55 protein-coding genes, 2 tRNA genes and 1 riboswitch (2 of these 58 cut by a window edge) are annotated in these 54,361 nt (G+C 68.5%); of the genes, 30 read left to right on the top strand and 27 right to left on the bottom strand.

Going from position 1 to position 54,361, the window contains the following annotated elements; genetic code table 11:
• Nucleotides 1-231: the 3' portion of a flagellar basal body rod protein FlgC gene (gene flgC / locus BSP_RS15795; protein ID WP_054766651.1), read on the top strand. The gene continues 156 nt to the left of window position 1, outside the view; the window shows 231 of its 387 coding nt (coding positions 157-387); its start codon lies off the left edge, out of view; the stop codon is at nucleotides 229-231.
• A gap of 11 nt (nucleotides 232-242) precedes the next feature.
• Nucleotides 243-545: a flagellar hook-basal body complex protein FliE gene (locus BSP_RS15790; RefSeq protein WP_152950965.1), complete on the top strand. Its 303-nt coding sequence runs from the start codon at nucleotides 243-245 to the stop codon at nucleotides 543-545.
• Here BSP_RS15790 and BSP_RS15785 read toward each other — a convergent pair.
• Nucleotides 526-1,902: an FAD/NAD(P)-binding protein gene (locus tag BSP_RS15785; protein WP_194166981.1), complete on the bottom strand. Its 1,377-nt coding sequence runs from the start codon at nucleotides 1,900-1,902 to the stop codon at nucleotides 526-528. The genes BSP_RS15790 and BSP_RS15785 overlap by 20 nt on opposite strands.
• Nucleotides 1,903-2,006: 104 nt before the next feature.
• The gene (locus tag BSP_RS15780; protein WP_152950963.1) at nucleotides 2,007-2,861 is read right to left on the bottom strand and encodes a WecB/TagA/CpsF family glycosyltransferase; all 855 of its coding nucleotides are present in this window, start codon (nucleotides 2,859-2,861) and stop codon (nucleotides 2,007-2,009) included.
• A 192-nt stretch (nucleotides 2,862-3,053) separates the two neighbouring features.
• Between BSP_RS15780 and BSP_RS15775 the strand changes: the two genes are divergently transcribed.
• From BSP_RS15775 to ptsN, 8 genes are all read left to right on the top strand, one after another.
• Nucleotides 3,054-3,140, top strand: a tRNA-Leu gene (locus BSP_RS15775).
• Nucleotides 3,141-3,253: 113 nt separating this feature from the next.
• Nucleotides 3,254-3,868 (top strand): ribonuclease D, encoded by a 615-nt coding sequence (locus tag BSP_RS15770; protein ID WP_054766647.1) that lies wholly within the window; start codon nucleotides 3,254-3,256, stop codon nucleotides 3,866-3,868.
• Between the two features lie 7 nt (nucleotides 3,869-3,875).
• Nucleotides 3,876-4,535, top strand: a complete 660-nt coding sequence (lptC, locus tag BSP_RS15765) for an LPS export ABC transporter periplasmic protein LptC (RefSeq protein ID WP_054766646.1) — start codon at nucleotides 3,876-3,878, stop codon at nucleotides 4,533-4,535.
• A 2-nt stretch (nucleotides 4,536-4,537) separates the two neighbouring features.
• Nucleotides 4,538-5,038: an LptA/OstA family protein gene (locus BSP_RS15760; RefSeq protein ID WP_224764302.1), complete on the top strand. Its 501-nt coding sequence runs from the start codon at nucleotides 4,538-4,540 to the stop codon at nucleotides 5,036-5,038.
• Nucleotides 5,039-5,073: 35 nt separating this feature from the next.
• Nucleotides 5,074-5,868 carry an LPS export ABC transporter ATP-binding protein gene (gene lptB, locus BSP_RS15755; RefSeq protein WP_054766644.1) on the top strand — a complete coding sequence of 265 codons (795 nt, stop codon included), beginning with the start codon at nucleotides 5,074-5,076 and terminating at the stop codon, nucleotides 5,866-5,868.
• Between the two features lie 154 nt (nucleotides 5,869-6,022).
• The gene (gene rpoN / locus BSP_RS15750; RefSeq protein WP_054766643.1) at nucleotides 6,023-7,525 is read left to right on the top strand and encodes an RNA polymerase factor sigma-54; all 1,503 of its coding nucleotides are present in this window, start codon (nucleotides 6,023-6,025) and stop codon (nucleotides 7,523-7,525) included.
• 64 nt (nucleotides 7,526-7,589) lie between these two features.
• The gene (gene hpf, locus BSP_RS15745; RefSeq protein WP_054766642.1) at nucleotides 7,590-8,228 is read left to right on the top strand and encodes a ribosome hibernation-promoting factor, HPF/YfiA family; all 639 of its coding nucleotides are present in this window, start codon (nucleotides 7,590-7,592) and stop codon (nucleotides 8,226-8,228) included.
• Between the two features lie 83 nt (nucleotides 8,229-8,311).
• Entirely contained in the window at nucleotides 8,312-8,779 is a 468-nt protein-coding gene (gene ptsN / locus BSP_RS15740; RefSeq protein ID WP_152950962.1) for a PTS IIA-like nitrogen regulatory protein PtsN, read from the top strand.
• Nucleotides 8,780-8,808: 29 nt separating this feature from the next.
• Here ptsN and BSP_RS15735 read toward each other — a convergent pair whose 3' ends face one another.
• The 5 genes from BSP_RS15735 to BSP_RS15715 form a co-directional block, all read right to left on the bottom strand.
• Complete coding sequence (locus tag BSP_RS15735; protein ID WP_054766640.1) at nucleotides 8,809-9,057, bottom strand: DUF1150 domain-containing protein; 249 nt, start codon at nucleotides 9,055-9,057, stop codon at nucleotides 8,809-8,811.
• Nucleotides 9,058-9,119: 62 nt separating this feature from the next.
• Entirely contained in the window at nucleotides 9,120-9,542 is a 423-nt protein-coding gene (locus tag BSP_RS15730) for an Hsp20 family protein (protein ID WP_152950961.1), read from the bottom strand.
• Between the two features lie 113 nt (nucleotides 9,543-9,655).
• Entirely contained in the window at nucleotides 9,656-10,969 is a 1,314-nt protein-coding gene (locus BSP_RS15725) for an ammonium transporter (protein WP_152950960.1), read from the bottom strand.
• Between the two features lie 45 nt (nucleotides 10,970-11,014).
• Nucleotides 11,015-15,526, bottom strand: coding sequence for a glutamate synthase large subunit (gene gltB / locus BSP_RS15720; protein WP_152950959.1), 4,512 nt, complete (start codon nucleotides 15,524-15,526; stop codon nucleotides 11,015-11,017).
• Nucleotides 15,523-16,950 carry an NAD(P)-dependent oxidoreductase gene (locus BSP_RS15715; RefSeq protein WP_152950958.1) on the bottom strand — a complete coding sequence of 476 codons (1,428 nt, stop codon included), beginning with the start codon at nucleotides 16,948-16,950 and terminating at the stop codon, nucleotides 15,523-15,525. Before BSP_RS15715 ends, gltB begins: the two co-directional genes overlap by 4 nt.
• Nucleotides 16,951-17,179: 229 nt before the next feature.
• On the opposite strand from BSP_RS15715, the gene BSP_RS15710 reads away from it, so the two are divergent.
• Nucleotides 17,180-19,603 (top strand): membrane-bound PQQ-dependent dehydrogenase, glucose/quinate/shikimate family, encoded by a 2,424-nt coding sequence (locus tag BSP_RS15710; protein WP_152950957.1) that lies wholly within the window; start codon nucleotides 17,180-17,182, stop codon nucleotides 19,601-19,603.
• A gap of 58 nt (nucleotides 19,604-19,661) precedes the next feature.
• Here BSP_RS15710 and BSP_RS15705 read toward each other — a convergent pair whose 3' ends face one another.
• The 4 genes from BSP_RS15705 to proB are packed head-to-tail and all read right to left on the bottom strand — an operon-like array spanning nucleotide 19,662 to nucleotide 22,671.
• Nucleotides 19,662-19,997: a type II toxin-antitoxin system PemK/MazF family toxin gene (locus tag BSP_RS15705; protein WP_152950956.1), complete on the bottom strand. Its 336-nt coding sequence runs from the start codon at nucleotides 19,995-19,997 to the stop codon at nucleotides 19,662-19,664.
• Nucleotides 19,984-20,199: an AbrB/MazE/SpoVT family DNA-binding domain-containing protein gene (locus BSP_RS15700; protein ID WP_152950955.1), complete on the bottom strand. Its 216-nt coding sequence runs from the start codon at nucleotides 20,197-20,199 to the stop codon at nucleotides 19,984-19,986. Before BSP_RS15700 ends, BSP_RS15705 begins: the two co-directional genes overlap by 14 nt.
• Nucleotides 20,200-20,245: 46 nt before the next feature.
• Nucleotides 20,246-21,517, bottom strand: coding sequence for a glutamate-5-semialdehyde dehydrogenase (locus BSP_RS15695; protein ID WP_152950954.1), 1,272 nt, complete (start codon nucleotides 21,515-21,517; stop codon nucleotides 20,246-20,248).
• Complete coding sequence (proB, locus tag BSP_RS15690) at nucleotides 21,514-22,671, bottom strand: glutamate 5-kinase (RefSeq protein WP_152950953.1); 1,158 nt, start codon at nucleotides 22,669-22,671, stop codon at nucleotides 21,514-21,516. The genes BSP_RS15695 and proB overlap by 4 nt, the downstream gene beginning before the upstream one ends.
• A 64-nt stretch (nucleotides 22,672-22,735) precedes the next feature.
• Between proB and BSP_RS15685 the strand changes: the two genes are divergently transcribed.
• From BSP_RS15685 to BSP_RS15670, 4 genes are all read left to right on the top strand, one after another.
• On the top strand, nucleotides 22,736-23,518 hold the full coding sequence (locus tag BSP_RS15685; protein ID WP_152950952.1) for a ZIP family metal transporter: 783 nt from the start codon (nucleotides 22,736-22,738) through the stop codon (nucleotides 23,516-23,518).
• A gap of 234 nt (nucleotides 23,519-23,752) precedes the next feature.
• On the top strand, nucleotides 23,753-25,972 hold the full coding sequence (locus BSP_RS15680) for a glycoside hydrolase family 3 N-terminal domain-containing protein (protein ID WP_152950951.1): 2,220 nt from the start codon (nucleotides 23,753-23,755) through the stop codon (nucleotides 25,970-25,972).
• A 97-nt stretch (nucleotides 25,973-26,069) separates the two neighbouring features.
• Nucleotides 26,070-27,230: a glutamine-hydrolyzing carbamoyl-phosphate synthase small subunit gene (carA, locus tag BSP_RS15675; RefSeq protein WP_152950950.1), complete on the top strand. Its 1,161-nt coding sequence runs from the start codon at nucleotides 26,070-26,072 to the stop codon at nucleotides 27,228-27,230.
• Between the two features lie 4 nt (nucleotides 27,231-27,234).
• Nucleotides 27,235-28,179, top strand: coding sequence for a hypothetical protein (locus BSP_RS15670; RefSeq protein WP_152950949.1), 945 nt, complete (start codon nucleotides 27,235-27,237; stop codon nucleotides 28,177-28,179).
• Between the two features lie 25 nt (nucleotides 28,180-28,204).
• Here BSP_RS15670 and BSP_RS15665 read toward each other — a convergent pair whose 3' ends face one another.
• From BSP_RS15665 to BSP_RS15650, 4 genes are all read right to left on the bottom strand, one after another.
• A complete protein-coding gene (locus BSP_RS15665; protein WP_152950948.1) occupies nucleotides 28,205-28,471 on the bottom strand; it encodes a hypothetical protein in 267 nt (88 codons plus the stop codon).
• Nucleotides 28,472-28,684: 213 nt separating this feature from the next.
• Nucleotides 28,685-28,759 (bottom strand) — tRNA-Glu (locus BSP_RS15660).
• A 52-nt stretch (nucleotides 28,760-28,811) separates the two neighbouring features.
• Nucleotides 28,812-29,996: a cystathionine gamma-synthase gene (metB, locus tag BSP_RS15655; RefSeq protein WP_152950947.1), complete on the bottom strand. Its 1,185-nt coding sequence runs from the start codon at nucleotides 29,994-29,996 to the stop codon at nucleotides 28,812-28,814.
• Nucleotides 29,993-31,033, bottom strand: a complete 1,041-nt coding sequence (locus BSP_RS15650) for a homoserine O-succinyltransferase (RefSeq protein WP_152950946.1) — start codon at nucleotides 31,031-31,033, stop codon at nucleotides 29,993-29,995. Before BSP_RS15650 ends, metB begins: the two co-directional genes overlap by 4 nt.
• 78 nt (nucleotides 31,034-31,111) lie before the next feature.
• Nucleotides 31,112-31,225, bottom strand: a riboswitch (SAM riboswitch).
• Nucleotides 31,226-31,412: 187 nt separating this feature from the next.
• Here BSP_RS15650 and BSP_RS16260 point away from each other — a divergent pair.
• The 4 genes from BSP_RS16260 to BSP_RS15635 all read left to right on the top strand — a co-directional run bounded on the left by BSP_RS16260 (nucleotide 31,413) and on the right by BSP_RS15635 (nucleotide 34,918).
• The gene (locus BSP_RS16260; protein WP_194166980.1) at nucleotides 31,413-31,556 is read left to right on the top strand and encodes a hypothetical protein; all 144 of its coding nucleotides are present in this window, start codon (nucleotides 31,413-31,415) and stop codon (nucleotides 31,554-31,556) included.
• A gap of 102 nt (nucleotides 31,557-31,658) precedes the next feature.
• Complete coding sequence (locus BSP_RS15645) at nucleotides 31,659-33,395, top strand: homoserine dehydrogenase (RefSeq protein WP_152950945.1); 1,737 nt, start codon at nucleotides 31,659-31,661, stop codon at nucleotides 33,393-33,395.
• 3 nt (nucleotides 33,396-33,398) lie between these two features.
• A complete protein-coding gene (gene thrB, locus BSP_RS15640) occupies nucleotides 33,399-34,355 on the top strand; it encodes a homoserine kinase (RefSeq protein ID WP_152950944.1) in 957 nt (318 codons plus the stop codon).
• Between the two features lie 287 nt (nucleotides 34,356-34,642).
• The gene (locus tag BSP_RS15635) at nucleotides 34,643-34,918 is read left to right on the top strand and encodes a hypothetical protein (RefSeq protein WP_054766622.1); all 276 of its coding nucleotides are present in this window, start codon (nucleotides 34,643-34,645) and stop codon (nucleotides 34,916-34,918) included.
• Between the two features lie 109 nt (nucleotides 34,919-35,027).
• Here the strand turns inward: BSP_RS15635 and BSP_RS15630 are convergent, their stop codons facing one another.
• Nucleotides 35,028-35,792, bottom strand: a complete 765-nt coding sequence (locus BSP_RS15630) for an SDR family oxidoreductase (protein WP_227975991.1) — start codon at nucleotides 35,790-35,792, stop codon at nucleotides 35,028-35,030.
• Nucleotides 35,793-35,940: 148 nt separating this feature from the next.
• On the opposite strand from BSP_RS15630, the gene BSP_RS15625 reads away from it, so the two are divergent.
• The 3 genes from BSP_RS15625 (at nucleotide 35,941) to BSP_RS15615 (ending at nucleotide 37,552) form a co-directional block, all read left to right on the top strand.
• Complete coding sequence (locus BSP_RS15625) at nucleotides 35,941-36,444, top strand: hypothetical protein (protein WP_152950942.1); 504 nt, start codon at nucleotides 35,941-35,943, stop codon at nucleotides 36,442-36,444.
• 86 nt (nucleotides 36,445-36,530) lie between these two features.
• Nucleotides 36,531-36,845 carry a CsbD family protein gene (locus BSP_RS15620; RefSeq protein WP_054766619.1) on the top strand — a complete coding sequence of 105 codons (315 nt, stop codon included), beginning with the start codon at nucleotides 36,531-36,533 and terminating at the stop codon, nucleotides 36,843-36,845.
• Nucleotides 36,846-36,913: 68 nt separating this feature from the next.
• On the top strand, nucleotides 36,914-37,552 hold the full coding sequence (locus BSP_RS15615) for a hypothetical protein (protein WP_054766618.1): 639 nt from the start codon (nucleotides 36,914-36,916) through the stop codon (nucleotides 37,550-37,552).
• Here the strand turns inward: BSP_RS15615 and thrC are convergent.
• Nucleotides 37,549-38,928: a threonine synthase gene (gene thrC, locus BSP_RS15610; RefSeq protein ID WP_054766617.1), complete on the bottom strand. Its 1,380-nt coding sequence runs from the start codon at nucleotides 38,926-38,928 to the stop codon at nucleotides 37,549-37,551. The two genes, BSP_RS15615 and thrC, sit on opposite strands and share 4 nt — an antisense overlap.
• A 211-nt stretch (nucleotides 38,929-39,139) precedes the next feature.
• Between thrC and BSP_RS15605 the strand changes: the two genes are divergently transcribed.
• Entirely contained in the window at nucleotides 39,140-40,087 is a 948-nt protein-coding gene (locus tag BSP_RS15605) for an aspartyl protease family protein (RefSeq protein WP_152950941.1), read from the top strand.
• Between the two features lie 6 nt (nucleotides 40,088-40,093).
• Here the strand turns inward: BSP_RS15605 and pgm are convergent, their stop codons facing one another.
• From pgm to BSP_RS15590, 3 genes are all read right to left on the bottom strand, one after another.
• A complete protein-coding gene (pgm, locus tag BSP_RS15600; protein ID WP_152950940.1) occupies nucleotides 40,094-41,728 on the bottom strand; it encodes a phosphoglucomutase (alpha-D-glucose-1,6-bisphosphate-dependent) in 1,635 nt (544 codons plus the stop codon).
• Between the two features lie 34 nt (nucleotides 41,729-41,762).
• Entirely contained in the window at nucleotides 41,763-42,614 is an 852-nt protein-coding gene (locus BSP_RS15595) for a neutral zinc metallopeptidase (RefSeq protein ID WP_054766614.1), read from the bottom strand.
• Nucleotides 42,615-42,677: 63 nt separating this feature from the next.
• Nucleotides 42,678-43,073: a hypothetical protein gene (locus BSP_RS15590; protein ID WP_054766613.1), complete on the bottom strand. Its 396-nt coding sequence runs from the start codon at nucleotides 43,071-43,073 to the stop codon at nucleotides 42,678-42,680.
• A gap of 104 nt (nucleotides 43,074-43,177) precedes the next feature.
• Here BSP_RS15590 and BSP_RS15585 point away from each other — a divergent pair, with 104 nt between their 5' ends.
• Nucleotides 43,178-43,771: a type 1 glutamine amidotransferase domain-containing protein gene (locus BSP_RS15585; RefSeq protein WP_152950939.1), complete on the top strand. Its 594-nt coding sequence runs from the start codon at nucleotides 43,178-43,180 to the stop codon at nucleotides 43,769-43,771.
• 37 nt (nucleotides 43,772-43,808) lie between these two features.
• On the opposite strand, the gene BSP_RS15580 is transcribed toward BSP_RS15585, so the two are convergent.
• Together BSP_RS15580 and BSP_RS15575 are read right to left on the bottom strand one after the other, a co-directional pair.
• Nucleotides 43,809-44,462 (bottom strand): methyltransferase, encoded by a 654-nt coding sequence (locus tag BSP_RS15580; protein ID WP_152950938.1) that lies wholly within the window; start codon nucleotides 44,460-44,462, stop codon nucleotides 43,809-43,811.
• Nucleotides 44,459-45,418, bottom strand: a complete 960-nt coding sequence (locus BSP_RS15575; RefSeq protein ID WP_152950937.1) for a fatty acid desaturase family protein — start codon at nucleotides 45,416-45,418, stop codon at nucleotides 44,459-44,461. Before BSP_RS15575 ends, BSP_RS15580 begins: the two co-directional genes overlap by 4 nt.
• Before the next feature lie 128 nt (nucleotides 45,419-45,546).
• Here BSP_RS15575 and BSP_RS15570 point away from each other — a divergent pair, with 128 nt between their 5' ends.
• From BSP_RS15570 to BSP_RS15560, 3 genes are read left to right on the top strand one after another with little or no spacing between them, the layout of a single operon-like run.
• Nucleotides 45,547-45,954: a hypothetical protein gene (locus BSP_RS15570; RefSeq protein WP_152950936.1), complete on the top strand. Its 408-nt coding sequence runs from the start codon at nucleotides 45,547-45,549 to the stop codon at nucleotides 45,952-45,954.
• The gene (locus BSP_RS15565; RefSeq protein ID WP_054766608.1) at nucleotides 45,951-46,148 is read left to right on the top strand and encodes a helix-turn-helix transcriptional regulator; all 198 of its coding nucleotides are present in this window, start codon (nucleotides 45,951-45,953) and stop codon (nucleotides 46,146-46,148) included. The genes BSP_RS15570 and BSP_RS15565 overlap by 4 nt, the downstream gene beginning before the upstream one ends.
• 43 nt (nucleotides 46,149-46,191) lie before the next feature.
• Nucleotides 46,192-47,127 carry an alpha/beta fold hydrolase gene (locus BSP_RS15560; RefSeq protein ID WP_152950935.1) on the top strand — a complete coding sequence of 312 codons (936 nt, stop codon included), beginning with the start codon at nucleotides 46,192-46,194 and terminating at the stop codon, nucleotides 47,125-47,127.
• 18 nt (nucleotides 47,128-47,145) lie between these two features.
• Here the strand turns inward: BSP_RS15560 and BSP_RS15555 are convergent, their stop codons facing one another.
• The 5 genes from BSP_RS15555 to BSP_RS15535 form a co-directional block, all read right to left on the bottom strand.
• Complete coding sequence (locus BSP_RS15555; protein WP_152950934.1) at nucleotides 47,146-47,979, bottom strand: DUF3298 and DUF4163 domain-containing protein; 834 nt, start codon at nucleotides 47,977-47,979, stop codon at nucleotides 47,146-47,148.
• A gap of 11 nt (nucleotides 47,980-47,990) precedes the next feature.
• The gene (locus BSP_RS15550) at nucleotides 47,991-49,037 is read right to left on the bottom strand and encodes a UbiA family prenyltransferase (protein ID WP_152950933.1); all 1,047 of its coding nucleotides are present in this window, start codon (nucleotides 49,035-49,037) and stop codon (nucleotides 47,991-47,993) included.
• 236 nt (nucleotides 49,038-49,273) lie between these two features.
• On the bottom strand, nucleotides 49,274-50,056 hold the full coding sequence (locus BSP_RS15545; RefSeq protein ID WP_152950932.1) for a GIN domain-containing protein: 783 nt from the start codon (nucleotides 50,054-50,056) through the stop codon (nucleotides 49,274-49,276).
• Nucleotides 50,053-50,658 (bottom strand): DUF1700 domain-containing protein, encoded by a 606-nt coding sequence (locus BSP_RS15540; protein WP_152950931.1) that lies wholly within the window; start codon nucleotides 50,656-50,658, stop codon nucleotides 50,053-50,055. Before BSP_RS15540 ends, BSP_RS15545 begins: the two co-directional genes overlap by 4 nt.
• The gene (locus BSP_RS15535; protein WP_054766602.1) at nucleotides 50,655-51,026 is read right to left on the bottom strand and encodes a PadR family transcriptional regulator; all 372 of its coding nucleotides are present in this window, start codon (nucleotides 51,024-51,026) and stop codon (nucleotides 50,655-50,657) included. Before BSP_RS15535 ends, BSP_RS15540 begins: the two co-directional genes overlap by 4 nt.
• Nucleotides 51,027-51,296: 270 nt before the next feature.
• On the opposite strand from BSP_RS15535, the gene coxB reads away from it, so the two are divergent.
• The 3 genes from coxB to cyoE form a co-directional block, all read left to right on the top strand.
• On the top strand, nucleotides 51,297-52,328 hold the full coding sequence (gene coxB / locus BSP_RS15530; protein ID WP_152950930.1) for a cytochrome c oxidase subunit II: 1,032 nt from the start codon (nucleotides 51,297-51,299) through the stop codon (nucleotides 52,326-52,328).
• A gap of 27 nt (nucleotides 52,329-52,355) precedes the next feature.
• The gene (ctaD, locus tag BSP_RS15525) at nucleotides 52,356-54,023 is read left to right on the top strand and encodes a cytochrome c oxidase subunit I (RefSeq protein ID WP_152951178.1); all 1,668 of its coding nucleotides are present in this window, start codon (nucleotides 52,356-52,358) and stop codon (nucleotides 54,021-54,023) included.
• Between the two features lie 101 nt (nucleotides 54,024-54,124).
• Nucleotides 54,125-54,361 carry the 5' end (the start) of a heme o synthase gene (gene cyoE, locus BSP_RS15520; RefSeq protein ID WP_227975990.1) on the top strand. 732 nt of this gene lie beyond the right edge of the window, so the window shows 237 of its 969 coding nt (coding positions 1-237); the start codon lies at nucleotides 54,125-54,127; its stop codon lies off the right edge, out of view.

Raw genomic sequence — 54,361 nt, 5'->3', positions numbered from 1 at the left:
ACCGGCGTCGCCTTGGCCGAGGTCCGCCCCGACGACAGCGATTTCAAGATGGACTACGACCCCTCCCATCCGGCGGCCAACGCCCAGGGCTATGTGATGCGACCCAATGTCGACACCCTGGTCGAGGCCATGGACATGCGCGAGGCCCAGCGGGCCTATGAGGCCAATCTGAACGTCATCGAGACGGCGCGGTCGATGGACAGCCGCACCCTCGACATCATCAAACGCTGAGGGACTAGGCCATGAACCCGATGATGGCCGCCAAGGCCTATGCCGCCGTCCAGGGCGGGGCCATGCCCGTCGCCGCCCAGCCGCCGGCCGTCGGCGACAACGGCTTCGCCGACCTGGTCAAGAGCGCCATGACCGGGCTCGCCGACCAGACGCGGGCGGCCGAGACCCAGATGACCAAGTCGATCCAGGGCCAGGGCAATCTGATCGACGTGGTCACGGCGCTGAGCTCGGCCGAGGCGTCGCTGGAGACGGTGATGTCCGTCCGCGACCAGGTCATCTCGGCCTATAAGGAAATCATGGCCATGCCGATCTGACCGAGCCGTCGGCGTTCGTCAGTCGGTCTGCCACCACCGCCGCCAAGTCCCGCGCCTGCCCTCGCAGATCGGGCACGGCGGTCATTTCCCAAAAGGCGCCGCGGGTCAAAGGGCCGATGGCGTAAAGGTCAGGGGTTGGGGCGCCCTCGCCCCCGATCAGTTGCCCGCCCTGATCGACCTCCAGCCCCAGGCCGATCGGATCGGGCCGACCGTAGCCCTGGGCCAGCAGATTGCGGATCACCGGCTCGGCGCTGTGCTGAATGACGCCCAGCGGGCCGGTGCAGTTGATCACCAGGTCAAACCTGTCCCGGATCGGCCGGCGACGGTGGCGCGGCCGCCAGGCGGCCGCGACCGAACCGTCGTCCAGCACCACTCCGGTCAGCTTGCCCGCCAGCACCGTCAGATCCCCCGCAGCCAGCATGGCGGCGATTTCTCGCGTCACGCCCGGCGCCGTCCGGTGGCGGTGAACATCCCACAAGGGGCGAAGATGACGCAGGAAGCGGCGCTTCTGCTGCGGCGTCCAGGCGCGCCACAGGTCGCGGGCGCCGTGCCTTAGGCGATCGAACACAGCCCGCCAATCGTGGGTCAGGACGGCGCGCCGCACTTGGGACAGGACTTCGGACGGACCGCCCGAAAAGGCGCCGTCGAAGGGCGCCGGTGGAACCGTGGCGTGGCCGCGGGGCAGGAGGCCGTGCCTGGACAGGGCGGTGAACCGCCGTCCCGGTCGCCGAAGCGTCAGGACCGCATCCACCATGGTCAGGCCGGAGCCGATCAGAAGGATGTTGCGCGCAGTTCCGACCGCAGCCGTGTCGATACGCCACGGGTTTTCGACATAGACGGCCGAGGCGCGGACCGTCGCATCGACGCCGGGCGGGGAGGCGGGCTCCAGATTGCCCAGGGCCAGGATCACCGCATCGGCCGCGATGACTTCCGCACCAACCATGATCCGCCAACCGCCGTCGCGGCGGTCGATCGCCTGGGCCTCGCCGTGGACGAGGGTCATTCGCCCCGCCTCGTCCGCATTGCCTTCGAGCGTTTCCGCCAGCAGATGCCGCAGATAGTCGCCGTACACGCCGCGTGTGATGAAGCCGTCCTGGGCGCGCCAGGACGGCTGTTCCGCCAGCCAGTTCGCCAGATGGTCGGGTCGGTCGGGAAAGGCGCTCATATTGTCCAGGCGGACGTTCAGCAGATGGCCGGGATTGCCGGTGTCATAGGCGACGCCGGGACCGAAGGCGTCGCGCCGCTCGATCAGCGTCACCTGCACGACGGGCGACCGCCTCAAAAGCTGTATCGCGGTCAGCAGGCCGCTGAAGCCGGCGCCGATGATCGCCACCCTGGGTCCATGGTCTTGCGACATCGATGCTCCCGTAATGCCGTGGGGCGACCCTTCACCCATACACGACGGGCGGAGGCGGAAGTCGATCATGCCGATAAATATCTATCTGCCAAGTAGGATTTAGATCAATCCGCTTGGCGTCGTCGGGCGAAGGCGGCGGTAAGTTCACGCAAGGCCAGAGGCGCCAGGCTCCACGGTTCGACGCAATAGCGGTGAAACAGGCGCCGGGGATCGTGCAGCAGGCGATAGGCCCATTCCAGCCCGACCCGGCCCATCCAGCGCGGCGCCGACTTCTGGACGCCGGCCTCATAGTCGAAAGCCGCCCCGACCGAAAAGACGACGCAGGCGGGCAGATCGTCGAACACGGTCGCGATCCACGACTCCTGGCGAGGCATGCCCATGCCGACGAACAGGATGTGGGGCGAGAAGGCGCGGATGTCCGCCAGGATGTCGGCGTTGTCGGCAGATCCGGGGCGGGCGTCGAAGAAGCCGTGGCGGGTGCGAATCTCCGCGCCAGGATAGCGTTCGGCCAGGCGCCGGGCCGCCTCCGGGCCGACGGCGGGCGCCCCGCCGATCGACATGACGCGCCAGCCCCGGCGGTCGGCGACGCTCCAGAAATGGTCCCGCCAGTCCAGATAGGTGGATCGGTGAAAGCCGCGACCGGGCAGGCCGAGGGCGCGCAGGAACCAGATCAGAGGCGTCGAATCGACCTGGACCAGGTCGGCGCGGTCATAGAAGGCCCACATCTCCGCCTGGGTCTGGATCAGATGCAGGCTGTGCAGATTGTGGTTGGCGATCAGGGTCTTGCGGCCCTCTGCCACCGCCGCCTGAACATGGTGCAGCACCTCTTCGGGCCGGACCAGATCGACCGCCTCGCCCAAGAGGCGCACCCGCTCCTCCGGCCGTCGCTGACGGCGGTAGGGACGCCGCACGGCCGCGCGCCGATCGGGCGTGGTCTGGGTCAGGGTCGGCTGGGCCATGGGCGGATGCTAGGCCGGCTCGCCTCAAGGCGGGGTAAGCGAACAGGCTTAACACAGGCTGGACGCCGCCCTGCGGCGACGCTTGGAAAATAAAACCGCCCGCCGATGAAAAATCCCTGTTGACCCCGCCCGGACCCTCCCTTAGAGGTCCGCGCCTTCCCGATGGAAACGCCGCAAGGCGCTGCCGACGGGGCCCAGATGGCGGAATTGGTAGACGCGCTGGCTTCAGGTGCCAGTGGCTTAACGGCCGTGGAGGTTCGAGTCCTCTTCTGGGCACCATCTTTCAGACGGCGCCGTGTTTTCGGACACGGCGCCGTCGTCGTTTCCGGCCCCTCATCATGCCTGTCGCGAGGCCGTTTCGCCGCGCGCCTTCGCCGTGTAAGAACCTGCCCATGACTGTTTTTCTGCATGAGGGCGACCTGCCCGACGACCTGGACCTGGGGGCGGAAGTCGCCATCGATTCCGAGACCATGGGCCTGCGTTTCCGTCGCGACCCCCTGTGCGTGGTCCAGCTGTCGTCCGGCGACGGAAACGCCCATGTGGTGCGGCTGAACCGTCCCGCCTACGACTGTCCGAATCTGAAGCGGCTGCTGACCGACCCGGCCGTGACCAAGATCTTCCACTTCGGCCGCTTCGACATCGGCATGTTCCAGCTGCACCTGGGGGTGGAGACCCGGCCGGTCTATTGCACCAAGATCGCCTCCAAACTGGCCCGCACCTATACGGACCGCCACGGTCTGAAGGACGTGGTGCGCGAGCTGGTGGGAGTGGACCTGTCCAAGGCGCAGCAGTCGTCCGACTGGGGCGCGGCCGAGCTGAGCCCGGCCCAGCTGGACTACGCCGCCTCAGACGTTCTTTATCTGCATGCGGCCAAGGCGCGGCTGGATCAGATGCTGGCGCGCGAGGGGCGGGCCGAACTGGCCGCCCGCTGCTTCGACTTCCTGCCGAGCCGTTCGGCGCTCGATCTCGCCGGATGGGACGAGGTCGACATTTTCGCCCACAGCTGAGGCCGTCTTGACCGAACCCGGCGAACAGACCCGCATCGAGGCGGACGAACAGCGGGTCGCCCTGGCCGGGGCGCGCTGGCGCGCCCATTCCCGCCGGGTCAAACTGTATCGCCGCGTCCTGCCGATCATCATCCTGGTGCTGGCGGGGGGCGTCCTGACCTGGACGGTCTTCCGAACCGTCATGTCCGGCGTGGAGCGCAAGGCCAGTCAGGGCCAGGAGGTCCGCCTGGACAAGCCCCTGTTCCACGGCCAGGACGCGCAAGGCCGCGCCTTCACCGTCGGGGCCCAGGGCGCCGTGCGCGATGCGGCGACCGGCCGTTTCCGCCTGATCGGCCCGGCGCTGAAGCTGAACCTGGGCGGACGCAAGGTCACCGAAATGACCGCCGACGGCGGCACCTATGACGAACAGGCCAAGACCGTGACCATCGGCCCCAATGTGCGGATTTCGGACGGGGGCACGGGGTTTGTGCTGACCACGCCCGAGGCGGTGGTCGACACCTCGACCGGAATCATCACCGGTTCAAAAGGCGTTCAGGGCGCGGGCCCTATTGGAACCATCAACGCTTCGTCCTATGCGATCTATGATCAGGGCGAGCGCGTGGTGTTCAAAGGCTCCGGCGACAACAAGGTGCGGGGGGTTCTGACCCCCTCGGGTTCAGGCGAATGACCATGATGAAGATCTTTGGAACACGGGCCGCGGTCGCGGCGGCGGGGGCGATGGCCCTCTTGGCCTTGCCGGCCGTCGGCGACGCCCAGACGCGGGGCTCGAACCAGCCGGTCGCCTATGGGGCGGACGGGGTCGAATATGCGCCGAACCGGGTCATTCTGCGGGGGCGGGCTGAGGCCGTGCAAGGCGGCAATCGGTTTCGCGCCGACCAACTGACCCTGGTCTCTGGATCGGGCGGCGATCTGGAGCGGGCCGAGGCGGCCGGATCGGTCTATTTCGTGACGCCGGAGCAGACCATGCGCGGCGATCGGGCGGTCTATAATCTGGGCTCTGGCGAGATCGTGGTGACGGGAAATGTCATCCTGACCCAGGGCCAGAATGTCCTGTCCGGATCGCGTCTGGTCTATAACGTCAATACGCAGACCGCTCGTATGGAAGGCGCGCCGCGCGGCGCCGCCGGCAATCGGGTCCAGGGCGTCTTCTATCCCAACGGAACCAACTAGGCGCCCGTCCGGGAAGGCCGCACGGATCTCGACCTTTGGCGCGTAAAGAACTCTCAGCCCTGAATCTGGACGATCGGCCGGCGCCCGAGCCGACGCCTGAGGTCGCGCGCGCGGAAAAGGGCCTGCGGGTGCGCAACATCGCCCGCGCGTTCGGCGCCCGGCAGGTGGTGCGCGACGTCTCCCTGACCGTCCAGCGCGGCGAGGTCGCGGGCCTGCTCGGCCCCAACGGCGCCGGCAAGACGACCTGCTTCTATATGATCACCGGCCTGATCCCGCCCGACTCCGGCTCGATCTGGCTGGACGGCGAGGACATCACCGGCCAGCCCATGTATCAGCGCAGCCGGATGGGCCTGGGCTATCTGGCCCAGGAAGCCTCCATCTTCCGCGGCATGACGGTGGAGCAGAACATCAAGGCCGTGGCCGAATTGAACTATCCGCGCGACCGGGTCGAGGCGGAGACGGAGCGGCTGCTGGCGGAACTGCACATCGACCATCTGCGTCACGCCCCGGCCACCGCCCTGTCGGGCGGCGAGCGGCGTCGGGTCGAGATCGCCCGGGCGCTTGCGGGACGCCCCTCCTTCATCCTGCTGGACGAGCCCTTCGCCGGCATCGACCCCCTGGCCATCGCCGACATCCGTTCGGTGATCCGCTATCTGGCGGGGCAGGGGATCGGCGTCCTGATCACCGACCACAATGTGCGCGAGACCCTGGACATCACTGATCGGGTTTCGATCATCTCGGGCGGCGCGGTCCTGTTCGAAGGCACGGCGGACGAGGCGGTCAACGACCCCGAGGTGCGGCGGGTCTATCTGGGCGAAAACTACATCTGATCGAAGGGCGGCGGCGCTCTGCCCGCCGGTCGCCAAGGCTCAGACGTGCGGGTCGGGACGGGCCCGTACCCCCCGTTTGTCGGGTGTTAACCAATGGGCGGCACTCTCGACAGCAAGTTCCGGGCCAGTTTTGGCGCCCGCAGGAAAACCGTAAGTGATCGGGCAGCGTCTAGAGATCAGACAGGGGCAGGGGCTCGTCATCACGCCCCAGCTGCAGCAGGCGATCAAGCTGCTGCAACTGTCCAATCTCGAGCTGGAGGAGTTCGTCGAGGCCGAGCTGGAGCGTAATCCGCTGCTGCAACGCGACGAGCCCGAGGGCGGAGAGGCTGACGCGCCCGAAAGGGCGGCCGATCCCGTCGCCGATCAGGAAATGTCTTTCGGCGAAGGGGTGGGCCAGGATTCGGTCGCGGCGATGGACGCCGGTTCCGACGACGTCTACGGCGACGCCGCGCCTGGAGAACGCACCAGCGACCGCCTGACCGACGAGGCTCAGCCCGGTCTGTCGGACTGGTCCAGCGCCGGCAAGGGCGGCGTCGTGTTCGAAGGCGACGGCGAGCGCCCCGACGCCCATGAACCCACCCTGTGGGAGCATCTCCAGGCCCAGGCCTCTTCGGCGGGCCTGTCGCCGGCCGACCACGGCATCGCCCTGACCCTGATTGATGCGACGGATGAAGGAGGCTATCTGCGCGGCGAACTGGCGGAGTTCGCCGATCGGCTGGGGGTCGATCTGGCGCGGATCGAGGCCGTCCTGGCCGTCTGCCACGGGTTCGAACCGACCGGCGTCATGGCCCGTTCCGTGCCCGAATGCCTGAAGCTGCAGCTGATCGAGCGCAATCGCTTCGATCCGGCCATGGCGGCCCTGCTGGACAATCTGGACCTTTTGGCGCGTCGGGATATGGCGGGGCTGAAGAAGGTCTGCGGCGTCGACGCCGAGGATCTGAACGAGATGATCGCCGAGCTGAAGGGCCTGACGCCGCGACCCGGCGCCGGCTTCGGCGGCGAACCCGCCCAGACGGTGGTCCCTGACGTCCATGTACGGCCCGATCCGGCGGGCGGCTGGCGGGTCGAACTGAACGCCGATACCCTGCCGCGCCTGCTGATCGACAAACGCTACCATGGACTGGTCCAGGCCGGCGCGCGGTCGGAAACGGAAAAGACCTTCGTCGCCGAATGCGCGGCCCAGGCCAGCTGGCTGGTCAAGTCGTTGGATCAGAGGGCCAAGACCATCCTGAAGGTGGCCTCTGAAATCGTGCGTCAGCAGGACGCCTTCCTGGCCTTCGGGGTCGAGTTCCTGCGGCCCCTGAACCTGAAGACGGTCGCCGACGCCATCGGCATGCATGAATCGACGGTCAGCCGCGTCACCTCGAACAAATATGTTTCGACCCCGCGCGGGGTGTTCGAACTGAAATTCTTCTTCACCGCCGCCATCCAATCGACCGACGGCGCCGCCAGCCATTCGGCCGAAGCCGTCCGTCATAAGATAAAAACCATGATCGACGGCGAGAGCCTGGGGGGGGACATTTTGTCCGACGACAGAATCGTCGAAATCCTTAAGGAAACCGGCATCGACATCGCCCGCCGCACAGTCGCCAAGTATCGGGAAGCCTTGAGAATTCCGTCGTCCGTCGAACGTCGCAGAATGGTTAGGGGCGCCTGACAAGCGTGACCACAAATCGGTGATCCCGATTGACACCAAAAGCGAGCGGGAGCGTTCTATCCGCATGCAAGTCCAAGTCAGCGGCAAGCAAGTGGATGTCGGCGAAGCGTTAGGCTCGCGCATCTCCCAGGAACTCGAAGAAGGGGTCGGAAAATACTTCGCCCGCGGCGGTGACGACGCCGAGGTCGTGGTGTCCAAGGACGGCCACGGCTTCAAGGTGGACTGTTGGGTCCGCCTCGCGTCGGGCCAGACTCTGGTGACGACGGGTATGGGCGGCGACGCCCACTCCGCCTTCACCGAGGCGCTGGACCGTCTCGAAAAGCGCGTCCGCCGCTACAAGCGCCGGCTCAAGGACCACCATATCGGACCCAAGGGTCTGTCGCCTGAAAAGACCGAAGACGCCGCGCGCGAAGTCGCCCGCAGCATCGTGCTGCGGGACCCCGACAGCGTGGAGGACGACGTCTTCGGCGACGCCGGCGACAGCGACGGTCCGCCCCCGGTCGGCATGGTCATCGCCGAAACCGAGCATGAGATCCGCACCATCACCGTCGGGCGGGCCGTGCTCGAGCTGGACATGACGGGCTATCCGGTCGTCCTGTTCCGCAACGCCGCCCACGGCGGTCTGTCGGTCGTCTATCGCCGTCCTGACGGCAATGTCGGCTGGATCGACCCCGAGCGCACCGGCAAGACCAACGGCCACTAGGTGAACAGCCGCGTTTGACTTTGTCGCGGGAGCCTCTAAAGGGGCGCCCGCGACAGCCATTCGCCTGTCTGGAGTCGGCTACAATGCATATCGCAGACCTCCTGGCGCCCAACGGCGTAGTGCTGCGCGGCGGCGCTTCTTCCAAGCGGCAAGCGCTGCACGCGGTCGCTGAGGCGGCCGCCCAGGCGATGGGGGTGGATCAGACCCGCGTGTTCGAAGCCCTGCTGGAGCGCGAAGCCCTGGGCTCCACCGGCCTTGGGTCGGGCGTCGCCGTGCCGCACGCCCGGCTGAAGGAGATCGACCGGGTCACGGCCGTCTTCGTGCGGCTGGATTCGCCGGTCGCCTATGACGCCGTCGACGATCGCCCGGTGGATCTTCTGTTCGCCCTGTTCGCCCCGCCCAAGGATGGGGCCGAGCATCTGCGCGCCCTGGCGGCGGCGTCTCGCGCCCTGCGTTCGGCCGAGCTGAGGGAACAGTTGCGTCAGGCGCGCACCGCCGATGCGATCCGCGCCCTGTTCGTCAAGGACGACGCCCCCGCGACCGCCGCCTGACAGCAGGCGGCGGCCTCTTCCATTTCCGCTCAGTGAACCGAGACGGGCTCCAGCTCGTGGGCCACGGCGGCCGCAAAGGCGGTGTCGCGGTCCAGCATCACCGCCAGGCGTTCGCCGTCGGCGCTGTGGACGGCGTAGAGCGACTGGTTCGGGTCGAAGGCGACATCCTTCATCTCGACCGCCTCTTCCAGCAGGTCGGACGCCTTCACCTCGCGCACATAGACGAGGTCAGGGGCGCCTAGGCCCGCAAAATCTTCCTTGGTCATAATCGGCGTCATAGGACCGCCTCCTTTGATTTCACAACGCCCGGATCGCCGGGCGGTTCGAACGGTCGCGCTTTTCAGCCCGCCGTGATGGGAATGCGCCGCACCTGGCGTTCCGCCTCGGGCCGGATCAGATCGACATGCAGCAGACCGTGTTCCAGTCGCGCGCCCTGAACCTCCAGCCCGTCGGCGAGGACGAAGCTCCTGACGAAGCCGCGCGAGGCGATGCCGCGATGCAGGAAGGCCTGTTCGCCCTTGCCGGCCTCGTCGCGCTTGCCGGCGATGATCAGCTGACGCCCCTCAAGCGTGATGGCCAGCTCGTCCGGCGAAAAGCCGGCGACAGCCAGGCTGATCCGAACCCCCGTGTCGGCGATCTGCTCGACATTATAGGGCGGATAGCTCTCGGCGGCGGCCTTGGCGGCGCGGTCGATCAGGGCGCGCGTATGGTCAAAGCCCAGCAGAAAGGGGCTGTCGAACAGAACGGTGCGGGTCGTCGTCATCTGGGTCCTCGAAAAAGCGACCGACCGACGGTCTCCCGCAAACGGCAAGACCTTCGATCACAGATGAAGATGGGGGCGGACGGGGACGGGATCAACCGCCCCTGTCCATGACCTCAGTGGATGGCTTCGCCATGCTGGGTATAGTCCAGCCCCTCGACCTCTTCGTCCCTGGCGACGCGCAGGCCGGTGGTGAACTTGCAGATCATCAAGACCAGGAAGGTGCCCGCCGCGCTCCAGGCGATTGCGCCGGCCAGGCCCACGGCCTGTTTCCAGACGGTCGCGCCCTCGGACAGGGCGTTGACGCTGGTGGTGGCGAAGACGCCGGTCAAAAGGGCGCCGACGATGCCGCCGATCCCGTGCACGCCGAAGGCGTCCAGACTGTCGTCATATTTCAGGGCGTGCTTCAGCCAGACCGCTCCGGCGTAGCAGGCCGGGCCGGCGATCAGGCCGATGAAGAAGGCGCCCTTGGGATCGACAAAGCCGGCGGCGGGCGTGATGGCGACCAGACCCCCCACGATGCCGGACAGCAGGCCCAGCAGGGTCGGGCGCTTGCGGTCAAACCATTCGATCGCCATCCAGCCCAGGGCGGCGGCGGCGGCGGCCAGGATGGTGTTGAAGGCGGCGGTGGCGGCCAGGGCGTCGGCCGCCCCGGCCGACCCGGCGTTGAAGCCGATCCAGCCGACCAGCAGCAGGCCGGTGCCGATGGCGCTATAGACCAGATTGGCCGGGGCCATGTTGTCGCGGCCGAAGCCGTGGCGCGGCCCCAGCACCAGGGCGCAGACCAGGCCGGCGACGCCCGCATTGACGTGAACCACCGCACCGCCCGCGAAATCCAGCACCCCCAGTCCGCCCAGATAGCCGCCGCCCCAGACCTGATGGCAGATCGGCGCATAGACGATCAGGTGCCACAGGGCGAAGAACAGCAGGCTGGCCGAAAACTTCATTCGTTCGGCGAAGGCGCCGGCGATCAGGGCCGGGGTTATGATGGCGAAGGTCATCTGGAAACTGACGAACAACAGTTCGGGCAGGCCCGGCAGCAGGCTGTGCGCCGTCTGCATCGTCACCCCGTTCAGGAAGGCCGCCTGGACCCCGCCGATCAGACCGTTGACCGCATCGGGCCCCTTGCCGAACGACAGGCTGTAGCCGACCAGGAACCACAGCACCGAGACGAGGGCGAAGGCCGCCGCCGACTGGGCGATGACGCTGATGATGTTCTTCTTCCTGACCATGCCGCCGTAGAACAGGGCCAGGCCCGGCAGGGTCATCAGCAGAACCAGGGCGGTGGAGGTCAGAATCCAGGCCGTCGCCGCATTGTCGATGACCAGCGGCGCCTGGTGGGCCAGCAGGGCGGGCGCCGCCAGGGCCGGTGAGGCGAGCGACGCCGCCCCGACGGCGGTGAAGGCGGAAAGGGCGGCGGTTCGGGTCATTTCAGGCGTCTCGGGGAGGAGAGGAAGGAACGGCGCAACCAGGCTTCAGGCCGAAGTCTTAAGCCGTTCCTCCGCCCTGACAATGTCCGTGAGCGGTACGATGCGAACGAAACGGTCAAGCGTGTTGTCCCAGTCGCTCAACAGGCGCCGCGCCAAGGGCGAGGCCGTCGCGGCCAGGTGCGCCTCGACCAGTTCGCGCAGTCGTTCGGCCGCGGCCGCGTCGATGTCGGTCACGCCCGCCAGATCGCCGTTCAGGGCGCGCTCGGCGTGGCCCGGCTGGTCCAGCACGAACAGCTCGCCGCCGCTCATGCCCGCCGCCAGGTTCCAGCCGACCGAGCCCAGCACGACCACCCGGCCGCCGGTCATATATTCGCAGCCGTGGGCGCCCAGGCCCTCGACCACGGCTTCGGCGCCCGAGTTGCGCACCGCGAACCGCTCGCCCGCCGCGCCGGCGACGAACAGCCGGCCCGAGGTGGCCCCGTACAGGGTCGTGTTGCCGCAGATCAGCTGATCCTCGCGCCATTCCGGCGTGCGGATCGAAATCTCGGCCCCCGAGAGGCCCTTGCCGACATAGTCGTTGGCCTCGCCCGTCAGGTGCAGTTCCAGCCCCTTGGCCGCAAAGGCGCCGAAGCTCTGGCCGGCGATGCCTTCCAGACGCAGCTTCAGCCGTCCGGCCGGACCCTGGGAACCGAAACGCCGCACGATGGCGGACGAGACGGCGGCGCCGACCGTGCGCTGGGTGTTGTTCAGCGGATAGGACAGCTCCAGCGTCTGGCCCCGATCCAGGAAGCGCACCGCATCCTTCAGCACCCGGGCGTCCAGACTGTCGGCGATGGGCTTGCGGCCCTTGTCGGCCCATTTGCCGGCGGCGCCCTCGTCGACCTGGACCAGCAGGGGGTTCAGATCGAGGTCGTCCAGGTGCGCCCCGCCGCGCCGGACCTGACGCAACAGGTCGGTGCGGCCGATGATCTCGTCCATCGTCCGGGCGCCGATCGAGGCCAGAATCTCGCGTGTCTCCTCGGCGATGAAGGTGAACAGGTTGACCACCTTGTCCGGCGTGCCGGTGAACTTCTCGCGCAGCCGCTCGTCCTGGGAGCAGACGCCGACGGGGCAGGTGTTCGAATGGCACTGGCGCACCATCAGACAGCCCATGGCGATCAGGGCGGCGGTGCCGACCCCGTATTCCTCGGCGCCCAGCATGGCGGCGATGACGACGTCGCGGCCGGTGCGGACCCCGCCGTCCGTCCTCAGCGTGACTGAGCCGCGCAGATTGTTCAGCGTCAGCACCTGATGGGCCTCGGCCAGGCCGATCTCCCAGGGCAGGCCGGCGTGTTTGATCGAGGTCTGGGGCGAGGCGCCGGTGCCGCCGTTGTGGCCGGCGATCAGAATGGCGTCGGCATTGGCCTTGGCCACCCCGGACGCAATGGCCCCGATGCCCGAGGCGGACACCAGCTTCACCGTCACCTTGGCGTCTGGGTTGATGGCCTTCAGATCATAGATCAGCTGGGCCAGGTCCTCGATCGAATAGATGTCGTGGTGCGGCGGCGGGCTGATCAGGGTCGTGCCGGGCACGGCGTGGCGCATCCGGGCGATGAACTCGGTCACCTTGAAGCCGGGCAGTTGCCCGCCCTCGCCGGGCTTGGCGCCCTGGGCCACCTTGATCTCGATCTCGCGGCACTGGTTCAGATATTCGGCCGTGACGCCGAACCGGCCCGAGGCCACCTGTTTCACCGCCGAGTTGGCGTCGTCGCCGTTGGGGCGCGGGTGATAGCGTTCGGGATCCTCGCCGCCTTCGCCCGAGACCGAGCGGGCGCCGATACGGTTCATGGCGATGTTCAGCGTCTCATGCGCCTCGGGGCCGAGGGCGCCCAGGGACATGGCCTGTGTCAGGAAGCGGCGGCGGATGTCCGACACGCTCTCGACCTGATCAATGGGAATCGGCGTCCCTTCGCGGAAGTCCAGCAGGTCGCGCAGCGACAGGTCCGGCTGGTTTCTGACGGCTTCCGAGAACTGCTTGAACCGGCGGTAGTCGCCCCGGTTGCAGGCGTCCTGCAGCAGATGGATGGTCTTGGCCTCGTGGGCGTGAGCCTCGCCGCCCGCACGGATCTTGAAGAAGCCGCCGATGGCGGGGGAGGGCTGGGCCTCGCCCCAGGCGACCTTGTGCCGCTTCAGCGCCGCCTGCTCCAGACCCGCCAGCCCGATGCCGGAGATGCGCGACGGGGCGCCGGGGAAGAACTCGGCCGTCAGGGCCCGCGACAGGCCCAACACCTCGAACTCGCATCCGCCGCGATAGGCGGAGATGACGCTGATCCCCTTGCGCGCCAGGGTCTTCAAGAGGCCCGCCTCGATGCCCTTCTTGTAGTTCAGACAGGCGTCGCGCAGGGTCAGGCCGGGGTACAGACCCCGGTCCAGACGCTCCTGGAACAGGTCCTGGGCCAGCCAGGCGTTGACGGTGGTGGCGCCGACCCCGACCAGAACCGCGAACCCATGCGGGTCCAGGGTCTCGGCGGTGCGGACCACGATCGAGCAATAGGTCCGCAGACCCGCCGCGGTCAGCCGCCCGTGAACCCCGGCCGTGGCCAGGATCATCGGGGCCGCCAGTCGCGTCGCCGAGCTTTGCTGGTCGGTCAGCACGATCAGGGCGGCGCCGTCACGGGCGGCGGCCTCGGCCTCGTCCATGATCCGGTCCAGGGCCGCGCGCAGGCCCGCGCCGGGCCGCGCGTCGTCGGCCGGGACGTCATAGCTGCAGTCGATGACCACGGTCGAACCCGCGCCGACAGTCGCGACCATCCGCTCGTACATGCCGTTGGTCAGGACGGGGCTGTCCAGAACAAAGACGTCGGTCTGCGCCTCTTCCTGAGCCAGGATGTTGCCCAGGTTCTTGAACCGGGTCTTCAGGCTCATCGCCCCGGCTTCGCGCAGGGGGTCGATGGGCGGATTTGTCACCTGGCTGAAGTTCTGGCGGAAATAGTGGCTCAGCGGGCGCGGCAGGGCCGACAGAACCGCCGGCGGGGCGTCGTCGCCCATGGAGCCGACCGCCTCCTTGCCGTCGCGCACCAGGGCGTCCAGCAGCAGATCCAGATCTTCGCGGCTGAAGCCGGCGGCGATCTGGCGGCGGGTCAGGTCCTCGCCGGAGGCCGAACGCGGTTCCGGTCCGGGGCCGATGATCGGCTCCAGATCCACCATATTGTCCAGCCACTCCGTATAGGGGTGGGCGGCGGCCAGGGCGTCGATGGCCTCATGCTCGTCGTAGAGACGGCCGTGCTTCATATCGACGGCGATCAGCTTGCCGGGGCCGATGTGCAGGCGGCGCTTCACCCGGCTTTCGGGGATGGGGACCAGGCCCGCTTCGGAGCCGGCCATCAAGAGGCCGTCCACGGTTTCGACCGCCCGCAGGGGGCGCAGGCCGTTCCGGTCCTTGCCCGCCACCACCCAGCGGCCGTCGGCGGCGCAGATGGCGGCCGGACCGTCCCACGGCTCCATCACCGCATTGCAATAGGCGTAGAAGGCCCGGTGTTCGGGCGGCATGACGACGTCGTCCTTGGCCCAGGCCTCGGGGATCAGCAGGGCCTTGGCCATCGGCGCGGGGCGACCGGCGTGGACCAGCACCTCCATCACATTGTCCAGGGCGGCCGAGTCCGACCCGCCCGGCTGGACCACCGGCTTCACCTCGCGGTCGCGATCCCCGAAGGCCTGGGCGGCCATGCGGATCTCGTGCGACTTCATCCAGTTCAGATTGCCCTTCAGCGTGTTGATCTCGCCGTTGTGGGCCAGCATGCGGAAGGGCTGGGCCAGCTTCCATTCCGGGAAGGTGTTTGTCGAATAGCGCTGGTGGAAGACGGCGTAGGCCGAAACGAAGCGCGGGTCTTCCAGATCGGGATACAGGTCGCCCAGCAGTTCGGCCCGCACCATGCCCTTGTAGGCGATGGAGCGCGCGGACAGGGTGCAGATATAGACGCCGGCCAGGTTCTCGGTCTTGACCGTCTTTTCGATGCGGCGGCGGCACAGATACAGTTCGCGTTCCAGCGCCTCGCCGTCCAGCGGTTGGCCCGCGTCGTCCAGCGGCGGGGCCAGCATGATCTGTTCGATCTCGGGCCGGGTGGCGCCGGCCTTGGTCCCGACGACCGACAGGTCGATGGGCGTCTGGCGCCAGCCGTAGATCCAGAAGCCGGCGCGCAGGGCCTCGGTTTCGACAATGGCGCGGGCGCGGTCCTGGGCCCCCAGGTCCGTGCGCGGCAGGAAGACCTGGCCCACGCAGATCGGACCGGGCCGCACGGACTGACCGATCGAGGCCACCTGGTCGGCGAAGAAGCCCTGCGGCAGTTCGCACATGACGCCGGCGCCGTCGCCGGACAGGCCGTCGGGATCGACGGCGCCGCGGTGGGCCACGGCCTTCAGGCTGCGGATCGCATATTCGACCACGTCGCGGCGCGGCGTGCCGTCGATGGAGCAGACCAGGCCCACGCCGCAGGCGTCGCGTTCGGAGCTGCGGTCATAGGCGTGTTCGGCTTCCAGCCGGTCGCGGGTCTGTTCGTACTTGTTCAGCCAATCGGTCATGCCGCGACCTCCTCGGTGCGGGTCTTCAGGTAACGGTCGATCTCGGCGGCGGCGTCCTGTCCCTCCCGCACAGCCCAGACGACCAGCGAGGCCCCGCGCACCGCGTCGCCGGCGGCGAAGACGCCGGGCAGGCTGGTGGCGAAGCTGACGGCGCCGACCTTGATCGTGCCGTCGTCGCGGAGTGTCAGGTTCGGCTCATGCGCCGCGAAGGGCTCGGGCGAAAAGCCCAGGGCCTCGATGACGATGTCGGCCGGAATATCGAAGTCGGCGCCGGGCACGGGCACGATGTCGCGCCGCTCGCCGGGGGCCGCCTCGGTCAGTTGCATCCGCGCGGCGCGGACGCCGGTGACGCGGTCGCCCTGAGACAATAGGGCCTTGGGTGCGCCCAGCCATTCGAAGACGACGCCTTCCTCCTCGGCGTTGACCACCTCGCGGGCCGAGCCGGGCATGTTCTCCCGGTCGCGACGATACAGGCAGGTGACGGAGGCCGCGCCCTGGCGGATCGCGGTGCGGACGCAGTCCATAGCCGTGTCGCCGCCGCCGATCACCACCACCCGCTTGCCGCGCGCCTCGTGCCAGCCGTCCTGTTCGGCGTCGCCCAGGTCGCGCCGGTTCTGGTGCGTCAGATAGGAGAGGGCCGCCACGGTGGAGTCCGGGCCACGCCCCGGCGCCGACAGGACGCGGGGCTGGTAGACGCCCATGGCCAGGAGGACCACGTCATGGCGGTCGCGCAACTCGGTCAGGGTCACGTCCTTGCCGACCTCGCAGCCCAGGACGAACTGAACGCCGCCGTCGATCAGACGGTCCACGCGACGCTGGACCACGTGCTTCTCCAGCTTGAAGCCGGGAATGCCGTAGATCAGCAGGCCGCCGGCCCGGTCATGACGGTCATAGACGGTGACCTGATAGCCTTCACTGCGCAGCCGGTCGGCGGCGGCCAGACCGGCCGGTCCCGCCCCGACGATGCCGACGCTCTCGCCGCGCTCGGCCGCAGGCCGGATCGGTTCGACCCAACCGTTGGCGAAGGCCTGATCCCCCAGCCAGGCCTCGACCGAGCCGATGGTCACGGCGTCCCAGCCGGACTGGTTCAGGGTGCAGCCGCCTTCGCACAGCCGGTCCTGCGGACAGATGCGGCCGCAGATTTCGGGCATGGTGGAGGTCAGGGACGCCACGCGCCACGCCTCCTGCGCCTCGTTCTCGGCCGACAGGCGCAGCCAGTCGGGAATGTTGTTCTGAAGCGGGCAGGCGTTCTGGCAGAACGGCACGCCGCAGTCGGTGCAGCGCGACGCCTGTTTCTCCGCCGTCTCGGTCGAGGGCGGAATCGTGATCTCACCGAAACCGCGCGCGCGCAGTTCGGCGGAGGCCTTGGACAGGCGGCGGGGTTCGACCACGAAAGTCCCGCCTTGCTTCAGGGTCTTATGCATCCCTCGCATATGCAGCAAAGCGGCGGTGTGAGGCAAATATTATTGCCGCCATGGGCTGTTGCTCGAGCAAATCGCAACAAATGATCAGTTATGCGCGCATTGTGGCGATAAATATGTGCGCTCGCCGCTCCACTTGGAACGGCTTTAGGGTCTGTAGGCGCCGAATTCGGAACCTGTGCGGCGTCCGTTCGTTGAGCTCGTCTCAACCGCAATCGAAAACGGGGGATCCATGCCGAGATGGACCACGCCGACGGGGCTGGGAGGATGGCTGACGCTGCTCCTCGGCCTCCTGATCGCCCTGATCGGAGCGATCCTCGCCTTCGGCGGGGCGCAGCTCGCGGCCCTGGGCGGCTCCTGGTATTATCTGATCGTCGGCCTGCTGCTGATCGCCTCGGGCGTGCTGCTGGTCTTGCGCGACGTGCGGGGCGCCTGGATCTACGGCGGCGCCTTCCTGTTCACCCTGGTCTGGGCGCTTTGGGAAAAGGGGCTGGACGGATGGGCCCTGGTCCCGCGTCTGATCGGCCCGCTGGTTCTGATGTTCCTGGTTCTGGCTAGCCTGCCCGTGCTGATGGGGCGGGGCGGCAAACGGCTGGCGGGCGGCGGCGCCCTGGGACTGGCGGTCCTTACGGTGGTGTTCGGCTTCGCCGTGGCCCAGGCCAACCGCGCTCAGATCGCCAGCCCGGCGCCGGGCGCGCGCGGCGCCTACAACGACCCGGCCCTGCTGAAGACCGGCGCCGACTGGCCCGCCTGGGGCGGCACGGACAGCGCCCAGCGCTATTCGCCTCTGACGCAGATCAACAAGGACAATGTCGGTCGACTGGAACGGGCCTGGACCTTCCGCACCGGCGATCTGCCGGAAGAACGATGGGGCGCGGAGACCACGCCTCTGAAGATCGGCGACACCGTCTATCTCTGCTCTGCCCGCAACAAACTGTTCGCCCTGGACGCCGCCACGGGGCGACAGAAGTGGGCCTATGATCCTCAGGTCGCCGACGAGAACATCCCCTATACGGCCGCCTGCCGGGGCGTGACCTATCACGCGCGGGCCGGCGCCGACGCGGCCGAGCCGTGCGCGACCAAGATCGTCGAGGGCACTCTGGACGGCCGCATCATCGCTGTCGATGCGCGCACCGGACGCCCCTGTCCGGCCTTCGGCCAGAACGGCGCCGTCGATATCAAGCGCGGCATGGGCGAGCCCTATCCGGGCATGGTCTCGATAACTTCCGCCCCTGTGATCGTGCGCGGGGTGATCGTCACGGGGCATCAGGTGCTGGACGGCCAGAAGCGCTGGAACGCCTCGGGCGTGATCCAGGGCTTCGATGTGGAGACGGGTGAACTGCGTTTCGCCTGGGACATGATGCGCCCCGACCGCAACGGCCTGCCGCCGGAAGGAGAGACCTATACGCCGGGCACGCCCAATATGTGGACCACGGCCACGGGGGACGAGGCGCTGGGCCTAGTCTATCTGCCCATGGGTAATTCGTCCGCCGACTACTGGTCCAGCTCGCGGCGACCGGCCGAGAATGAATACTCCACCGCCCTGGTCGCGCTGGACGTGACGACCGGCAAGCCCCGCTGGCATTTCCAGACGGTGCATAAGGACGTCTGGGACTTCGACCTGGGCTCTCAGGCGACCTTAATCGACTTCCCGACGGGGGGCGGCGTGGTTCCGGCCCTGCTGCTGCCCACCAAACAGGGCGACATGTATGTGTTCAACCGCGCCACCGGCCAGTTGCTGCATGGGGTCGAGGAACGTCCGGTCCCGACCACGGGCGGAACCGAACAGGGCCAGCGGTCGCCCACCCAGCCCTTTTCGCTGTTCGCCACCCTGCGCAAGCCCAATCTGGAGGAGCGGGACATGTGGGGCATGTCGCCCATCGACCAGATGTTCTGCCGCATCAACTTCAGGAAGGCCGACTATCAGGGCTATTACACCCCGCCATCGACCAACCACTACATCAACTATCCCGGCTATAACGGCGGCTCCGACTGGGGCGGCGTGGCGGTCGATCCTGTGCGCGGCGTGATCATCGCCAACTACAACGACATGCCCAACTACAACCGGCTGGTGCCGCGCGAAGAGGCCAATGAGCGGGGCTGGTTCCCGCGTGACGACCCTCGCTACATCGCCCAGCAGCAGGAGGCGAGCGCGCGCGGCGGCAGCCTGTCCAAGGGGGAAGGGGCGGGCGATCCGCAGATCGGGGTGCCCTACGCCATCGACGTCAACGCCGGCTGGCGCGTGAAGTGGACGGGCCTGCTGTGCAAGGAGCCTCCCTACGGCGGCATCACCGCCATCGACATGCGCTCGGGCAAGACCCTGTGGGACCGTCCGTTCGGGACGGCGCGCAAGAACGGGCCGTGGGGCATCCCCTCGCACCTGCCGCTGGAGATCGGCACGCCGAACAACGGCGGTTCGGTGGTGACGGCCGGCGGCCTGATCTTCATCGCCGCGGCGACCGACGACCTGATCCGCGCCATCGACATCGAAACCGGCGAGACCGTCTGGTCCGACGTCCTGCCGGCCGGCGGCCAGGCCAATCCGATGATCTATGAGCAGAACGGCCGCCAGTATCTCGTCATCATGGCGGGCGGCCATCACTTCATGGAGACGCCCCGCGGCGACTATGTGATCGCCTATGCTCTGCCGACCTGAGACAGGACGACCCTCTCCCTTCCGGATCGGGGAGGGGAGAGGTTCATCGCGTCGGCGTTCAGAGCTTGGCGCGCACCGACTGCATCGCTCGCGCCAGCCGGTCCGGATCGATCCGCCCCAGCTTCTTAGCCACGGCTGCATCTATGGTGGCGATCTTGACCGGACGAATTAACGACGGCGCCGGCAGACCGGCAGCGGCATAGTCCTCGTCCAGCGGCACATCCTCCGCCCATCTGCGGTTCTCGGCGCTGGTGATCATCACTACCCATAAGAGCCGGTCCGACTCGCCAAGCGGACCGTTGGACACGACCAGAGCAGGGCGGTGCTGGCGTGTGTTCCGATCGGTGTAGGGGAAAGGGACGCGGACGACGTCTCCGCGCTCAAAGTCCGGCATAGGCCTTGCGGTCCGCCTCGGTGTCCCATTCGTCGAAGGCGCTGAACGGATCGTCCGCAGGCGCGCGCCACGCCTTGCGCAGAATGGCTCGGTCGCCGTCCAGATCATACTGGATCTCGTCGCCGTCCTGCAGATTCAACGCCGTGCGGACGGCCTGCGGGATGGTGGTCTGGGCCTTGGATGTGAGGCGGCTTTTGATCATGGCGAGACGGTAAGGAATTTCCTTACTGTTCGCAACCCGTCTGCGCTCAGGGTCGGGTCTGGCCCCGTCCGCGCACGACGTATTTGTAGGTGGTCAGCTGTTCCGCCCCCACCGGACCACGGGCGTGCAGGCGGGCGGTGGAGATGCCGATCTCGCCGCCGAAGCCGAACTCGCCGCCGTCCGCGAACTGGGTCGAGGCGTTGATCAGGACGATGGCGCTGTCCACACGGGCGGCGAACCGTTCGGCCGCCTCGGCGTCGGTAGTGACGATCGCCTCGGTGTGGCCTGAGCCGTAGCGGGCGATGTGCGCCGTCGCCGCGTCCAGGTCCTCCACCACCCGCACCGAAAGGATCGGCGCGAGATACTCTGTGGTCCAGTCCGCCTCTTCGGCGGGCGCCATTTCCGGGACCAGGGTCCGCGCCTCGGCGTCGCCGCGCAGTTCGCAGCCTGCCGCGATCAGGTCCGTCGCCACCGGCGGCAGCAGGCGCTCGGCCGCCGCGCGATCGACCAGCAGGGTCTCGGTTGCGCCGCAAATGGAGACGCGCCGCATCTTGGCGTTCAGCACGACGGCCCGCGCCATGTCCAGGTCTGCGGCTTCGTGCAGATAGGTGTGGTTCAGCCCCTCCAGATGGCTGAGCACGGCGGTCTTGGCCTCCGCCTGGACGCGGGCGACCAGGCTCTTGCCGCCGCGCGGAATGATGACGTCGATCGCCCCGTCCAGCCCGCCCAGCATCAGGCCGACGGCTTCGCGGTCGGGCGTATCGACCAGTTGCACCGCATCCGCCGGCAGGCCGGCCTCCGCCAGGGATTCCGCGATCAGGCCGGCGATGGCGAGGGAGGACTGGAGGCAATCCGATCCACAGCGCAGGATGGCGGCGTTGCCCGAGCGGATGCACAGGGCGGCGGCGTCGGCGGTGACGTTGGGCCGGCTCTCATAGATCACGCCCAGCACCCCGATCGGGGTGCGGACCCGCGCGATGTCCAGACCGTTGGCGGGGGTCCAGCGCTCGGTCTCGACGCCCAGGGGATCGGGCACGGCGGCGATGGTCTTGACCGCCTGGGCCATGCCGGCGAGGCGGGCGGGGGTCAGCAGCAATCGGTCGATTTGGGCCTCGGCCATGCCGTTCGCACGGGCTGCGGCCACGTCTCGGGCGTTGGCGGCCAGAATGTCCGCCTCGGCGGCGGTCAATCGTCGGGCCAGGCTGTCCAGCGCGCGGGTGCGGGCGCCGGCCGGGGCGTCGCGCAGACCCGCCGCAGCGGCGCGGGCGCATCGGCCCCGCTCCAGCATCTGTTCGTTCAGCGTCAGAGTCTCGGTCATCGGTCGTCCAGCACCAGGTCGTCGCGGTGGATCAGGACCGAGGCGCCGCGATAGCCCAGAACGGACTCGATCTCATCGCTGCGGCGGCCCCGGATGCGGGCGGCCTCTTCGGCGGCGTAGGCGGCTAAGCCCACCCCGACAGGCCGGTTTTCGGCGTCGATCAGGCGCACGCAGTCGCCCTTTTCGAAGTCGCCCGAGACGGCCGTGACCCCGGCGGGCAGCAGGCTTTTGCCGGCCTTCAGCGCGGCCACGGCGCCGGGGTCCAGCGTCAGGGTTCCGGCGGGCGACAGGCTGCCGGCGATCCACTGCTTATAGGCGGCCATCGGGGTGTCGGGCGCCGTGATCAGGGTGGCGCGCGCCCCGGTGCGAACCGCGCTCAGAGGCGACAGGGTCTGGCCCGAGGCGATGACGGTGGCGCAGCCGGCCGAGCGGGCGATCTGTGCCGCCGCCAGCTTGGTCGCCATGCCGCCCGTGCCGACCCCGGCCTGGGCGTTGGCGCCGCCGCCCATGGCCAGGACGTCGGGGCCGAGGCTCTCGATCAAGGGCAGGTGGACGGCGTTTGGGTCTCGCCGTGGATCGGCGGTGTAGAGGCCGTCGACGTCGGACAGCAAAATCAGCAGATCGGCCCGCGCCAGTTGGGCCGTGCGCGCCGCCAGCCGATCGTTGTCGCCATAGCGGATCTCTTCGGTGGCGACGGTGTCGTTCTCATTGACGATGGGCACGACCCCGTGGGCCAGCAGGGCCTCGACCGTGGCGCGGCCGTTCAGCCAGCGCCGGCGCCGCTCGGTGTCGTCGCGGGTCAAGAGGACCTGCCCGGCGACCAGACCATGGGGCGCCAGGGCCTCGGACCAGGCGGCCATCAGCAGGGACTGGCCCACCGAGGCCGCCGCCTGCTTGTCCTCCAGCCGCGCGCCCAGGTTCGGCAGGCGGCCGCGCCCCAGTGCGATCGAACCGGACGAGACGACGATCACCTCGCGGCCCTCAGCCTTCAGCCGCGCCAGATCCTCGGCCATGGCGGCCAGCCAGTCGCGCGTCGGCCGCCGCGTCTCGGCGTCGATCAACAGAGACGATCCGATCTTGACCACGACCCGGCGGGCGGCCCCCAGGGCGGAGGCGGCGTCCGGGCGCGGCGCGGGGGAGGCGGCCTGGGACATGAAGGTTTCTCTAAACGGCCGATCGCCGCTTGTCTCTTGTCGTCTGTGCCTTCACAGCAGGGCGATGATGGAATCCCTGTCCCCTATCGCCGCCGGCGCCCTGGGCAGTCTGGCGGCCGGTCTGATGACGGCGGTCGGCGCGGCGCCGATGCTGGTGGTCAAAAGGCCCGGTCAGCAGACCCAGAGCGTGCTCCTAGGCTTCGCCGCCGGGGTGATGCTGGCGGCCTCCTTCTTCTCGCTGATCATGCCGGGGGTGGAGGTGCTGCAAACGGGCGGGGCGTCGCGCGGCTGGGCGGCGGGAACCATGGCGGCGGCGGTGCTGATCGGGGCCACGGTCATCGGCCTGATGAACCGGTTCGCGCCGGTGGACATGCTGGCGATCGGACCGGCCCAGTCGCAACATCTGGCGCGCCGCATCTGGCTGTTCATCATCGCCATCACCCTGCACAACTTTCCGGAAGGCGCGGCCGTGGGCGTCAGCTTCGGCGGCGGCGACCTGCACCAGGGGCTGGCGACGACGCTCGGCATCGGGATTCAGAACATGCCCGAAGGCCTGGCCGTGTCGGCGGCCATGGCCTCGCTGGGGTATGGCCGCATCGCCGCCTTTGCGGCCGCCCTGGCCTCGGGTCTGGTCGAGCCGGTCGGCGGGCTGATCGGCGCGAGCGTGGTCGGCGCCTTGCCCGGCGCCCTGCCCTGGGGCCTGGGTCTGGCGGCCGGAGCCATGATCTACGTCGTCACCGCAGAGATCATTCCCGAGACGCGTGAGCGATCGACCGGCGACGGCTCCATGATCGGGCTGATGGTCGGTCTGGTGGGGATGATGTTCCTGGACATCGCCCTGGGCTGAGCTTGGCCTTTAGGCTGCTCTCGAGTTGAAGGACTTCGGGCGCCTGTTACATCATTTACATGCGGCGCGGGTCTGGACGGGGGCGGTCGCCAGAGGTTAGGCCACCAGTTCGCCGATCCATCTGCCCCGAAGGAGCGCCCCATTAAGACGCGACCTGAAAAGCCTTCGGCTTCCCGTCGAAACTTCTTGTCTGGCCTCGGGCTTCTCGCCCTGATGGGCGCCGGAGTGTATTCCATGCCTGCTTCCGCCGAAACCGCCCGCGCCGTTCAGCGTCACCGCCAGCGGATCGAGGATCTGATTTCGGCCATGACGGTCGAGGAGAAGGCGGGCCAGCTCAATCTGCTCGCCGATCCGTTCCGCTGGATGCCGACGGCGGTGAACCCGCTGGACGGCACGGGCGATCCCGCCCGCGTCACCGCCATGATCCGCGAGGGCAAGGTCGGCAGCCTGTTCAACGGCATCGGCGCCGAGGCCGGCCGCCGCATCCAGCAGGTCGCGATGGAAGAGAGCCGGCTGAAGATCCCGCTGCTGTTCGCGGCGGACGTGATCCACGGCCTGTCCACCATCTTCCCCGTACCCCTGGCCGAGGCGGCGGCTTTCGACACTCAACTGGCCTATCGCACCGCCCGGGCGGCGGCGGTGGAGACGGCGGCCTCGGCCGTGCACCAGACCTACGCCCCCATGGTGGACGTGGCCCGCGACCAACGCTGGGGCCGAAACGTCGAGGGCGCCGGCGAGGACGTTCTGCTGAACAATCTGCTGGCCGCCGCCCGGGTGCGCGGCTTCCAGGGTGAAAAGGGGCTGGACGACCGCGACGCCGTCCTGGCCACCGCCAAACACATGGCCGCCTATTCGGCCGCCATCGGCGGGGTCGAGTACAACACCACCGACATGAGCGAGCAGACGCTGCGCGGCGTCTTCCTGCCGCCGTTCAAGGCGGCGGTGGATGCGGGCTGTCTGTCGATCATGAGCGCCTTCAACGATCTGAACGGGGTTCCGGCCTCGGGCAGCCGCAAACTGCTGACCGACATTCTGCGCGGCGAATGGGGTTTCGAGGGCTTCGTCGTCTCGGATTACACCTCCGAACAGGAGCTGATCGCCCACGGCTTCGCCGAGGACGGCCGCGACGCCGCCCGCCTGGCCTTCAACGCCGGCGTGGACGTGTCGATGGTCTCGGGCCTCTATCTGGAGCATCTGCCCAGCCTGGTCGCCTCGGGCGAGGTGTCGATGGCCCGACTGGACGAGGCGGTGCGCCGTCTGCTGCACACCAAGGCGGCGCTGGGCCTGTTCGACGATCCCTATCGCGGCACGGACGTGGCGCGTGAGAAGGCCGTGGTCGGCTCGCGCGATCATATCGCCCTGTCGCGCGAAGCGGGCCGCAAGTCCGTGGTCCTGCTGAAGAACGACAACGGCCTTCTGCCGCTGAACAAGAGCCAGAAGATCGCCCTGATCGGCCCCTTCGCCGATGACGTGGACAATGTCTGGGGGCCGTGGACCATCTGGGGCGCGCCTGAGCGTCGCGTCTCGCTGGAGGCCGGCTTCCGCGCCGCCATGAGCGATCCGCAAGCCCTGACCGTCGCGCGCGGCTCCGGCGTCGAGAGCGCGCTGGACGGCGGCATCGACGAGGCTGTCCGTGCGGCCGCCAACGCTGATGTCATCGTGCTGGCCATCGGCGAAAGCCAGAAGATGTCGGGCGAGGCACAGTCCCGCACTGAGATCGTCGTGCCGGCGCCGCAGATGGCTCTGGTGGACGCCATGGCCGCTCTGAACAAGCCCATGGTCATCCTGCTGCGCAACGGCCGGGCCCTGGCGCTGGAGGGCAATGTCAAGAACGCCCAAGCCGTCGTCGTGACCTGGTTCCTGGGCGAGCAGATGGGCCACGCCGTCGCCGACGTGATCTTCGGCGAGCATGGCCCCTCGGCCCGCCTGCCGATCAGCTTCCCGCACAAGTCGGGCCAGCAGCCCTATTCCTACGACCACAAGAACACGGGACGTCCGGCCAACCCGGACCTGCCGGTCGAGGAATACAAGGCCCGCTATCGCGAGACGACCAATACGGCCCTCTATCCGTTCGGTTTCGGCCTGACCTATGGCGAGGTGGTCTATGGGCCGGTTGAGATGGCGAGCGATCAACTGCCGTGGAACGGGACGCTGGACGTCGCCGTCACCGTGACCAACCGGGGCGCCCACGCGGCCGAGGAACTGGTGCAGCTCTATATCCACGACCGGGTCGCCAGCCTGACCCAGCCGGGCCGTCTGCTGAAGGATTTCAAACGGGTCAGCCTGCGTCCCGGTCAGAGCCAGACGGTGCGTTTCACCCTGAACCCGCGTCAGCTGGGCTTCATCGGCGAGGACGGCGCCTACCGGATCGAACCCGGCTTGTTCGACCTGTGGCTGGCCCCGCACGCCCAGGGCGGTTCGGCGGCTCAGTTCCGTCTGATCGGCCCGGCCTGATCCTGCGGACGTTGACGGAGCGGACGGCAGGGCTTAACGAGCCCGCCGTTTGTCTTCGGCCTCCTTTCGGGCTGGATTCGTGTTTAGGAGCGCGCCCATGACGACCAAGATTCTTCCGGGCGCCACAGGCGTTCTCGCGCTTGCAGACGGCACGATCCTTCAGGGAATCGGAGTCGGGGCGGTCGGATCGGCCCTGGGCGAGGTGGTCTTCAACACCGCCATGACGGGCTATCAGGAGATCCTGACCGACCCGTCCTACATGAGCCAGATCCTGGCCTTCACCTTCCCGCACGTCGGCAATGTGGGGACCAATGTCGAAGACATCGAACAGATGGGCGGCGGGTCCGACACCTCGGCGCGGGGCGCGATCTTCCGCGACGTGCCGACCGATCCGGCCAACTATCGCTCGGATGCGGGCTTCGACGCCTGGATGAAGCGTCGCGGCGTCGTGGGTCTGGCCGGGGTGGACACCCGCGCCCTGACCAAGATCATCCGAGACAAGGGCGCGCCCCACGCCGTGATCGCCCATGATCCGGACGGAAACTTCGACCTAGAAGCCTTGGTCGACCAGGCCAAGGCCTGGACCGGGCTGGTGGGTCTGGACCTGGCCAAGCCCGCCTCGACGCTGCAGGCCTTCGAATGGAACGAGGGTCTGTGGCAATGGCCTGAGGGTCATCCCAAGACCGAAGGCCGCAAGGAGGTGGTGGTCATCGACTATGGCGTGAAGCGCAACATCCTGCGCGCCCTGGCCTCGACCGGCGCCAAGATCACCGTGGTCCCGGCCACGACCACGGCGGAAGAGGTTCTGGCGCGCAATCCCGACGGCGTGGTCCTGTCGAACGGCCCGGGCGATCCGGCCGCGACCGGCGAATACGCCGTGCCGGAGATCCAGAAGCTGGTCGCCAGCGGCAAGCCCCTGATGGGCATCTGCCTGGGCCACCAGATGCTGGCCCTGGCCCTGGGCGCCAAGACGGTGAAGATGGATCAGGGCCACCACGGCGCCAACCATCCGGTCAAGGATCTGACCACCGGCAAGGTCGAGATCGTCTCGATGAACCACGGCTTCACGGTCGATCGCGACAGCCTGCCCGACGCCGTCACCGAAACCCACGTCAGCCTGTTCGACGGCACCAACTGCGGCATCGCCGTCAAGGACAAGCCGATCTTCAGCGTTCAGCACCACCCCGAAGCCTCGCCCGGACCCACGGACAGCCTGTATCTGTTCGACCGGTTCGCCGATCTGATGGCCGCGCGCTGAGCCGATGAACCAGGCAGCGGCCCGGTCGGACTATCTGGACTGGCTGGCCCAGGCGCTGGAGGCGGAGCGCGGGATGACCCCCTTGCCTGACGGCGATGTGGTGGTCGGCTACGCCACCGGCTATGATGCGGCCGATGTCGCGCCCTTCGTGCGGTCCTTGCGGGCGGTGTTCGACGGTCCTGTCGCCCTGGTGGTGGATACGGACGCCGAGTTGCGCGAGTTCCTGGCCCAGAATGACGTGACCGCCTTGGACGCGCCGACCTGGCGCGGCTGGGCGCCCCATCCGGTGATGCAGAGGTTCGTCGCCTTCGCCGGCCTGCTGGGCGATCGGTCGGGCGCGGCCCTGGCCTGCGACGTGCGTGACGTCGTCTTCCAGGCCCCGCCGCTCGCGCCCCATCCGCACGGGCTGGAAGTCTTCATCGAGGCTGACGCCCCCCTGGGCGCTCATGCCTTCAACATGAAATATCTGCGCGCCCTGTTCGGAGAGGCGACCGCGACGGCCCTGGCGGATCGTTCCTGCCTGTGCGTGGGCACCCTCGTGGGGCCGCGGGTCGAGGTGTCGCGCCTGTCGCGGCTGATCCTGTCGCTGGCCGCCATTCCGCGTTCCGAAATCGGCGGGGCCTTCGGCGCGGATCAGGCGGCCTTCAACATGGCGATCCATCAGGGTCTGGCGGCGGCGACGGTCCAGCCCAACTATGGCCGTGTGGCGACCCTGGGCCTGACGCCGGGCGACCTTCTGTCGGTGCAAGGCGGCCGGGTCGTCAACCCGGACGGCACGGCCAGCGCCGTCGTGCACCAGCATGACCGCCATCCCCATTTGGACGCGGCGATGCATCAGCGGTGGGGTGGCGGTTTCGAGCACCGCAAACGCGTCCGCCCCAAGTCCGCCCGTCAAAAGCTGGACAAGCTGGCGGCCTCGCTGAGACGTCGGACGCCGGAGCTCCGCTGATCAGGCCAGGCGACCCGCCAACTGATCAGGGCAGGGGGGCGAAACTCTTGTCCTCGCGCAGGGCGCTGGCCTTCCGCACGGCCATCGGCGCGGCATGCAGCCAGTAGTCGGCGTCTTCCAGCCGATGCTCGCGGCGGCGCTCCAGGCCGCGCATCCGCCTGAGGGCGGCGTTTTCGAGAAGGCGCGCATGCAGGGCGCGGGGCGACAGTTCGACGATGGCGGGAGAGCCGGGGACGGCGACGGCGTCGGGGCCTTGGGGCTCCACCGCCGGACGGGCGATGGCGATATACATCAGAATCTCGGTTCAGAAGGACAGGCGCTTCTGCGCCGCGCTAACGGGGAATTAACCACAACACCTGTGGATAGTTCCTGAGTGCGTCCGAAAAAAGTCCGTGATTCGAATGAGTTGGTGTCTCGATCCGAACAAAATACTTACTGAAATCTTAATCTGGAGGCGGAGCGCTTTCTCAATACGCCTCGTCATGCAGCCGATGAACGGCGCCGGTGGCAGTCCCTAGGGGAGTCGAACCCCTCTTTTCAGGTTGAAAACCTGACGTCCTAACCGATAGACGAAGGGACCGCGGCCGGGGCGGCGCATTTGCCCCGGATTGGTCCCTTCTGCAAGCGAAAAATCACGCCGCCTCGGCCGCTTCGGCCGGCGAGAGGGCGTCCAGCGCCGGGAACAGGTCGGCGATCAGATCCTCGACATGTTCCAGCCCGACCGACAGCCGCACCAAGCCGTCGCCGATGCCGGCGGTGGCGCGCTGTTCCGGCGTCATGGCGGCGTGGGTCATGGTGGCGGGATGGGCGATCAGGCTTTCAACCCCGCCCAGGGATTCGGCCAGGGTGAAGACGTCCAGGCTTTCGACCAGGGTCCGCACCGCCTCGGCCCCGCCCGCCAGTTCGAAGCTGAGCATGGCGCCCGGCCCCGCTTGCTGGGCCGTGACCAGGGCGTGGTTCGGGTGGGACTTCAGGCCCGGATAGTGGACGGCCTTGACCGCCGGGTGGCCGGCCAGCCTTTGGGCGATCGCGCCGGCCGTGGCCTGCTGCCGCTCGATCCGGGCGAACAGGGTGCGCACGCCGCGCAGGGTCAGATAGGCGTCGAAGGGCGAGCCGGTCACGCCGGTGCAGTTGGCCCACCAGGCCAGGGTCTGGTGATCCTCGGCGTCGGCCGACACGACCGCGCCGCCGACCACGTCGGAATGGCCGTTGATGAACTTGGTCGTGGAATGGACCACGAAGTCGGCGCCCAGCTTGATCGGGTTCTGAAGGGCCGGCGACAGGAAGGTGTTGTCGCAGACGACCTTGGCGCCCGCCGCATGGGCGCGGGTGCAGATGTCGGCGACATCGACCAGACGAAGCAGCGGGTTTGACGGGGTCTCGACCAGCACCAGCTTGGGCTTCAGCGCCAGGGCGGCTTCGAGGGCTTCCGGATCGCCCTGATCGACCAGCAGCAGCTCGAAATGGCCTTTGCGGGCGCGGGCGTTCAGCAGGCGGCAGGTGCCGCCGTAACAGTCGTGCGGGGCGATCAGCAGGTCGCCGGGCTCCAGCAGGGCCAGGGGCAAATCGACGGCCGCCATGCCGGTGGCGGTGATGACGCAGCCGGCGCCGCCCTCCAGCTCGGCCAGGGTCTCCGCCAGGACGTCGCGGGTCGGATTGCCCGATCGGCTGTAGTCGTACTTCCGCTTCTGGTCGAAACCGGCGAAGGAATAGTTGGACGACAGATAGAGCGGCGGCATGACCGCGCCGTGGGCCGTGTCCGTATCCACGCCCGTGCGGGCGGCGATGGTGTGCGGGCTGGCGGGGCGGGTCGTCATGCTTGGATATCCTTGAAGGCGGCGCGGAGGACTTCGCCGACGAAGGCGTCCTCCTTCAAAAAGGCGTCGTGGCCGTAGAGGGAGGGCGCCTCGACGAAGCGCCACAGGGTCGGCAGGCGCGCAGCCAGTTCGCGCATGTCGTCGATCGGCACCAGCCGGTCGGAGGTGAAGCCGATCAGGGTGACGGGGGGGGTTATGGCCTCGGGCGTCACGCTGTGGCGATCCAGCGAATCCGACATCGACAGCCAGCGGGTCGGGGTGGTGTGGGTGCGGTAGGCCTGGCCCCGCGCCGTCAGATAGTCGCAGACGGGATAGGCGCCGCCGACGGCGGCCGGGGCGGTGGTGTCGAACCGGTCGTTGAACTCTTCCGCCGTGCGATAGGTGGTCATGGCCAGTTCGCGGGCCAGGGCGACGCCTTCTTCCGGTCGGCCGGCGTCGACGGCGAACTGAAGAATACGGCGCTGGATGCCGCGCCAGGCCGTGGCCTGGGGATGGGCGCGGTGGGCGGCCGAGACGACGATCAGCTGTTCGGCCCAGTCGGGATAGAGTTCGGCGAAGGCCAGGGCGACCATGCCCCCGTAGGAACAGCCGACGAAGGCGGCGACCCGTTCGATCCGCAGATGGTTCAGAACCAGGGCCAGCAGGCGGGCCTGGTCGTGGGTGGTGATGGTGACGGGCGCATCCTGGAACTCCTGGCCGGGCGCGAAGTCGACGGCCAGGACCTGAAGCCGCGACAGGTCGATGGGGCCGCGCACGGAGACGGCGCCGGACCACCAGCCCAGGCCGTTGGTCTCGGTGCGGTGGACGAACCGGCCGGCCGAAATGCCGCCGGCCACCACGACGACGGGCGCCCCGGCGCGGCCGTGCAGACGGCCGATGACGTGGGGCTGTTTGAGCCTTTCACCCGAGGCGAGGCGGAAGTCGGCGGGAAGGGGAACGATCACGTCGCGGGCTCCGCCGCGTTCGCGCGCAGGCTTGGCCGTCGGCTGGGGCCGACAGTCGGGTTCTTCGAGCAGGGATGTTTCAGCCAGGGTCATCTATCGTCGTCCGCATCGTTCTCGCTCAGCAAGGCTCGATGCGGTGACAGATCGTGGAGCGTCGCCTCGTCGATGCTCCACTCATCTCTCGCGACCCCGAAGGACCCCGCAGGAGTTGGCACCGTTTCGGGCGGAACCCGATGGTTGCCCCGGCGTCAAAGGGCCTAATCCCTCAGCCGGTCTTGATGAGTGATCTTACGTTGATCAAACAGGCGGAGCCGGTCAAGCGAAAAATTCAACCCAAGTTGATAGTTCGCGCGGCCTCAGCCGGTCTGAAACCGCCCTAAAAATCGTCGTCGCGAAAAAATCATCCAATGCGGCTTGACAGCGAGGGTGTGGTCCGATCACCCTAGGCTCAGATTTCAACCGGATCAGACCTGTGCGCCAGCACCTGCTCATCGCCGAAGTTTCGACCGTCGCCGGCCTCGCCGCGACGGCCTTCGGCATGGCCATTGGCGGCTCGATTATTGGCGGCACCACCGGTACCACCACCACCATGCCCTCACGGGCGGGACGAGTTTAGCGCGCCGAACACCGGCAACCGCAGAACCCGAACCCCGCCCGGTCCGCCAGGCGGGGTTTTTCATTTCACCCCACCCCTTCCGAACATCGCCCGAGAAACCCAATGTCAGCCTCCCTCGCCGTCGTAGAGAAATCCGAGAACCTCGAACCGAGTAAACAGCCCGCCGCCGAGGTGGTGGTGCTGAAGTTCGGGTCGTCAATCCTGCGCAGCCCGGCGGAGGCGCCGCTGGTGGCCTCGGCCGTCTACGGCCATGTGCGGGCGGGACGGAAGGTGGTGGCGGTGGTCTCGGCCTTCGGCGGGGCGACCGACCAGATGCTGGGCGAGGCGCGGGCCCTGGGCCTGGCCCATTCCAACGAACTGCTGCCCGGCTATGTGGCCCTGGGCGAGGAGAAGTCGGCGGCCCTGGTGGCCATCGCCTGCGACCGGATCGGCCTGGACGCCTGCGCCCTGTCGGTGCGGGAACTGGGCATCGTCGCCGAAGGCGAGCCGGAGCATTCGCGCCCCTGCGGCCTGCGGCCCGACCATCTGAAACAGGCGCTGGACCGGCACGAGGTGGTGGTGGTCCCCGGCTTCGGCGCGGTGCGGCCGGACGGGCGGATCGCCCTGTTGGGCCGGGGCGGATCGGACCTGACGGCGGTCTTCCTGGCGGCGGAACTGGGGCTGAAGAAGGTGCGGCTGGTGAAGGACGTCGACGGCCTGTACGACCACGATCCGAACGACCGGACGGCCCCGGCCCTGCGCTATCGCCGGGCGTCCTGGGACGTGGCGCGCAAGCTGGGCGGCGCCCTGGTTCAGCACGACGCGATCGACCTGGGCGAGAGCCGGGGCGTGGAGATCGAGGTCGCGGCCCTGGACCGGGCCGACGGCACGGTGATCGGCAAGCGGTCGGCGCCCCCCGGACCGGCGCCGGCCCTGCCGCCGCTGAAGGTGGCGGTCGCCGGCTGCGGCGTGGTGGGCGGCGGGGTCCTGGCGCGGTTGCTGAACGATCCGCGCTATGACGTGGTGGGGGTGCTGGTGCGCAACCCGAAGAAGGTCCGCGACGTGGCCTGCCCGCAATCGCTGTTCACCGCCGACCCGGCGGTCCTCTGGGCCAAGAAGCCGGACATCGTGCTGGAGGCCCTGTCGGAAGGCGAGGCGGGCCATGCGGTGATCCGCGCCGCCCTGGAGGCCGGCTGCGACGTGGCCAGCGCCAACAAGCAGGCGGTCAGCCGCGATCCCGGCGGGCTTCAGGATCTGGCCAAGGCCAAGGGGCGACGGATCTTCTGGTCGGCCTCGGTCGGCGGGGGCTCGCCGATGATCGAGACGGTGCGGGCGGCCCGCGCCGCCGGCGAGGTGGTCGGGTTCGAGGCGGTGCTGAACGGCACGGTCAACTTCATGCTGGAGCGGCTGGGCGACGGGGCGGCCTTCGCCGAGGCCCTGGCCGACGCCCGGGCGGCGGGCTTTGCGGAAGAGGATCCGTCGGCGGACCTGGAGGGGCTGGACGCCGCCGCCAAGGTTCGGCTGCTGTGCCACGAGGCCTTCGGCCGCTCGCCCGACGGCGAGGTTCCGCGCGACTGCCTGACGGAGGCGACGTCGGCCGAGGGCGGGGTGCGCCAGATCGGCGCCGCCCATCTGAAGGACGGGGTCATCACCCCGTCGGTCAAGCTGACGGCCGAGCACGGCGACCCCTTGTTCTCCAGCCTGCGCGGCGAGGGCAATGCGCTGAAGGTTTACGGCGCCGACGGTCGGGTGTGGCGCTGCCGGGGCCGGGGCGCCGGCCGCTGGGCCACGACCGAGAGCATCATGGCCGACCTGGCCGAGATCGTGCGCGCCCGCCGCGCCGACGCGGGCCTGAACTAGGCCATGGCCGTCTTCACCCCCGTTTCGCTGGACGAGGCCAGGGCGTTCCTGGCCGGCTACGACCTGGGCGAGGTGGTCGAACTGACCGCCATCGCCGAGGGGGTGGAGAACACCAACTACCGGCTGGAGATCCAGGACGGGGCGAGCCGCAGGCGGTTCGTCCTGACCTTGTTCGAGGCGCGGACGGACGAGGCGTCTTTGCCCTTCTGCCTGGGGCTGACGGCCCATCTGGCGGGGCGGGGCTTTCCCTGCCCGACGCCGATCGAGGACCGGTCGGGCGGATGGCTGGGGCGGCTGAACGGCCGGGCGGCGGCGGTGATCGAATGGAAGACCGGCGCCTGGCTGCGCCACCCGTCGGAAGCGGATCAGGCGGCGGCGGGGGCGGTGCTGGCGCGGCTGCACCAGACGGCCCAGAGCTTCGCCGGGCGGCGCGAGAATCCGGTCGGGCCGGCCATGTGGCGGCGGCTGGCGGACCGGTGCGCGGCGGGCGCCTCGGGCGAGGACCGCAGCCTGCTGGATCAGGTCGAGGCGGCGCTGGCGCGGCTGGATAATCCGTTTGCGGACGATCTGGCGACCGGGGCGATCCATGCCGACTATTTCCCCGACAACATCCTGTTCGAGAACGGGACCGTTTCGGCCGTGATCGACTTCTATTTCGGCTGCACCGGACCGCTGGTCTATGACCTGGCCATCGCCCTGTCGGCCTGGGGCTTCGACGCCGAGGGGCGGCCCATGCCGCACGCTTTGGCGGCCTTCCAGCGCGGCTATGAGGCGGTGCGGCCGCTGAACGAGGCCGAACGCGCGGCCCTGCCCCGACTGGGCGAGGCGGCGGCCCTGAGGTTCACCGTCACCCGCCTGCACGACCGCATCTTCCACGACCCGTCCAAACTGGTGACGCCCAAGGACCCGGCGGTCTTCCTGCGGCGGATGGATCACTGGCGGGCGGTGGAGACCGTCTGAGGGGACGATACGTCGGACAGGGAAAAACAGTGTCCGATGTGTCCGATCTGTCCGATCTGTCCGAAATCGACGGGAGCGACTTTGGCGGTTGGAGGCGTGGCGTCAGTTTTCAAAGACCGGGCAGGGAGTATGGCACGGTTTGAGGAGTGTTAGGTTGAGGGATGTTTTCGGGCGCCAGGGATTTGAAAAGGCGCGGTTTTGTTTGCGGGATTGGGATGGCGAGGGCTTTGGCGGGGCCCAAGTGCGTGCGAGGTTGTTAGCCGCCCAAAGCCTGGCAACTTGACCTTATGACGAAGCTGCTCAAGATCCTGTCGGCCATCCTGCTGCTAATCGGCGGGTGCGCCTCACCAATCGGTCCAAGCCGCGCGGATCTGGCGGGCGTGCTTGCGATTTCGTCGTCCGAGATCGACCGGCTGCGTTGCCACGACATTCCTGAGGAGCCGACCGAGTTCGGATGCCGCTATCGCCAGCGGGACGCCGCTGGTCAGTGGGTGCGGCAGGACGTCATGGTTGCAATGGATGGGGCGACCTGGGTGATCATTGATGGCCCCGGGGGCGGCTGATCGCATCCGGCCCGGTCGCACTGGACCCTAGGTCCAGAACCCCTCCGTCACGGCGCCGAAGAGGCGTCGCGCCACCTCCCCCAGAGGGGGAGGAGACATCGCCCCGAGATCAGGTCCGGCAGATGGAGACGCCGCCGTCCACCAGTGTCGCCGTGCCGGTCATGAAGCCGGCGGCGTCGGAGGCCAGGAAGGCGGCGGCCTGGGCGATTTCCTCGGGCTGGGCGATGCGTTTGAGGGCGTGCAGGCCCGAGACGAAGGCCAGGGTTTCGGGGGTGTCGGCGACGGCCCGGCCCATCGGCGTGTCCACCCCGCCGCACAGCAGGGCGTTGGCGCGGATGTTCTGGGCGCCGAACTCGGCCGCGATGACCTGGGTCAGGCCGATCAGACCCGCCTTGGCCGAGGCGTAGGCCGCCATGCCCGGAAAGCCGACGGTATGGCCGACAAAGGTGGAGGTGAAGACGATCGAGCCGCCGCCGCGCCTCTGCATGGCGGGGATCTGATGTTTGGCGCACAGGAAGGCGCCGGTCAGGTTGATGTCCAGGGTCTGTTTCCAGCCGGCGACCGACAGGTCCGGCGTCGGGGCGGTTTCGGGGATGGCGCCGGCGTTGTTGAACGCGATGTCCAGGCCGCCGAACCGCTGCTCCGCCGCCGTGGTCAGGGCCGCGGCCGTGGCCTCGTCACAGACGTCGCCTGGGACTGCGCAGGCCTCGCCCCCTTCGGCCTGTATGGCCGCGACCAGGGCGGCGAGTTCGGCTTCTCGGCGGGCGGAAACCACCACCTTGGCGCCCAGGCGGGCGAACAGTCGGGCGGCCGCCTGGCCGATGCCGGAGCTGGCGCCGGTGACGACGGCGACCTTGTCTTTCAGAGCGTACACTGGGGCTCTCCTCTTTGCGTTTGGAGGCCGGTCGGGGGCGACACGGCCGAACGCGGCGGGTCTAGAGGGCGCGCGCGGTTCCGGCTGGCGGGAAGCGGCTGTGGGATTGGAAAATTGGCCAGCTCGACTGTTCATTATATGCTGAGGCATGCGGAAAGCGCAGCTTGTGAGGCTTGTCGGGATTGGAGGAGCGGCGATTTCCGCGATCGCCTACGTGACCTTTGTGCTTGTCGGCCTCAACGGCGGCGGCGCGCGTTTCGAGCTGCTTTGGAAGACTGTAGTCTTCGCCCCTCCTCACGTCATAGTGGCTTGGGTGATCTTAGGCGCATGCGGCGGGACTGCCTATGTATTCCGACAAGAACTTGGATATCGGTCGATTCTAGTCGGCGGGGCACTCGTAGGCTTGCCGGCTGTCTGGGTGGTCGGATTGTTCAGCTATTACGCTGAAAGCGTGCCGGAATGGCCCGGTTTCAACGGCGAAGTTTGGCGTTGGACCGTCAATCTGGCCTATGCGGAGTTCGCCTTCGGCTTTCTGATCGGGTTCTTAGGATTGGCGGCATTGGGCGCGAGCGGTGCGACCTCGCCAGCCTTCCCCACCCCCGACGCCGCACGAGGCCCTTCCGCCGTGGGGAAGCAAGAGGAGAAACGGTGAATTTGTCGCTGGAACGGAAGCGGGTTCCGGGATTTTCATCGTCACGCGGCCATCAGGGCCGCGCTCCCCGAGGATGAGATTTCACCATGACTGACGAACGGATCGAGGGCGCCGCGTATCAGGCGACCGGCAAGACCAAGAAGGGTTTCGGCAAGCTGGTCGGCGACCAGAAGCTGCAGGTCGAAGGCGCGTTCGAGGACGCCAAGGGCCGGTCGCTGGAGACCTTCGGCAAGGCGATGGACGCGGTCGATCGGCTGGTCGAAAAGGCGCCGGCCGACTATCGCGACAAGGCCCGCACCGTCGCCGCCGAGGCGCGCAAGCGGCCGCTGGTGACCACCCTGTCGGTGGCCGGCGTCGGCCTGCTGCTGATGGGCATGCTGACGGGCGGGCGTCGCCGCTAGTTCGCATACCAACGATTTGACAACGTCTGATTGTTGACGCAGTCTCCCCTGCAAAGGGGAGGCCGCCTATGCGTATGACCATGAGGGGCATGGCGATCGCCGCCTGCCTTGCCGCCGCCGGCTGCACCACGCTGAAGATGAAGCCCCAGGGCGGACTGGGCGTCGGCGGCACGGGACAGGTGCTGGGGGTCGATGTCGTCACTGAAGAGGCGACCAAGGCCGCCGAGGACCGGATGGACGCCCAATGGGCGAAATGGAACGCCGAGACCCGGGGCAAGCAGCTGGTCTACGCCCTGGTCGCCGAATCCGATCTGCGGTGCGACCGCTATCTGACAGCCGTCTCGATCGACCGGAATGCGACCCGCAGCAGCCTGGACATCGCCGGACTGGCTCTGGCGGCCATCGGGGGCGTGGCCTCGCCCAACGCCAGCGCCAACTGGTTCTCGGCCGGATCGACCCTGGCCCAGTCGTCGCGCCGGACGCTGGAGGATACGGTGCTGGGCGGGCGCGAGTTCGGCCTGATCTACGCCGCCGTGTGGCAGGGACGCGAAGAGGCGTCCAAGGCCCTGATGAAGCGGGCCGACGACGGCGAGTTCAAAACCTGGGACTGGCGGCCGATCCTGTCCGTGGCGCGCCAATATGATGTGAAGTGCGGCCTGAACTACGGCCTGGGCCGGTTGAGCCAGGCGATTTCGTCCTCGTCCTAAGCTTTGATTTCCGCCAGGACGGCCGTCAGGTCGGCGTCCACGATCGTCATCCGCTCGGCCTGATCGCCCAGGGCGGCGATGACGGGAGCCGGTTCGGGTTCGAAGCCCAGGACGTCGGAGACGAAGGCGCCGAACTTGGACGGATGGGCGGTGGACAGGGCGACGACGGGGCCGGTCGAACGGTCGATCCGGCGGGCGGCGGCCAGGGCCACGGCGGTGTGGGGGCAGACGACGCGGCCCCAGGTCTCATGGGCGTGGGCGATCTCGGCGCGGGTTTCGGTCTCGTCGATGGAGACGGCCGAGACGGCGGCGCGCAGGGCGGCCAGCAGATCCGGATCGAAGGCCACGGCGCCGTCGCGGGCGAAGGTTTCGAACACCGCGCGGGTGCGGTCGCCGTCGCGGCCGGTCGCCTCATAGACCAGGCGTTCGAAATTGGACGGGGCCTGGACGTCCATCGACACGCTGCCGCTCTCGATCGCGGGACGGCGCGAATAGAGGCCGTCGTTGACGGCGCGGGCCAGGGCGTCGTTCTGGTTCACCGCCGCGACGAAGCCGTTGGACGGCAGGCCCATATGGGCGGCGGCGATGCCGGCGAAGGCGTCGCCGAAATTGCCGGTGGGGACGACGAAGGTGGCCGGGCCGCCCAGTTGGGCGGTGGCCGAGACATAATAGGGAATCTGGCCCGCCAGCCGGGCCCAGTTGATGGAGTTGACCGAGGACAGGCGGCCGCGTTCGCGTAGGGACTCCTCAGCCAGCAGGCCCTTCACCAGACGCTGGCAGTCGTCGAAGTCGCCGCGCACGGCCAGGTTCAGCACATTGTCGGCCTGGACCGTGGTCATCTGTTTGCGCTGAACCGGGGAGACGCGGTCCAGCGGGTGCAGCACGACCAGATCGACCGAATGGGCGCCGGCGAAGGCGCGCACGGCGGCGGCGCCGGTGTCGCCCGAGGTGGCGGTGAGAATGGTCAGGCGCTCGCCGGACGCCGCCAGGGCCTCGTCCGTCAGGGCGGCGACCAGCTGCATCGCCAGATCCTTGAAGGCGGCGGTGGGGCCGTGGAACAGCTCCAGTACGAACAGGCCGGGCTCAAGCTCCACCAGGGGGGTGACGGCGGGATGGGCGAAGCCGGCGGTCAGCCGGTCCAGGGCGCGGTCGAGCGCGCCCGCCGGCAGGGCGTCGCCGATGAAGGGGGCGACGGCTTGCAGGGCGATGGACTTGTAGTCGGCGCTCGCGTCCCAGGCGGAGGGCGACAACCTCGGCCAGGCGGTCGGCATATAGAGGCCGCCGTCGGGGGCGATGCCGCGCAGCAGGGCGTCGGCGAAATCGGTCTCGGGGGCCTGGCCGCGGGTGGAGACGTAACGGGCGCTGGAGGTGCTCATAGTGGTCTGGTCCTAGCCAGACGGGGCGGCGGCGTCACCCGGTTTCTGGCCCTGCGCGGGAGGAAATTGTCGGACGGGCGGCGGGCGAGCCGGTTTGCGACAATTTCGTGCTGATTTCCGAGGGCCGCTCGCGCGAAGCCGCAGTGGCGGACGGCCCTGCGACCATCGTCCCCGCTGGCGTCCAAGCGCCGGACGGTCCATGTGATCATACATGAGAAGACGCGATCTCCTGATCCGGCTGGGCCTGGTCGCCGGCGGCGTGGCCGGGGCCTGGTGGCTGAGGGACCATGTGCTGTGGCGACAGCCTAAGGCCGTGTTCGGGGTGGACGGATCGTCGGGCTGGCTGGGCTATGCTCAGCCGCGCGCGGCGACGCCGACGGTGGAGGTTCTGCTGAACGGGGCGCCGGTCCGGGCCCTGGTCGATTCCGGCGCCCAGTATTCGGTGGTGGATCGCGCCCTGGTGGATCGACTGGGGCTGGGCGAGGGCCTTCCCCTGCCGATGGTCGCCTATGGGGTCGGGGGCGGGGCCCAGATGGGGCGGGCCGCGACCCTGGACGTCCAGATCGGCGGACTGAGGCTGGACGGGCTGAGGACCGCCATACTGAACCTGGGGCCGCTGGCGGGAGAACAGGGCTTGGGCGCGCCCCTGATCATCGGCCAGGACGTGCTCAGCCAGGTGGTGCTGGAGCTGGACACCGGCCGGCGGCGGATGCGGTTTCTGCCCAGAGACGGCTGGACGCCGGGCCGGGATCTGGCGCCGATCGCGGTCCGGCGCGCCGGACGGGCGCTGGAGACGACCATCACGGTGGAGGGGGCGACGGTGACTGCGGTGGTGGACACCGGCGCCTCGGCCGTGCTGGCGTTGACGCGCGAAACGGCCCAGGCGGCCGGCCTGCTGGACGGGCGACCGCGCACGGCCGGCCAGAGCATCGTCCTGGGCGGGGTGGTGGGGGCCGAGACGGTGGTCGTGCGCACCCTGACCATCGGCGACGCCCTGTATCGCCGGGCCGAGGTGGCGGTTTACGACAACGTGGCCGTGCCGGGCTTCCCCGACGCCCTGGTCGGCATGGCGGCCTTTGAGGATCGCCGGCTGGTGCTGGACCTGGGCGGGCCGGGCCTGTTCGTCTCGCGACCGATGGAGATCACCGTCGGGCGGTGACGCCGATCAGCAGAGGGCTGCGGCCACCACCGCCTTGGCCTCGGTCTGGACCTGGGCCAGATGGTCGGGGCCGAGGAAGGATTCGGCGTAGATCTTGTAGACGTCCTCGGTGCCCGACGGGCGGGCGGCGAACCAGGCGTCGGCGGTCACGACCTTCAGACCCCCGATCGGTTCGCCGTTGCCGGGGGCCTGGGTCAGGATGTCGGCGATGGGTTGACCGGCCAGGGTGGTCGCGGTCACGTCCGAGGGGCTGAGGGCCGCCAGCCGCGCCTTTTGCGCTCGGTCGGCGGGGGCGTCGATCCGGGCGTAGGCGGGGGCGCCGTAGCGGTCGGTCAGATCGGCGTAGAGGCGGTCGGCGCCGGCGCCGGTGCGGGCCTGAATCTCGGCCGCCAGGAGGCAGAGAATCAGGCCGTCCTTGTCGGTGGACCAGACCGTTCCGTCGCGGCGCAGGAAGGAGGCGCCGGCCGATTCCTCTCCGCCGAAGCCGACGGTCCCGTCCAGCAGGCCGGGCACGAAATGTTTGAAGCCGACGGGCGTTTCCAGCAGGCGGCGCCCCAGGCCCGCGACGACGCGGTCGATCATGGAGGAGGAGACCAGGGTCTTGCCCACCGCCACCTGCGGACCCCAGCCGGGCCGATGGGCGAACAGATAGGCGATGGCGGCGGCCAGGAAGTGGTTGGGGTTCATCAGGCCGCCGCCCGGGGTGACGATCCCGTGCCGGTCGGCGTCGGCGTCATTGCCGAAGGCGACGTCATAGGCCGAGCCGCCCTGCATCATGCCGATCAGACCCGCCATGGCCGAGGGGGAGGAGCAGTCCATGCGGATCTTGCCGTCGGCGTCCAGGGGCATGAAGGCCCAGCGCGGATCGACGGCCGCATTGACCACGGTCAGGTCCAGGTCCCAGCGTTCGGCGATCCGGCCCCAATAGGCGACCGCCGCCCCGCCCAGGGGATCGGCGCCGATCCGGACCCCCGCATCGCGGATCGCGTCCAGATCCAGGACACTGTCGAGGTCGTCGACATAGGCGGTCATGAAGTCGAACCGGCCGGCCGCCGCCTGGGCCTGGTCGAAGGGCAGGCGTTTGACCCCGGACAGGCCGCCTTCGATCAGCTGATTGGCGCGGGCGGCGATGGCGGCGGTCGCCTCGCTTCCGGCCGGGCCGCCCGAGGGGGGATTGTACTTCAGACCGCCGTCGCGCGGCGGATTGTGCGACGGGGTGATCAGGACGCCGTCAGCCTGACGCCGCCCGGCCCGATTATGGGTCAGTATGGCGTGGGACACGGCCGGGGTCGGGGTGAAGCCGTCGCCGGAATCGATCAGCACCTCCACCCCGTTGGCGACCAGAACCTGGATCGTGGTGCGGAAGGCGGGCTCGGACAGGGCGTGGGTGTCGCGGCCGACGAACAGGGGGCCGTCGATCCCCTGGGCGGCGCGATAGTCGGCGATCGACTGCGCGATGGCCAGGATGTGGGTCTGGTTGAAGGCGCCGTCCAGGCTGGAGCCGCGATGGCCCGAGGTGCCGAAGACCACCCTCTGGCCCGGATCGCCCATGTCGGGAACGACGCTCTCATAGGCGCCCAGCAGGGCGTCCAGGTCGATCAGGTCTTCGGCGAGAGCGGTCTGGCCGGCGCGAGGATGCATGGGAGGTCCGTACTGAAGTCTGAAGGCTGGCGGCTCAGGCGCCGCTGAAGGTGTCGCAGGCGGCGGGGTCGCCGGACTGATAGCCGCGTTGCAGCCATTCGACCCGCTGGGCCGAGGAGCCGTGGGTGAAGCTTTCGGGCGAGACGCGCCCGCCCGCCCGGCGTTGCAGCGTATCGTCGCCGATGGCCTGGGCCGTCTTCATCCCCTCTTCGATGTCGCCGGGCTCCAGCGCCACCTCGCCGTTCGACACGGCGGCGGCGTTTCGGGCCCAGACCCCGGCATAGCAATCGGCCTGAAGCTCCAGCGCCACCGAATAGCGGTTGGCCTCGGCCTCGCCCCTAGCGCGCTGCTGGGCCTGACGCACCTGGTCGGAGGTTCCGGTCAGGGTCTGGACGTGGTGGCCGAACTCATGGGCGATGACATAGGCGCGGGCGAAGTCGGCGCCCGAGGCGCCCAGCTGGGTCTCCATCTCCTGCCAGAAGCCCAGGTCCAGATAGACGGTGCGGTCGGTCGGACAATAGAAGGGGCCCATGGCCGACTGGCCGTAGCCGCAGCCGGTCGAAGTGCCCTGTTCGTAGATGACGACGCGCGGGCGTTCATACCCGTTAAGCTTCTGCGCCCAGACGTCGTTGATATTGCCTCCGACCACATCGACGAAGCGTCCGGCCTGATCTTCAGGCGTGCCGGCCTGCCCCTGTTGTTCCGCGCCGACCCCGCCGAACCGGCTGGCCAGCTGGGTCGTGGTCGAAGGATCTATGCCGAAGACCAGATAGCCGATGACGGCGAGCACGCCGACGCCGAGACCGCCCCCGGCGAGCGCGCCGCCTCCGAGGCCCCGACGGTCCTCGATCCCGCCGCCGCCCGTCCTGCCGCCCTGCCACCGCATGAGTTCCCTCCGCCCGTTCCGCCTGAAGCTAGGCCAGAACGCGAACGGAAGGGAAGGGATGCGTCAGCGCGGGCGGTCCAGCCAGGCGTCGATTTCGCTGAGGCTGCGTCGGGGTTCCGAAGCCGTGGGGGGCGGGGACGTCGATGGGGACGCCGGCGGGGCGACCGGGCGGAGATCGTGGACGGATGGGGCCGGCGCCGCCGTCGCTTGGCGCGCCGCTTCCAGCGTCAGGCGTCGCTGGGCCGCCTCGGCGTCCAGACGGCGGGCCAGGGCGGCGTTGGCCTGGGCCTGAAGACGGATCCGCTCGTTCTCATAGCGGTGCTGATCGGCGATCGCGGCGGGGGCGCCGCCCGGATAGGGGAAGCCGGGCTGAGGATAGGGATAGGGCGCGACCTGGGCCTGGACCGCGCTGGGGCCGAGGGCGGCGGCGAGGAGAAGGAGGGGCAGGGCGCGTCTCATGACCGACAGATGGGGTGTGATCGCGTCTCGCCAAGCGCGGCCGCAACCCCTGTCGGCCCACGGGGTTGAACAGGGCGAACCCACCTCAAATCAGGAGTTATCCCATGGCCCAGACTCTCTCTGGCAAGACCGTCGCCATTCTGGCGACCGACGGCGTCGAACTGGTCGAACTGACCGAGCCGATGAAGGCGCTGAAAGAGGCCGGGGCGGCGGTCGAGATCGTGTCGCTGAAGGCCGGCGACTTCCAGGGCTTCAACCATCTGACGCCGGGCGACAAGGTGACGGCGGACAAGGCGGTGGCGGGGGTGGACGCCTCGGCCTATTCGGCCCTGATGCTGCCGGGCGGCGTGGCCAATCCCGACCAGCTGCGGGCGAATGAGGATGCGGTCAAGTTCGTCCGGGCCTTCTTCGACGCCGGAAAGCCGGTGGCGGCCATCTGCCATGCGCCCTGGCTGCTGATCGAGGCGGGGGTGGTCGAGGGGCGAACGATGACGGCCTTCGACAGCATCCGCACCGATCTGAGAAACGCCGGCGCCCATGTGGTGGACGAGCCGGTGGTGGTGGATCAGGGTCTGGTGACCAGCCGCAATCCCGACGACATCCCCGCCTTCAACGCCAAGATGATCGAGGAATTCGCCGAGGGCCGGCATCGCGAACAGGCCGAGAAGACCCAAGGGGTTCAGCCGGTCGCCCACTGACCGGATCGGCGGGGGCGGCGATCGCTCCCGCCGCCCTTCAGGGCAGGGCCCAGACCGAGGCGCGCTTGATCTCCTGATCCTCCAGCTCGCGGGTTGTGGGCACCCGGTATTCGGCCAGGAAGTCCAGGCCCGAACGCGGAAAATAGGTCCGGCCCGGATCGCCGATCAGAACCCGCGTCCCCGCCGCCCGCGCCTGACCCAGCCAGGCCAGGACGGCCTCGGTCATCGGCTTTTCATAGCAGATGTCGCCCGCGCAGATGACGTCGACGGGCGGCGGCGGGGTGTTCAAGAGGTCGTGGCCGACGAAGTCCAGGGCCACGCCGTTCGCCTGGGCGTTGGCGGCGACCGCCGCTTCGCAGAAGGGGTCGATGTCGGCGCAGAGGGCGCAGGCGGCGCCTGCCCGCATGGCGGCAACACCGACCAGACCCGAACCGGCGGCGAAGTCCAGCACCTGCTTGCCGGCCACCTCCTGCGGGTGATCCAGCAGATAGCGGGCCAGCGCCTGACCGCCCGCCCAGGCGAAGGCCCAGAAGGGCGGGGGCAGGCCCAGTTCGCCCAGCTCTTCCTCCGTCAGCCTCCAGATGGGGGTGACTTCGTCCGCCAGCCACAGGGTGATCTCGGGCGCATGGGGGACGGGCTGCAGCCGGGTGTTGGTCCGGATGAAGGCGGCGGGATCGGCGATGACGGTCACGGGCGGCGGGTCGCCGTCTTCAGAACCTCGACATAGCCCGGCGCCACCTCCATGCCCGCCGCCTGGGGCCGGGCGCGAACGGCCCGGTGAAGCGCCGGCAGCTTCCAGCAGGGGACGTGCATGAACAGATGATGCTCCGCGTGGAAGTTGACCCAATAGGGGGCGATGAAGGCGCGCTCCCACCAGGCGGCGCGAGTGGTGCGGGCCGCGCGGAAGGGGTCGGCGTCGGATCCTTCGACGCAGGCGTGTTCGGCGATGTTCCGGAGCCGCGTCACCAGCGGAAACCAGGTCGCCATCGGCAGCAGCCACAGGGCGAAGAAGGCCCACCAGACGCCTGCGGCGATGAAGCCGGCCAGCAGGATCGTATTGAAGACCAGGAAGGGCAGGACCGATCGGCCGGTCACCACCGCGTCATACTCATGCGCAGGATCGGCGGCCGCTTCGCCCTTTGCGCTCTTTGATCGGGCCGCCAGGGCGAGGGGCAGGACGATCCTCTGTTTGAAGAAGGTCTGTCCGGTCAGGTCGCGGATCATCTTGCGGCGGAGCGAGGCGGGGGAGACGGGAAAGGGCGCCGACAGCATCAGGTCGGGGTCTTCCGGCTGCTGGGCGAAGCGGTGGTGGTTCAGATGATAGGGGCGATAGGCGCCAAGGTCCGCCCCGATCGGGACGGCGCACAGCCATTGGCCCAGAAGGTCGTTCAGACGCAGATCCTTGGACAGGCCGCCGTGGGCCGCCTCATGCATCAATATGGCCAGGCCCAGCTGGCGCGTGCCGATGATCATGACGCAGATCGGGATCAGCCAGGGGATCAGGACCCCCGCCCCGACCGCCAGGGCGATGACCCCCCAGCAATGGGCGACCAGCAGCGGCCCCACCCAGGCCGACCGGGTCTGGAACGGCCGCCAGTCGTCAGGGGCGAACAGGGCCGAGGGGGCGATGCGCGGGGCGGCGGGCATGGGCCGATCCTAGCGCAACTGCGGGGCTTTCGAAACCGGACGGGGCATGTAAGGCGATAATGACAAAAAGTCAGGTTGACATTACATAGAGGCGATGTCAGGTTCGCCTTACAAAAGGAGAGCGGGATATGATGAGTTTCGGAAAATCGACCACCCCGGCGCATAGGCGATACGTCATTCGCATCATGGCCTTCACCATCCCCTATGTGGCCATCTGCGTATCCATGATGACGACCGACGCCTTTGACGAGGTGATGGGCAAGCCGGCGGCCTGGGGGTTGGCGGCGGTGGTCTCGGCGCCGGTGATCGGCCAGATCTGGGCGGTGCTGTCTCTGATGCGCGAAAGCGACGAGTTCGTGCGCGGCGTGACGGCCAAACAGTTCATCGTCGCCTCGGGGCTGGCCATGGCGGTCGCCACCTTCTGGGGCTTCGGCGAGAGTTTCGCCGGGGCGCCCCATATGCAGACCTGGCTGATCGTGCCGCTGTTCTGGGGCATGTACGGCCTGACCGCCCCCTTCATCCGGACCAGCCGATGAAGAACCGGCTGAAACTGCTGCGCGTCGAGCGCGGCTGGACCCAGGAACAGTTGGGCCAGGCCCTGGGCGTATCGCGACAGGCGGTGATCGCGCTGGAGACCGAACGGCACGATCCGTCGCTGGACCTGGCCTATCGCATCGCCGCCACCTTCGGCCGTCCGGTCGAAGACATCTTCGAGAACCCGCACGCCTGAGGCGGCGGACCCGACTTCAAAACCTCAAGACAGGAGACATCCGATGTACAACGCCTTCTTCAAGGCGCGCCCGCGCCTGCGCGCCGCCCTGTTCGGACTGGCGGTCTGCACGCCGTCGCTGATGGTCGGCGTGACCGCCGCCTTGGCCGAGACGCCGGGGGCCGTCGCTCCCGCCTTCGCTTCGGACCGGCTGTCGGTCGAGGTGGTCGGACGCGGACCCGACGTGATCCTGATCCCCGGCTATGGTTGTTCGCGAGAGGTGTGGCGGGCCACGGCCGATCGGCTGAAGGCGACCCACCGGGTCCATCTGGTCCAGCTGGCGGGCTTCGCCGGTCAGCCCTGGACCCACGGCGACGGGCCGCTGCTGGAGCCGGCGGTCGAGGCCCTGGCGGCCTATGTCCAGACCGCCGGTCTGCAAAAGCCGGCGGTCATCGGCCATTCGATGGGCGGATTGTCGGCCCTGATGCTGGCCCAGCGTCATCCCGAGGCCGTGGGGCGGGTGATGGCGGTGGACAATCTGCCCTTCTTTTCGGCCCTGTTCGGCCCGCAGGTGACGCCCGAGACGGCCCGGCCCTTCGCCGACCAGGCGGCCCAGGCCATGCTGAGCCAGGACGAGGCGGCGATGCGGGCGGCCCAAGAACAGGGGGCTATCGGCCTGGCGCGCGATCCGGCGACGCGGACGGCCATGGTCGACTGGACCCTGGCCTCGGACCGCCGCGCCCTGGCCACGGCCATTCATGAGGTGATGACGACCGACGTCCGCCCCGGACTGGCGGCCATGACGACGCCGGTCACGGTGCTCTACGCCGCCGACGCGAACGGCGGGGCGCCTGCGGCCATGGCCGACGCCCTGTGGGGCCGCGAATACGCCGCCCTGCCTGGGGTCAAGCTGATCCGGGTGGACGACAGCCGCCACTTCATCATGGCCGATCAGCCGCAGAGGTTCGCCGAACGGGTCGATCAGTTCCTGGCGGACTGATCCCGCCGAGCGAGCGGATCAGCCCGCCTTGGGCGTGACGTCCCCGGCCTTGACCGGCGCGCCGGCGAATTCGTCGGCATAGGCCGGGTTGAGCAGGGACCGGAAGACCGACTGGGGCACGGCGATCCGATAGGGGCCGTCCGAATAGGGGCCGATCTGATAGGCGCCGATCAGGAAGACGACGCCGCCCGCCTTGCCCGGGGTGGTGCTGGGCGCCAGGACGAAGGGGGTGGAGACGGCCTTGGGGCAGGTCCACATCTTGCCGTCCGAAGTCGCCCTTTCCGACCCCGGCGAACGGGCCTGTTTGGCGGCGTTGGCGGCGTCGCACAGGGCCTTGTTCAGGCCCGACAGGTCGGCGCCGGGTCGGAACAGGTCCGCGAAGCCGAGCTGCTTCTTCATCGCCTTGTCCCACAGGACGGCCGAGAAGCTGGTGTTGGGATGGGCGCCGCCGGTGTACTCGAAATCGGTGCGGACCAGGCTGAACAGCTTGCCGGTCTCGGCGCCGGGGTCGAAGGCGATGGTCTTTTCATAGGGGTTCGGTCCGCCGCCCGCCTCGGACAGGTCGGCCTGGGCGCCTTCGGAGAACTGGCGCAGGTCCCGCACCGCGGCGGCGTAGAGGGGAGCGTGCAGGTCGGGCTTGGACTTGAGCGCGTCCGGCAGGGTCAGTTTGACCGTGGCGTACTGGGTCTTGGAGTCGAAGCTCATCGGCGCCCCGGCGGCGGCCGGATCGACCGGGGCGGCGGTGATCGGGGCGGGCGGGGGCGTCTCGGCCTTGTCTTCGCGCCTCTGGCAGGCGGCGACGGTTGCGGCGACGGCGGCGGACAGCAGCAGCAGACGAACGGTGGAGGTCATGGGGGGCTCCTTCACAGGCCGATCAGGTTTTGGCCGAGAGATCCGAGGGCGAGGGCGGCCAGCAGGATGAAGCCCGCCTCGCGGTTGGACTTGAACAGTGTCAGCGCCAGGGCGCCGTCGGTGCGGTCCAGCCGGACCACTTGGCGGGCCAGATGGGCGGCGTAGAGGGCCAGGCCCAGCCAGAACAGAGGGCCGAGACCGGCGGAAAGACCGGCCAGGGCGGCCAGAACCAGGCTGATCCCGTAGAAGACGGCGACGCCGGGGCGCACCGCCGAGGCCAGCCGGCGGGCCGAGGATTTGACCCCGATCATGGCGTCGTCCTCGATGTCCTGAAGGGCGTAGACGGTGTCGTAGCCCAGGGTCCAGAAGACGCCGCCGAGGTAGAGGAGGACGGCGGGGACATAGGCCTGCCAGACCAGGGCGACGGCGTGGCCGCTGTCGCTGGGCGGCGACCAGAGGAAGGGGCGGAACTCGCCGGCGATGTCGGCCGGCAGCAGAAGGGCGGCCGCCGCCAGGGGCAGGGCGGAGGCGAACCCCATCAAGGCGCCCCAGTTGAAGGTCAGGCCCAGCCAGGCCTGGGGCCACCAGGTGATCCGCTTCATAAAGGGATAGGCGGCGACCAGGGCCAGGGAGCCGACGCCCAGCAGGATGGCGACCTTGGGCAGGGTCAGCAGGATCATGAGGCTGATCAGGCTGCAGCCGATCACGAAGGCCCAGGCCTGTTTGACGCTGATCAGGCCGGCGGGGATGGGACGCAGGGCGGTGCGGGCCACCCGGGCGTCGAAGTCGCGATCGACGATGTCGTTGAAGGCGCAGCCGGCGGCGCGCATCAGACAGGCGCCGATGCCGAAGCCGACGAACAGCCACAGATCATAGAGGCCGGGCGCTTGGCGATACTGGGCCAGGGCCAGGGCGATCCCCTGCCAGCCGGGCAGGAGCAGCAGCCATATGCCGATGGGCCGGTCGAACCGGCCCAGCTTCAGCCAGGGCTTCAGCCGCTCCGGCGCATGGCGATCCACCCAGTTGGCGCCGGCGTCGGGAAGAGGGGCGGAGGTCATGACCGAGGCTTAACCGGAATGAAGGGCAGGGTGAAGGCGGAATGGCCCCCTGATGCCGGCCTGTCGGCGACAAGACCTTCCCCCGCTTGCGGGGGAAGCAGCAGCGCGTCGAGCGAAGTGAGACGGCTGACGATGGGGGAAGTCTTCTTCCTGAGCGACACTTCCCCCTCCGAGCCTGGTCCGCTGCGCGGACGCCGGCCCACCTCCCCCGCAAGCGGGGGAGGGTCTTTTTCCCGTCAATCCTGATAGACGTCGCCGGAGCCCGAGAGTTCAGTCGTCAGCTTGGCCGGGCGGGCCGCCAGGGTGACGTCGCCGGAGCCGTCGATCCGCACCTGGACGTCGCCGGTCGGGGCGACATTGGCGTCGCCGGAGCCGGACAGGTCGATGGTGGCGTCGCGCGCCGCCAAGGCCCTCAGATCCGCGTCGCCGGACCCGTCGATCTCCAGCCGCAGGGCGTCGGTGCGGCCTTCGGCGGTCACATCGGCGGAGCCGGAGACGTCCAGGGCCAGGGTGGGCTGGTCATAGGCCTTGATGTCCAGATCGCCGGACGCATTGGAGACGAAGCGGACGACGTTGGGCGCGGTCACGACGACCCGCAGTTCGTCACGCTCCGACCGGGCCGAGAAGTTTCCGCTGCTCCAGCCGAAGACGATCCGCTCGTCGCCGTCGCCCAGGGACAGCCGACCGCCGTCCAGCCGGACCCGGTCCGCCAGGGCCTTGGGTCCGGTGACGACCACGGTGTTTTCAGGACCCTGGCGGTATTCGACGTCGATGCTGGAATCGACGGTCAGGGTGTCGCCGCCGGTCCAGGCCAGGGTGCGGGTGGTGAAGGGGCCGAGGTCTTCGACCTCTCCGCTTTTGACCCGTTCGAAACGGATGGTTTCTCCGTCGCGGTCCTTGATCGTCCAGGCCCAGCCGTGGCGTTGCAGATCATGACCGCCCAGGGCGATGGCGCCCCCCACGGTGACGATGCACAGCACCAGGGCGGCGCCGGCGATGATGAAGAGCGTGCGGATCATTGCGAGCCTCCCGTGCTCGTGCCTTCGGATTGGGTGTCGGATTGGGGCTCCAGCGCCGGCTTCAGCAGCCGGTAGTGGAGGCGGGCGAACCAGACGAGGCCGTTGACCAGCCAGACGGTGACGATGGTCAGAAGGGCGCCGATGAAGACGGCCCCGGCCATCAGGCCCAGACCCATCAGGATCGCGGCGAAGGGGCCGCCGGGGAAGCCGGCGAAGGGCCCGGCCACCATGATCGCGCCGCCCGAGAAGAACAGGGCGATGGCGGCGATGAAGAAGCCGAAGATGGTCCCGACCACCCCCATCAGAATGGGCAGCAGGATCAGGATGTCGACGGCGCCCAGGCCCAGGACGGCGAAGACGGCGGCGGCGGCGGCGGAGGGGTTCTTCTCCTGGCGCCAGCGCTGGATCCCGGCCTCTGCCTTGAGTTCGCGGGCCAGACGGCCCGGATCGCCCAGGGCGGCGGCCACCTCGGCCTCGGTGCGGCCGGCGGCCAGGCCGTCGGCGAAATGAGTCTCATAGTCGGCGACGATGTCGTTCGCCGTGGCGGTCGGCAGGCCGACCAGGCCGTTTCTGAGACGGACGATGAATTCCGATCTCGTCATTGTTCCGTTCCCTCCGGTTGAGCCGTCGGCTCTTGAATATGGGGCGCGTCGCTGGCCAGGACGGCTTCGACGGCCGTGGTGAAGGCCGACCACTCGGCGGTCTGGGCGGCGAGGGCCGCGCGACCGGCCTCGGTCAAACGATAGTATTTGCGCGACGGGCCGGACGAGGATTCGACCAGATAGGTCTCGACCTGGCCGTCCGACTGCATTCGCCGCATCAGGGGGTAGATGGTGCCTTCCCCCATGCCGATCGCGTCGGAAAGGCGGCTGGCGATCTCATAGGCGTAGCTGTCCGCCCGGTTCAGAAGCGCCAGGACGCAAAGCCCCAGAACCCCCTTCTTCAGCTGTATCTCGATGGTTTCTGTCACCTCGACGTCTCCTTTGATGGAGATTGATTACGACAAGGTACCTTGTGACGCAAGGTACCTGTTTAAACATGACGAAGGTTTAATCCGCAGCCCGCCGCCGCCAATCGCGGCGGGTTTGCGGCGAAGGCGCGCGCGGATCGCTTGGCAAGCGAGGGGCGATCCGATAGGGACTCAACCAAGTGTCGGGCGGACCAACATGCCCGCGCGAAGATTTGCGAGCCATTCGCAAGTCTCTGCTGCGAAACGATATTATGGGGACTTCGTATGGGAATGGGGACGCGAGCCCTGAGATGGACCAGAGCGGCGGCCGCCTCTGCAACGGCGGCTGTCGGACTGGCGCTGGTCTCTGCGGCGCCGGTGTGGGCGCAGGACCTGATGGGTCAGCCGACGCCGGGCGGGATCGACCTTCAGCCGGCCGCCGCGCCGCTGAAGCACGACGCCATCTGGTTCCACAACATCGTGCTGATGCCCGTGATCACCGGCATCACCCTGTTGGTTCTGGCTCTGCTGGCCTGGATCGTCTTCCGCTACAATAAGCGCGCCAACGCCACGCCCGCGCGCTGGAGCCACAACACCACGGTCGAGATCATCTGGACGGTGCTGCCGGTGGTGATCCTGGTCTTCATCTCCCTGTTCTCGTTCAGGCTGCTGTTCGCCTATCACGACATGCCCGAGCCCGATCTGACGGTGAAGGTGACGGGCAACCAGTGGAACTGGGCCTATGAATATCCCGACCAGGGCGTTTCCGAATATATCTCCAACATGGTGCCCGAGGGCGAGCTGGCCGAGCGCGGCCTGTCGCACAGCGTCTATCGCCTGGCGGCGGACGAGCCGATGGTGGTGCCGGTCGGCAAGACGGTGCGTCTGCTGATCACCGCCTCGGACGTGATCCATTCCGTGGCCCTGCCGGCCTTCGGCCTCAAGACCGACGCCGTGCCGGGCCGGGTCAATGAGACCTGGTTCAAGGCCGAGCGCACCGGCGTCTTCTACGGTCAGTGTTCGGAACTGTGCGGCGTCGATCACGCCTTCATGCCGATTCAGATCAATGTCGTGACCCAGGCCGAGTTCGCGCGCTGGGTCGCCTCCAAGGGCGGGTCGATGACGCCGAAGACGCCTGAGGCCGCCCCCGGCGGCACGGCGGCCCAGGCCGAGGCGGGAACCACGGGCGCGCCCGTGGTGGGCACGGCGACCACCGGTCCCCAGGCCGGCGCCCAGACCGACATCCCGACCGCCCAGACGGCGACGACGCCGACCGCTCAATCCGCTCCCGCCGCGGCTCCCGCCGCGCCGGCCGCCCAGTAAGAGGCGAGCAGTTTCATGGCTGACGCAATCATCTCGACCCGCGACACCCTTCACGCGCACGACGCCCATCCGCACGACGACCACAAGCCGGGCTTTTTCACCCGCTGGTTCCTGTCGACCAACCACAAGGACATCGGCACCCTGTACCTGCTGTTCGCCATCATGGCGGGCGTGGTCGGGGGCGCCCTGTCGGGCCTGATCCGCTGGGAACTGGCCGAGCCGGGCATCCAGATCTTCAAGGAAGGCTCGTCGATCCAGCTGCTGGGCCTCGTGGAGCAGTCCAAACACGGCTACAACGTCACCGTCACGGCCCACGCCCTGATCATGATCTTCTTCATGGTCATGCCCGCCATGATCGGCGGCTTCGGCAACTGGTTCGTGCCCATCATGATCGGGGCGCCGGACATGGCCTTCCCGCGCATGAACAACATCTCCTTCTGGCTGCTGGTTGCGGCCTGGTGCCTGCTGGTCCTGTCGATGTTCACCGACGGCGGGCCGGGCAAGGGCTTCGGCGGGGGCTGGACGGCCTATCCGCCCCTGTCGACCACGGGCCACGTCGGCCCGGCGTTTGATCTGGCCATCTTCGCCCTGCACGTGGCGGGCGCCAGCTCGATCCTGGGGGCGATCAACTTCATCACGACGATCCTGAACATGCGGGCGCCGGGCATGACGCTGCACCGGATGCCGCTGTTCGCCTGGTCGGTGCTGATCACCGCCTTCCTGCTGCTGCTGTCGCTGCCGGTGCTGGCCGGCGCCATCACCATGCTGCTGACCGACCGCAACTTCGGCACCCACTTCTTCGACCCGGCCGGCGGCGGCGACCCGATCATGTACCAGCACCTGTTCTGGTTCTTCGGCCACCCGGAAGTGTACATCCTGATCCTGCCGGGCTTCGGCATCATCAGCCACATCGTCTCGACCTTCAGCCGCAAGCCGGTGTTCGGATACCTGGCCATGGCCTACGCCATGGTGGCCATCGGCTTCATCGGCTTCATCGTCTGGGCCCACCACATGTACACGGTGGGGATGAGCATCAATCTGCGCGCCTATTTCGTGGCCGCGACCATGATCATCGCCGTGCCGACGGGGGTGAAGATCTTCAGCTGGATCGCCACCATGTGGGGCGGCTCCATCAGCTTCAAGACGCCCATGCTGTGGGCCATCGGCTTCATCTTCCTGTTCACCGTGGGCGGGGTGACGGGCGTGGTCCTGTCCAACGCCGGCATCGATTACAGCCTGCACGACACCTATTACGTCGTGGCCCACTTCCACTATGTGCTGTCGCTGGGCGCCGTCTTCGCCATCTTCGCGGGCTTCTACTACTGGTTCGAGAAGATGTTCGGGGTGAAGTACAACGAGTTCCTCGGCGCGACCCATTTCTGGATCATGTTCGTCGGCGTGAACCTGATCTTCTTCCCGCAGCACTTCCTGGGCCTGCAGGCCATGCCGCGTCGCTATATCGACTATCCGGACGCCTACACCCTGTGGAACCAGGTCTCGTCCATCGGCTATGCGATCACCATCGTCGGCGTGCTGGTCTTCCTGGTCATGCTGCTGGAAGCCGCGATCCGTCGCCGTCCGGGCGTCGCCAATCCCTGGGGCGAGGGCGCCACGACCCTGGAATGGACCCTGTCCTCGCCGCCGCCGCAGCACCAGTTCAACGAACTGCCGGTGGTCAAGGGCGACGAGCACTGATCCCGGGCTGAGATCCCGAACGGAGGGCCGCTCTTTCCACGGAAGGGGCGGCCTTCTGCTTTGGGGTGTGTTATTCGGTCCCATCCATGACCCCCGCACCCATGTCCCAAGACGTTCACGACCGTCCCGCGATTTCGACCGCCCAGCCGGAAGACTTCTTCCAGCTGCTGAAGCCGCGCGTCATGTCGGTGGTGGTTTTCACCGCCGCGACCGGACTGGTCATGGCGCCGGGGTCGATGAACCCGCTGGTCGCCGCCATCGCCATACTGTGCATCGCCGTGGGCGCAGGCGCGGCCGGTTCGCTGAACATGGCGCTGGAGGGCGAGACCGACGCCCTG

The organism is Brevundimonas sp. Bb-A, from assembly GCF_009394735.1.
In the GTDB taxonomy this organism is placed as follows: Bacteria; Pseudomonadota; Alphaproteobacteria; order Caulobacterales; family Caulobacteraceae; genus Brevundimonas; species Brevundimonas aurantiaca.
The sequence above is the reverse complement of the archived record's forward strand: the minus strand, read 5'-3'. Positions and strand labels throughout refer to the sequence as shown.

What these genes read in the sequence shown, in the direction of transcription:
- BSP_RS15780 (WP_152950963.1), bottom strand. Translation starts at nt 2,861, where the DNA reads ATGGCCCAGCCGACCCTGACCCAGACCACGCCCGATCGGCGCGCGGCC.
- coxB (WP_152950930.1), top strand. Translation starts at nt 51,297, where the DNA reads ATGGGGACGCGAGCCCTGAGATGGACCAGAGCGGCGGCCGCCTCTGCA.
- BSP_RS15590 (WP_054766613.1), bottom strand. Translation starts at nt 43,073, where the DNA reads ATGAGACGCGCCCTGCCCCTCCTTCTCCTCGCCGCCGCCCTCGGCCCC.
- BSP_RS15710 (WP_152950957.1), top strand. Translation starts at nt 17,180, where the DNA reads ATGCCGAGATGGACCACGCCGACGGGGCTGGGAGGATGGCTGACGCTG.
- BSP_RS15790 (WP_152950965.1), top strand. Translation starts at nt 243, where the DNA reads ATGAACCCGATGATGGCCGCCAAGGCCTATGCCGCCGTCCAGGGCGGG.
- BSP_RS15550 (WP_152950933.1), bottom strand. Translation starts at nt 49,037, where the DNA reads ATGACCTCCGCCCCTCTTCCCGACGCCGGCGCCAACTGGGTGGATCGC.
- BSP_RS15680 (WP_152950951.1), top strand. Translation starts at nt 23,753, where the DNA reads ATGCCTGCTTCCGCCGAAACCGCCCGCGCCGTTCAGCGTCACCGCCAG.
- BSP_RS15545 (WP_152950932.1), bottom strand. Translation starts at nt 50,056, where the DNA reads ATGATCCGCACGCTCTTCATCATCGCCGGCGCCGCCCTGGTGCTGTGC.
- BSP_RS15565 (WP_054766608.1), top strand. Translation starts at nt 45,951, where the DNA reads ATGAAGAACCGGCTGAAACTGCTGCGCGTCGAGCGCGGCTGGACCCAG.
- BSP_RS15625 (WP_152950942.1), top strand. Translation starts at nt 35,941, where the DNA reads ATGCGGAAAGCGCAGCTTGTGAGGCTTGTCGGGATTGGAGGAGCGGCG.
- BSP_RS15700 (WP_152950955.1), bottom strand. Translation starts at nt 20,199, where the DNA reads ATGATCAAAAGCCGCCTCACATCCAAGGCCCAGACCACCATCCCGCAG.
- pgm (WP_152950940.1), bottom strand. Translation starts at nt 41,728, where the DNA reads ATGCATCCTCGCGCCGGCCAGACCGCTCTCGCCGAAGACCTGATCGAC.
- BSP_RS15620 (WP_054766619.1), top strand. Translation starts at nt 36,531, where the DNA reads ATGACTGACGAACGGATCGAGGGCGCCGCGTATCAGGCGACCGGCAAG.
- BSP_RS15665 (WP_152950948.1), bottom strand. Translation starts at nt 28,471, where the DNA reads ATGTATATCGCCATCGCCCGTCCGGCGGTGGAGCCCCAAGGCCCCGAC.
- thrB (WP_152950944.1), top strand. Translation starts at nt 33,399, where the DNA reads ATGGCCGTCTTCACCCCCGTTTCGCTGGACGAGGCCAGGGCGTTCCTG.
- BSP_RS15585 (WP_152950939.1), top strand. Translation starts at nt 43,178, where the DNA reads ATGGCCCAGACTCTCTCTGGCAAGACCGTCGCCATTCTGGCGACCGAC.
- BSP_RS15705 (WP_152950956.1), bottom strand. Translation starts at nt 19,997, where the DNA reads ATGCCGGACTTTGAGCGCGGAGACGTCGTCCGCGTCCCTTTCCCCTAC.
- BSP_RS15540 (WP_152950931.1), bottom strand. Translation starts at nt 50,658, where the DNA reads ATGACGAGATCGGAATTCATCGTCCGTCTCAGAAACGGCCTGGTCGGC.
- BSP_RS15730 (WP_152950961.1), bottom strand. Translation starts at nt 9,542, where the DNA reads ATGACGACGACCCGCACCGTTCTGTTCGACAGCCCCTTTCTGCTGGGC.
- BSP_RS15595 (WP_054766614.1), bottom strand. Translation starts at nt 42,614, where the DNA reads ATGCGGTGGCAGGGCGGCAGGACGGGCGGCGGCGGGATCGAGGACCGT.
- BSP_RS15695 (WP_152950954.1), bottom strand. Translation starts at nt 21,517, where the DNA reads ATGACCGAGACTCTGACGCTGAACGAACAGATGCTGGAGCGGGGCCGA.
- BSP_RS15760 (WP_224764302.1), top strand. Translation starts at nt 4,538, where the DNA reads ATGATGAAGATCTTTGGAACACGGGCCGCGGTCGCGGCGGCGGGGGCG.
- hpf (WP_054766642.1), top strand. Translation starts at nt 7,590, where the DNA reads ATGCAAGTCCAAGTCAGCGGCAAGCAAGTGGATGTCGGCGAAGCGTTA.
- BSP_RS15670 (WP_152950949.1), top strand. Translation starts at nt 27,235, where the DNA reads ATGAACCAGGCAGCGGCCCGGTCGGACTATCTGGACTGGCTGGCCCAG.
- BSP_RS15715 (WP_152950958.1), bottom strand. Translation starts at nt 16,950, where the DNA reads ATGCATAAGACCCTGAAGCAAGGCGGGACTTTCGTGGTCGAACCCCGC.
- BSP_RS15735 (WP_054766640.1), bottom strand. Translation starts at nt 9,057, where the DNA reads ATGACGCCGATTATGACCAAGGAAGATTTTGCGGGCCTAGGCGCCCCT.
- BSP_RS15605 (WP_152950941.1), top strand. Translation starts at nt 39,140, where the DNA reads ATGAGAAGACGCGATCTCCTGATCCGGCTGGGCCTGGTCGCCGGCGGC.
- BSP_RS15635 (WP_054766622.1), top strand. Translation starts at nt 34,643, where the DNA reads ATGACGAAGCTGCTCAAGATCCTGTCGGCCATCCTGCTGCTAATCGGC.
- BSP_RS15650 (WP_152950946.1), bottom strand. Translation starts at nt 31,033, where the DNA reads ATGACCCTGGCTGAAACATCCCTGCTCGAAGAACCCGACTGTCGGCCC.
- metB (WP_152950947.1), bottom strand. Translation starts at nt 29,996, where the DNA reads ATGACGACCCGCCCCGCCAGCCCGCACACCATCGCCGCCCGCACGGGC.
- carA (WP_152950950.1), top strand. Translation starts at nt 26,070, where the DNA reads ATGACGACCAAGATTCTTCCGGGCGCCACAGGCGTTCTCGCGCTTGCA.
- BSP_RS15570 (WP_152950936.1), top strand. Translation starts at nt 45,547, where the DNA reads ATGATGAGTTTCGGAAAATCGACCACCCCGGCGCATAGGCGATACGTC.
- proB (WP_152950953.1), bottom strand. Translation starts at nt 22,671, where the DNA reads ATGTCCCAGGCCGCCTCCCCCGCGCCGCGCCCGGACGCCGCCTCCGCC.
- thrC (WP_054766617.1), bottom strand. Translation starts at nt 38,928, where the DNA reads ATGAGCACCTCCAGCGCCCGTTACGTCTCCACCCGCGGCCAGGCCCCC.
- BSP_RS15615 (WP_054766618.1), top strand. Translation starts at nt 36,914, where the DNA reads ATGCGTATGACCATGAGGGGCATGGCGATCGCCGCCTGCCTTGCCGCC.
- BSP_RS15785 (WP_194166981.1), bottom strand. Translation starts at nt 1,902, where the DNA reads ATGTCGCAAGACCATGGACCCAGGGTGGCGATCATCGGCGCCGGCTTC.
- ptsN (WP_152950962.1), top strand. Translation starts at nt 8,312, where the DNA reads ATGCATATCGCAGACCTCCTGGCGCCCAACGGCGTAGTGCTGCGCGGC.
- BSP_RS15575 (WP_152950937.1), bottom strand. Translation starts at nt 45,418, where the DNA reads ATGCCCGCCGCCCCGCGCATCGCCCCCTCGGCCCTGTTCGCCCCTGAC.
- BSP_RS15770 (WP_054766647.1), top strand. Translation starts at nt 3,254, where the DNA reads ATGACTGTTTTTCTGCATGAGGGCGACCTGCCCGACGACCTGGACCTG.
- BSP_RS15725 (WP_152950960.1), bottom strand. Translation starts at nt 10,969, where the DNA reads ATGACCCGAACCGCCGCCCTTTCCGCCTTCACCGCCGTCGGGGCGGCG.
- BSP_RS15560 (WP_152950935.1), top strand. Translation starts at nt 46,192, where the DNA reads ATGTACAACGCCTTCTTCAAGGCGCGCCCGCGCCTGCGCGCCGCCCTG.
- BSP_RS15555 (WP_152950934.1), bottom strand. Translation starts at nt 47,979, where the DNA reads ATGACCTCCACCGTTCGTCTGCTGCTGCTGTCCGCCGCCGTCGCCGCA.
- BSP_RS15685 (WP_152950952.1), top strand. Translation starts at nt 22,736, where the DNA reads ATGATGGAATCCCTGTCCCCTATCGCCGCCGGCGCCCTGGGCAGTCTG.
- BSP_RS15645 (WP_152950945.1), top strand. Translation starts at nt 31,659, where the DNA reads ATGTCAGCCTCCCTCGCCGTCGTAGAGAAATCCGAGAACCTCGAACCG.
- gltB (WP_152950959.1), bottom strand. Translation starts at nt 15,526, where the DNA reads ATGACCGATTGGCTGAACAAGTACGAACAGACCCGCGACCGGCTGGAA.